The 56,006-nt window shown below is 59.9% G+C and carries 54 protein-coding genes, 2 tRNA genes, 1 pseudogene and 1 riboswitch; of the genes and pseudogenes, 34 read left to right on the forward strand and 23 right to left on the reverse strand.

The window, feature by feature from the left end; genetic code table 11:
- The 8 genes and pseudogenes from G5367_RS05345 to lolB form a co-directional block, all read right to left on the reverse strand.
- Window positions 1-77: transfer RNA gene (locus tag G5367_RS05345), tRNA-Met, on the reverse strand.
- A gap of 234 nt (window positions 78-311) precedes the next feature.
- Entirely contained in the window at window positions 312-1,403 is a 1,092-nt protein-coding gene (gene ychF / locus G5367_RS05350) for a redox-regulated ATPase YchF (RefSeq protein ID WP_005343844.1), read from the reverse strand.
- A 61-nt stretch (window positions 1,404-1,464) separates the two neighbouring features.
- The gene (gene pth, locus G5367_RS05355; protein WP_227341136.1) at window positions 1,465-2,055 is read right to left on the reverse strand and encodes an aminoacyl-tRNA hydrolase; all 591 of its coding nucleotides are present in this window, start codon (window positions 2,053-2,055) and stop codon (window positions 1,465-1,467) included.
- Between the two features lie 218 nt (window positions 2,056-2,273).
- Entirely contained in the window at window positions 2,274-4,262 is a 1,989-nt protein-coding gene (locus G5367_RS05360) for a bifunctional metallophosphatase/5'-nucleotidase (RefSeq protein ID WP_421245205.1), read from the reverse strand.
- A gap of 116 nt (window positions 4,263-4,378) precedes the next feature.
- Window positions 4,379-5,326 carry a ribose-phosphate pyrophosphokinase gene (locus tag G5367_RS05365; RefSeq protein WP_421245204.1) on the reverse strand — a complete coding sequence of 316 codons (948 nt, stop codon included), beginning with the start codon at window positions 5,324-5,326 and terminating at the stop codon, window positions 4,379-4,381.
- Window positions 5,327-5,512: 186 nt separating this feature from the next.
- Window positions 5,513-5,587: transfer RNA gene (locus G5367_RS05370), tRNA-Gln, on the reverse strand.
- Window positions 5,567-6,437: pseudogene (gene ispE, locus G5367_RS05375) on the reverse strand (4-(cytidine 5'-diphospho)-2-C-methyl-D-erythritol kinase). Before ispE ends, G5367_RS05370 begins: the two are co-directional and overlap by 21 nt.
- Complete coding sequence (lolB, locus tag G5367_RS05380; RefSeq protein WP_288729542.1) at window positions 6,437-7,015, reverse strand: lipoprotein insertase outer membrane protein LolB; 579 nt, start codon at window positions 7,013-7,015, stop codon at window positions 6,437-6,439. Before lolB ends, ispE begins: the two are co-directional and overlap by 1 nt.
- A 126-nt stretch (window positions 7,016-7,141) precedes the next feature.
- Between lolB and hemA the strand changes: the two genes are divergently transcribed.
- From hemA to kdsA, 6 genes are all read left to right on the forward strand, one after another.
- Window positions 7,142-8,398, forward strand: coding sequence for a glutamyl-tRNA reductase (gene hemA, locus G5367_RS05385; protein WP_005343850.1), 1,257 nt, complete (start codon window positions 7,142-7,144; stop codon window positions 8,396-8,398).
- 55 nt (window positions 8,399-8,453) lie between these two features.
- A complete protein-coding gene (gene prfA, locus G5367_RS05390) occupies window positions 8,454-9,542 on the forward strand; it encodes a peptide chain release factor 1 (RefSeq protein ID WP_106842783.1) in 1,089 nt (362 codons plus the stop codon).
- A 61-nt stretch (window positions 9,543-9,603) separates the two neighbouring features.
- Window positions 9,604-10,455: a peptide chain release factor N(5)-glutamine methyltransferase gene (gene prmC / locus G5367_RS05395; protein ID WP_337072546.1), complete on the forward strand. Its 852-nt coding sequence runs from the start codon at window positions 9,604-9,606 to the stop codon at window positions 10,453-10,455.
- Between the two features lie 57 nt (window positions 10,456-10,512).
- Complete coding sequence (locus G5367_RS05400; protein WP_288729540.1) at window positions 10,513-10,902, forward strand: SirB2 family protein; 390 nt, start codon at window positions 10,513-10,515, stop codon at window positions 10,900-10,902.
- 12 nt (window positions 10,903-10,914) lie between these two features.
- A complete protein-coding gene (locus tag G5367_RS05405) occupies window positions 10,915-11,715 on the forward strand; it encodes a SirB1 family protein (protein ID WP_216979294.1) in 801 nt (266 codons plus the stop codon).
- Between the two features lie 268 nt (window positions 11,716-11,983).
- Window positions 11,984-12,838 (forward strand): 3-deoxy-8-phosphooctulonate synthase, encoded by an 855-nt coding sequence (gene kdsA / locus G5367_RS05410; RefSeq protein WP_005334937.1) that lies wholly within the window; start codon window positions 11,984-11,986, stop codon window positions 12,836-12,838.
- A 147-nt stretch (window positions 12,839-12,985) separates the two neighbouring features.
- Here kdsA and grcA read toward each other — a convergent pair whose 3' ends face one another.
- Window positions 12,986-13,366 (reverse strand): autonomous glycyl radical cofactor GrcA, encoded by a 381-nt coding sequence (gene grcA, locus G5367_RS05415; RefSeq protein WP_005343856.1) that lies wholly within the window; start codon window positions 13,364-13,366, stop codon window positions 12,986-12,988.
- A gap of 459 nt (window positions 13,367-13,825) precedes the next feature.
- Between grcA and G5367_RS05420 the strand changes: the two genes are divergently transcribed.
- The 3 genes from G5367_RS05420 to G5367_RS05430 all read left to right on the forward strand — a co-directional run bounded on the left by G5367_RS05420 (window position 13,826) and on the right by G5367_RS05430 (window position 15,844).
- Window positions 13,826-14,473 (forward strand): substrate-binding periplasmic protein, encoded by a 648-nt coding sequence (locus tag G5367_RS05420; protein WP_421293923.1) that lies wholly within the window; start codon window positions 13,826-13,828, stop codon window positions 14,471-14,473.
- A 69-nt stretch (window positions 14,474-14,542) separates the two neighbouring features.
- Window positions 14,543-15,220 carry a uracil-DNA glycosylase gene (gene ung / locus G5367_RS05425; protein WP_421244168.1) on the forward strand — a complete coding sequence of 226 codons (678 nt, stop codon included), beginning with the start codon at window positions 14,543-14,545 and terminating at the stop codon, window positions 15,218-15,220.
- Window positions 15,221-15,292: 72 nt separating this feature from the next.
- On the forward strand, window positions 15,293-15,844 hold the full coding sequence (locus tag G5367_RS05430; protein WP_216951846.1) for a hemerythrin domain-containing protein: 552 nt from the start codon (window positions 15,293-15,295) through the stop codon (window positions 15,842-15,844).
- A gap of 73 nt (window positions 15,845-15,917) precedes the next feature.
- On the opposite strand, the gene G5367_RS05435 is transcribed toward G5367_RS05430, so the two are convergent.
- A complete protein-coding gene (locus G5367_RS05435) occupies window positions 15,918-16,892 on the reverse strand; it encodes an ABC transporter substrate-binding protein (protein WP_421244167.1) in 975 nt (324 codons plus the stop codon).
- A 443-nt stretch (window positions 16,893-17,335) separates the two neighbouring features.
- On the opposite strand from G5367_RS05435, the gene nrdD reads away from it, so the two are divergent.
- From nrdD to G5367_RS05455, 4 genes are all read left to right on the forward strand, one after another.
- The gene (gene nrdD / locus G5367_RS05440; RefSeq protein WP_005343867.1) at window positions 17,336-19,453 is read left to right on the forward strand and encodes an anaerobic ribonucleoside-triphosphate reductase; all 2,118 of its coding nucleotides are present in this window, start codon (window positions 17,336-17,338) and stop codon (window positions 19,451-19,453) included.
- 100 nt (window positions 19,454-19,553) lie between these two features.
- Complete coding sequence (gene nrdG / locus G5367_RS05445; protein ID WP_421244166.1) at window positions 19,554-20,063, forward strand: anaerobic ribonucleoside-triphosphate reductase-activating protein; 510 nt, start codon at window positions 19,554-19,556, stop codon at window positions 20,061-20,063.
- Between the two features lie 64 nt (window positions 20,064-20,127).
- A complete protein-coding gene (locus G5367_RS05450) occupies window positions 20,128-20,298 on the forward strand; it encodes a YqaE/Pmp3 family membrane protein (RefSeq protein ID WP_005343870.1) in 171 nt (56 codons plus the stop codon).
- A gap of 175 nt (window positions 20,299-20,473) precedes the next feature.
- Window positions 20,474-20,866 (forward strand): energy transducer TonB, encoded by a 393-nt coding sequence (locus tag G5367_RS05455; protein ID WP_005343871.1) that lies wholly within the window; start codon window positions 20,474-20,476, stop codon window positions 20,864-20,866.
- A gap of 56 nt (window positions 20,867-20,922) precedes the next feature.
- Here the strand turns inward: G5367_RS05455 and G5367_RS05460 are convergent, their stop codons facing one another.
- From G5367_RS05460 to slyA, 5 genes are all read right to left on the reverse strand, one after another.
- Window positions 20,923-21,279 carry an MliC family protein gene (locus G5367_RS05460; protein ID WP_005343872.1) on the reverse strand — a complete coding sequence of 119 codons (357 nt, stop codon included), beginning with the start codon at window positions 21,277-21,279 and terminating at the stop codon, window positions 20,923-20,925.
- A gap of 145 nt (window positions 21,280-21,424) precedes the next feature.
- The gene (locus G5367_RS05465; protein ID WP_421244165.1) at window positions 21,425-22,183 is read right to left on the reverse strand and encodes a substrate-binding periplasmic protein; all 759 of its coding nucleotides are present in this window, start codon (window positions 22,181-22,183) and stop codon (window positions 21,425-21,427) included.
- Window positions 22,184-22,342: 159 nt separating this feature from the next.
- Entirely contained in the window at window positions 22,343-23,440 is a 1,098-nt protein-coding gene (locus G5367_RS05470; protein ID WP_421244164.1) for a DUF2955 domain-containing protein, read from the reverse strand.
- Entirely contained in the window at window positions 23,430-24,485 is a 1,056-nt protein-coding gene (locus tag G5367_RS05475; RefSeq protein ID WP_076493486.1) for an HlyD family secretion protein, read from the reverse strand. The genes G5367_RS05470 and G5367_RS05475 overlap by 11 nt, the downstream gene beginning before the upstream one ends.
- Window position 24,486: 1 nt before the next feature.
- On the reverse strand, window positions 24,487-24,999 hold the full coding sequence (gene slyA, locus G5367_RS05480; RefSeq protein ID WP_268012276.1) for a transcriptional regulator SlyA: 513 nt from the start codon (window positions 24,997-24,999) through the stop codon (window positions 24,487-24,489).
- Window positions 25,000-25,986: 987 nt separating this feature from the next.
- Here slyA and G5367_RS05485 point away from each other — a divergent pair.
- The 4 genes from G5367_RS05485 to G5367_RS05500 are packed head-to-tail and all read left to right on the forward strand — an operon-like array spanning window position 25,987 to window position 31,162.
- On the forward strand, window positions 25,987-27,303 hold the full coding sequence (locus G5367_RS05485) for a 2-hydroxycarboxylate transporter family protein (protein ID WP_005343883.1): 1,317 nt from the start codon (window positions 25,987-25,989) through the stop codon (window positions 27,301-27,303).
- A 23-nt stretch (window positions 27,304-27,326) separates the two neighbouring features.
- Window positions 27,327-28,877, forward strand: a complete 1,551-nt coding sequence (gene maeA, locus G5367_RS05490) for an oxaloacetate-decarboxylating malate dehydrogenase (RefSeq protein ID WP_421244163.1) — start codon at window positions 27,327-27,329, stop codon at window positions 28,875-28,877.
- A gap of 17 nt (window positions 28,878-28,894) precedes the next feature.
- Window positions 28,895-30,463 carry an ATP-binding protein gene (locus G5367_RS05495; RefSeq protein ID WP_421244162.1) on the forward strand — a complete coding sequence of 523 codons (1,569 nt, stop codon included), beginning with the start codon at window positions 28,895-28,897 and terminating at the stop codon, window positions 30,461-30,463.
- A gap of 3 nt (window positions 30,464-30,466) precedes the next feature.
- The gene (locus G5367_RS05500) at window positions 30,467-31,162 is read left to right on the forward strand and encodes a response regulator (RefSeq protein WP_421211491.1); all 696 of its coding nucleotides are present in this window, start codon (window positions 30,467-30,469) and stop codon (window positions 31,160-31,162) included.
- A gap of 81 nt (window positions 31,163-31,243) precedes the next feature.
- On the opposite strand, the gene G5367_RS05505 is transcribed toward G5367_RS05500, so the two are convergent.
- Window positions 31,244-32,143 (reverse strand): DMT family transporter, encoded by a 900-nt coding sequence (locus tag G5367_RS05505; RefSeq protein WP_337075449.1) that lies wholly within the window; start codon window positions 32,141-32,143, stop codon window positions 31,244-31,246.
- 233 nt (window positions 32,144-32,376) lie between these two features.
- Between G5367_RS05505 and G5367_RS05510 the strand changes: the two genes are divergently transcribed.
- Window positions 32,377-33,162, forward strand: a complete 786-nt coding sequence (locus tag G5367_RS05510) for an AraC family transcriptional regulator (RefSeq protein WP_421293931.1) — start codon at window positions 32,377-32,379, stop codon at window positions 33,160-33,162.
- Between the two features lie 80 nt (window positions 33,163-33,242).
- On the opposite strand, the gene G5367_RS05515 is transcribed toward G5367_RS05510, so the two are convergent.
- On the reverse strand, window positions 33,243-34,760 hold the full coding sequence (locus tag G5367_RS05515; protein ID WP_421244160.1) for an aldehyde dehydrogenase family protein: 1,518 nt from the start codon (window positions 34,758-34,760) through the stop codon (window positions 33,243-33,245).
- Window positions 34,761-34,996: 236 nt separating this feature from the next.
- Here G5367_RS05515 and G5367_RS05520 point away from each other — a divergent pair, with 236 nt between their 5' ends.
- The 11 genes from G5367_RS05520 to G5367_RS05570 all read left to right on the forward strand — a co-directional run bounded on the left by G5367_RS05520 (window position 34,997) and on the right by G5367_RS05570 (window position 44,990).
- The gene (locus tag G5367_RS05520) at window positions 34,997-36,676 is read left to right on the forward strand and encodes a sigma-54-dependent Fis family transcriptional regulator (RefSeq protein WP_421244159.1); all 1,680 of its coding nucleotides are present in this window, start codon (window positions 34,997-34,999) and stop codon (window positions 36,674-36,676) included.
- Between the two features lie 130 nt (window positions 36,677-36,806).
- Window positions 36,807-37,217: a VOC family protein gene (locus G5367_RS05525; protein ID WP_421244158.1), complete on the forward strand. Its 411-nt coding sequence runs from the start codon at window positions 36,807-36,809 to the stop codon at window positions 37,215-37,217.
- 101 nt (window positions 37,218-37,318) lie between these two features.
- The gene (phoB, locus tag G5367_RS05530) at window positions 37,319-38,008 is read left to right on the forward strand and encodes a phosphate regulon transcriptional regulator PhoB (protein WP_005338414.1); all 690 of its coding nucleotides are present in this window, start codon (window positions 37,319-37,321) and stop codon (window positions 38,006-38,008) included.
- Between the two features lie 8 nt (window positions 38,009-38,016).
- Window positions 38,017-39,312, forward strand: a complete 1,296-nt coding sequence (gene phoR / locus G5367_RS05535) for a phosphate regulon sensor histidine kinase PhoR (RefSeq protein WP_421244157.1) — start codon at window positions 38,017-38,019, stop codon at window positions 39,310-39,312.
- A 178-nt stretch (window positions 39,313-39,490) separates the two neighbouring features.
- Window positions 39,491-40,465, forward strand: coding sequence for a PstS family phosphate ABC transporter substrate-binding protein (locus tag G5367_RS05540; RefSeq protein WP_005338411.1), 975 nt, complete (start codon window positions 39,491-39,493; stop codon window positions 40,463-40,465).
- Window positions 40,466-40,646: 181 nt separating this feature from the next.
- Complete coding sequence (locus G5367_RS05545; protein WP_040066701.1) at window positions 40,647-41,453, forward strand: M48 family metallopeptidase; 807 nt, start codon at window positions 40,647-40,649, stop codon at window positions 41,451-41,453.
- Window positions 41,441-41,947 carry a GNAT family N-acetyltransferase gene (locus tag G5367_RS05550; protein ID WP_005338408.1) on the forward strand — a complete coding sequence of 169 codons (507 nt, stop codon included), beginning with the start codon at window positions 41,441-41,443 and terminating at the stop codon, window positions 41,945-41,947. Before G5367_RS05545 ends, G5367_RS05550 begins: the two co-directional genes overlap by 13 nt.
- Window positions 41,948-42,055: 108 nt before the next feature.
- Complete coding sequence (locus G5367_RS05555; RefSeq protein ID WP_005343908.1) at window positions 42,056-42,958, forward strand: ROK family protein; 903 nt, start codon at window positions 42,056-42,058, stop codon at window positions 42,956-42,958.
- 41 nt (window positions 42,959-42,999) lie between these two features.
- On the forward strand, window positions 43,000-43,725 hold the full coding sequence (locus G5367_RS05560; RefSeq protein WP_167570345.1) for a copper homeostasis protein CutC: 726 nt from the start codon (window positions 43,000-43,002) through the stop codon (window positions 43,723-43,725).
- Window positions 43,726-43,875: 150 nt separating this feature from the next.
- The gene (locus tag G5367_RS05565; protein ID WP_005338405.1) at window positions 43,876-44,487 is read left to right on the forward strand and encodes an FKBP-type peptidyl-prolyl cis-trans isomerase; all 612 of its coding nucleotides are present in this window, start codon (window positions 43,876-43,878) and stop codon (window positions 44,485-44,487) included.
- A gap of 188 nt (window positions 44,488-44,675) precedes the next feature.
- A complete protein-coding gene (locus G5367_RS05570) occupies window positions 44,676-44,990 on the forward strand; it encodes a DUF2845 domain-containing protein (protein WP_159158398.1) in 315 nt (104 codons plus the stop codon).
- A 52-nt stretch (window positions 44,991-45,042) separates the two neighbouring features.
- Here G5367_RS05570 and G5367_RS05575 read toward each other — a convergent pair whose 3' ends face one another.
- Window positions 45,043-45,261 carry a DUF1107 family protein gene (locus tag G5367_RS05575; RefSeq protein ID WP_421172537.1) on the reverse strand — a complete coding sequence of 73 codons (219 nt, stop codon included), beginning with the start codon at window positions 45,259-45,261 and terminating at the stop codon, window positions 45,043-45,045.
- Between the two features lie 202 nt (window positions 45,262-45,463).
- Here G5367_RS05575 and yfcD point away from each other — a divergent pair, with 202 nt between their 5' ends.
- Window positions 45,464-45,946, forward strand: coding sequence for an NUDIX hydrolase YfcD (gene yfcD / locus G5367_RS05580; protein WP_021229132.1), 483 nt, complete (start codon window positions 45,464-45,466; stop codon window positions 45,944-45,946).
- A gap of 83 nt (window positions 45,947-46,029) precedes the next feature.
- Here yfcD and G5367_RS05585 read toward each other — a convergent pair whose 3' ends face one another.
- A complete protein-coding gene (locus G5367_RS05585) occupies window positions 46,030-46,956 on the reverse strand; it encodes a phenylacetate--CoA ligase family protein (protein WP_100646527.1) in 927 nt (308 codons plus the stop codon).
- 126 nt (window positions 46,957-47,082) lie between these two features.
- On the opposite strand from G5367_RS05585, the gene G5367_RS05590 reads away from it, so the two are divergent.
- A complete protein-coding gene (locus G5367_RS05590; protein WP_100646526.1) occupies window positions 47,083-47,556 on the forward strand; it encodes a peroxiredoxin in 474 nt (157 codons plus the stop codon).
- Between the two features lie 125 nt (window positions 47,557-47,681).
- Window positions 47,682-48,650, forward strand: a complete 969-nt coding sequence (locus tag G5367_RS05595; protein WP_167557842.1) for a calcium/sodium antiporter — start codon at window positions 47,682-47,684, stop codon at window positions 48,648-48,650.
- An 88-nt stretch (window positions 48,651-48,738) separates the two neighbouring features.
- Here G5367_RS05595 and G5367_RS05600 read toward each other — a convergent pair whose 3' ends face one another.
- Complete coding sequence (locus G5367_RS05600) at window positions 48,739-49,905, reverse strand: type III PLP-dependent enzyme (RefSeq protein WP_043818871.1); 1,167 nt, start codon at window positions 49,903-49,905, stop codon at window positions 48,739-48,741.
- Between the two features lie 507 nt (window positions 49,906-50,412).
- Window positions 50,413-50,528, forward strand: a riboswitch (glycine riboswitch).
- A gap of 107 nt (window positions 50,529-50,635) precedes the next feature.
- On the opposite strand from G5367_RS05600, the gene G5367_RS05605 reads away from it, so the two are divergent.
- Entirely contained in the window at window positions 50,636-52,012 is a 1,377-nt protein-coding gene (locus tag G5367_RS05605; protein WP_005338391.1) for an alanine/glycine:cation symporter family protein, read from the forward strand.
- Between the two features lie 114 nt (window positions 52,013-52,126).
- Here G5367_RS05605 and G5367_RS05610 read toward each other — a convergent pair whose 3' ends face one another.
- On the reverse strand, window positions 52,127-52,843 hold the full coding sequence (locus G5367_RS05610; protein WP_421244156.1) for a lipoyl protein ligase domain-containing protein: 717 nt from the start codon (window positions 52,841-52,843) through the stop codon (window positions 52,127-52,129).
- Window positions 52,844-52,943: 100 nt separating this feature from the next.
- Complete coding sequence (locus G5367_RS05615; protein WP_040066712.1) at window positions 52,944-54,341, reverse strand: nucleobase:cation symporter-2 family protein; 1,398 nt, start codon at window positions 54,339-54,341, stop codon at window positions 52,944-52,946.
- Window positions 54,342-54,587: 246 nt separating this feature from the next.
- Between G5367_RS05615 and G5367_RS05620 the strand changes: the two genes are divergently transcribed.
- Window positions 54,588-55,709, forward strand: coding sequence for a GGDEF domain-containing protein (locus G5367_RS05620; RefSeq protein WP_040066714.1), 1,122 nt, complete (start codon window positions 54,588-54,590; stop codon window positions 55,707-55,709).
- A 33-nt stretch (window positions 55,710-55,742) separates the two neighbouring features.
- Here G5367_RS05620 and G5367_RS05625 read toward each other — a convergent pair whose 3' ends face one another.
- Window positions 55,743-55,991, reverse strand: coding sequence for a YciN family protein (locus G5367_RS05625; RefSeq protein ID WP_421244155.1), 249 nt, complete (start codon window positions 55,989-55,991; stop codon window positions 55,743-55,745).
- Window positions 55,992-56,006 lie beyond the last annotated feature (15 nt).

The raw sequence follows: 56,006 nt of genomic DNA on the forward strand, positions 1-56,006 counted from the left end.
TGGTGGCTATGACGGGATTCGAACCTGTGACCCCCGCATTATGAGTGCGATGCTCTAACCAACTGAGCTACATAGCCAACCTTGCTTCCGGTGAGTTGTTGCCTCGTCACCGTGCGGGCCGAATTATGCGTATCTGGCTCTGGGGCGTCAACCCTTTTTTTGCCAGAAAAACGCAATTTGAGTGCGTTTGACCAGATATTGGCCTCTGTTGCGCAAAAGCCCGACAATCTGGTTTTTTTTAAAGCATGACTGGCAGATAGCTGACTCTGCTCGATAAAAAACAGGCCAGCAAATGCTGGCCTGTCATGGGATTAGACGTTGAACAGGAAGTTCATGATATCGCCATCTTTGACGATGTAATCTTTCCCTTCAGCGCGCATCTTGCCCGCTTCCTTGGCGCCTTGCTCACCCTTGTAGGTAATAAAGTCTTCAAAAGCGATGGTTTGGGCGCGAATAAAGCCTTTTTCAAAGTCAGTGTGGATCTTGCCAGCCGCTTGCGGGGCAGTGGCACCGACCGGAATAGTCCAGGCGCGCACCTCTTTCACACCGGCGGTGAAGTAGGTCTGCAGGTTGAGCAGCTGGTAGCCGGAGCGGATCACGCGGTTCAGGCCCGGCTCTTCGATACCAAGGTCAGCCATGAACTCGGCGCGATCTTCGTCGTCCAGTTCGGCGATGTCGGCTTCGATGGCACAGCAGACCACGACCACGACCGCGTTCTCGGCGGCGGCGATTTCACGCACCTTGTCCAGATAGGGGTTGTTCTCGAAGCCATCTTCCGCCACGTTGGCGATATACATGGTTGGTTTCAGGGTCAGGAAGTTGAGGTGGCTCACGGCGGCCAGCTCTTCTTTATCCAGCTTCATGCCGCGGATCATCTGGCCGTTTTCCAGTGCGACCTTGATCTTCTCAAGCACTTCTACTTCAAGCTTGGCATCCTTGTCGCCGCCTTTGGCGCGCTTGGACTGGCGGTGAATGGCGCGCTCGCAGGCGTCCAGATCCGACAGGGCCAGCTCGGTGTTGATCACTTCGATATCGTCAGCAGGGGAGACCTTGCCGGCAACGTGAATGATGTTCTCGTCGTCGAAGCAGCGCACTACGTGGCCGATCGCTTCGGTTTCACGGATGTTGGCCAGGAACTGGTTGCCGAGGCCCTCGCCCTTGGAGGCACCGGCAACCAGACCGGCGATGTCCACAAATTCCATGGTGGTCGGTACAACGCGCTGCGGATTGATGATGGCAGCCAGCTGATCGAGGCGGGGATCCGGCATCGGCACCACACCTGTGTTCGGCTCGATGGTGCAGAACGGGAAGTTGGCGGCTTCGATACCGGCCTTGGTCAGTGCGTTGAACAGGGTGGATTTGCCTACATTGGGCAGGCCCACGATACCGCATTTAAAACCCATGGATTGTTACCTTACTTGATGGATGCTGTGAGGCTCGCCCGTAGGCGGCCCGTGTCATGCTTTATTCGGCTTTGAAGCTGTGCAAGCGATTCATGGCCTTGGTCATATCTTGTTTGAACAGGATATCGGTGGCGCGCAGGGATTCGTCCAGCGCGGCGTCGATCAGGTTCTGTTCACTGCTGGGGGCCCTGGTCAGGACGAAGCCAGCCACCTGCTCTTTGCTGCCGGGATGGCCGATCCCGAGACGCAGCCGGAAGAAGTTATTGTTGTTGCCCATCTTGGCGATGATGTCCTTGAGGCCGTTATGGCCACCATGACCACCACCCTGCTTGAACTTGGCGATGCCCGGCGGCAGATCCAGTTCGTCATGGGCCACCAGCATCGCTTCCGGCTCAATCTGATAAAAACGCGCCAGTGCGGCCACCGCCTTGCCAGAGAGATTCATGTAGGTGTTCGGGATGAGCAGCCGCACATCCTGCCCCTCGACCAGGATGCGGGCAGTATGGCCGAAGAACTTGGGTTCTTCACGCAGGCTGACGTTGTGCCAGCGGGCCAGTTGCTCCACATACCAGGCGCCCGCATTGTGGCGGGTCTTAGCATATTCCGGGCCGGGGTTGCCCAGTCCGACGATCAGTTTGATTTCGCTTGTCACGCTTGATGTCTTCACTCGCAGCTGCCGTGGGCACACTACCCAGGGCAATAGGACGCAATATTCTAGCCGCCGAGTGGCGATCACTCAACCAATGCGCATGTTATGGCGGGATTTGCAGCATTATTGCGGCCAATGGGTGGCTAACGGTGGGCAAACGGGCCTCTTGCAAGAGGCCCGTTTCAGTTTACCGATGGATTGTGCCCGGTTGACTACCGTCGTTATTTGGCACGCAGCAAGGTGACGGTCTCTTCATCCAGTGCGGTCAGGGTGGGACGGGCATCGCGCACATACTCCACGAAAGACGCTGCATCGGTGCCACAATCCACGCCGCTGGCCTTGCAATCGAGGGCCTGGTCCGGGGCATAGACGGCGCTCAGCAGTTCGCCGTTTTGTGCCACTTTCAACACCGGGAAGGCGGTCAACTTGCCATTGACGCTGGCGATATCGACCCGCTCGCTCTTCTGACGCTGGGCATTGGCCAGTGCCTGCCAGCCATCGTTGCCGTTGGCGCTGTAGGCGTTCATCACCACCCGATAGCGCTGGCTATCCACCAGATCCTGCCACTCGCCGCTTGCGGTTTTGCGCTGCAATTGGGTCAGAGTGCCCGCCTTGCCTGCGTCGGTCTCCTGGAAGGTGTAACGCAGGTTACCGCCATAGGGGAACTTGCCGGCATGGGCGCTGGCGGGCAGGGTGGCGGTGATGGTCTCGGTCAAGAGGGCGCGCACCTCGGCACCGGTCAGGGTCAGCACCGAGAGCTGGTTCTTGAACGGCAGCAGGGTGAGGGAGCTGTCCCCCTCGCGCCATTCGCCAGCGGGCAGGTCGGCGCGCACGCCGCCCACCGCAACCAGAGAAAAATCGACCGGGCCGCCGGTCAGGGCTTGCACTGCTGGGGTATTGGCCCAGTAGAACTCCCCTTCGGCAACCAGCGGCGCTACATCTGAGCCGTGGCTGTCGCTGCCGTTGTCACCGGGACGACGGGCATTTTGCAGCTGCTCGGGGATGGTGCCGATCACCGGGCCGTAGGCTTTCTCTAGCGCCGGTTTGTAGTGGCTGTCGATGATGCCGCGCAGGCGCGGATCTTCATCCACGGTCACCAGATTGGGCTGGTTGTCGACAAACTGGCTCGCCTCTTTGCTGCGGGCGTCGTCGAGTGCTTGCTTGCGCGCCGCATCGGCGAAGAAGTCGCGGCTGGCCAGCAGGCTGTTGTGGCCTTGGCAGTCGGTCACCTGACCCTGGCTGTCAAAGGTCACCTGTGCCAGACCGATGGCCTGGGCGTAGGAGCCCGCCTGCACCACGCAGGTCTTGCCGATGCCATCCGGATTGGTCACCAGCTTGGCGTAATCGCCGGTCTTGCCCCAGCCAATATTGCGAAAATCGCCGAGCAGGCTGTGGGAGTGGCCGCCGACGATGGCATCGAGGCCGTTTACCTTGGCGGCCAGCGCCAGATCCCGCTCGTTGCCGATGTGGGTCAGCGCCACGATCTGGTGGATCCCCTTGGCTTGCAGCATGTCGACCGTGGCCTGAGCCGAGGCGACCTCCTTGCCAAAGCGCAGTTTGCCGACGTTGGGGGCGATATTGCCCATGTCTTCCAGTACCAGACCGATGACGGCGACCAGCTGTTTGCCTTGTGGCAGGTTGTCGAGATCGGTGACCGGGCTCTTCTGGTTGCCGTCAAAGGCGTAGACCACGAAGGGCTTGAGGTTGTCAGCCTTGCTGAGGGCCGGATCGGCCTTGGTGTCGAGGTTGGCGGCCAGCACCGGGAAGTTGACCCCCTCGATGAAGCGGGCCAGCTTCTGGTTATCCAGATCGAACTCGTGGTTGCCCAGCGCCATGGCATCGAGGCCGAACTGGCTCAGCAACTCGGCGTTGGCCATCCCCTCGTTGAGTTTGAAGTAGCCGCTGCCCTGCCAGGCATCACCGCCGTGCAGCAGCAGCAAGGGCTGGTTCTTGGCCAGCGCATCTGCTTGATAGGCTTTCGCCATGGTCAGCAGGCGCGGGTAACCGCCAAAGCGGGTATAGAGGGTATCCGTCTCCCCCTGCTGGGCAAAGATCTGCCCTTTGATCTCGGCATTGACCGGATCAAACTGGGAGTGGGTGTCGTTCATGTGAGCCAGAGTCAGCACGAAGGGCGGGTTCTCTTTGGCGGGCTGACAGGCGAACAGGGCGGAGGTGAGGGTCGCGAGCAGGAGGGGACGCAAGCAATTCATGGGTAAATCCTTAAGCCTGCCGGGGGCAGGGTCGTACCAGATAGCAGAAAGTTGGAAAGAGAAGGTCCAGAAAGACGAAAACCGCCTGATGGCGGTTTTCGTTATTGCTGAATCTATCAATGCTCAAACATGGCAGAGATGGACTCTTCGTTGCTGATGCGACGAATGGCCTCGGCCAGTACAGTTGACAGCGTCAGCTGCTTGACCTTGCCGACCGCTCTCATCTCCGCAGTGAGCGGGATGGAGTCGGTGATGATCAGTTCATCGATCACGGAGTTCTTGATGTTCTCGACGGCGGAACCAGAGAATACCGGGTGAGTGGCGTAAGCGAATACACGCTTGGCACCGCGCTCTTTCAGGGCCTCTGCGGCTTTGCACAGGGTGCCGCCGGTGTCGATCATGTCATCAACGATGATGCAGTCGCGGCCTGCAACGTCACCGATCAGGTGCATGACCTGGGAGACGTTCGGGCGGGGACGGCGCTTGTCGATGATGGCGATGTCGGTGTCATCCAGCAGCTTGGCGATGGCGCGGGCACGCACGACGCCACCGATGTCCGGGGAGACGACGACAGGAGACTCGAGGTTCTTGGACTTCATGTCTTCCAGCAGCACCGGGCTACCGAACACGTTGTCTACCGGAACGTCGAAGAAACCTTGAATTTGCTCGGCATGCAGGTCAACGGTCAGCACGCGATCCACACCGACGCTGGAGAGGAAGTCAGCGACAACCTTGGCGGTGATGGGGACACGGGCGGAGCGGACGCGGCGGTCCTGACGGGCATAACCAAAGTAGGGGATAACGGCAGTGATACGGCCAGCTGAAGCACGACGCAGAGCATCCACCATAACGATCAATTCCATCAAATTGTCGTTGGTCGGGGCACAGGTGGATTGAATGATGAAGATATCGCCACCACGTACATTCTCATTGATCTGTACGCTGATCTCGCCGTCGCTAAAGCGACCTACGGCAGCATTGCCGAGTTTGATAAACAGGCGATCTGCGATCTTCTGGGCTAGTTCCGGCGTTGCGTTACCAGCAAACAGCTTCATGTCAGGCACGGTTTGAAACCTCGGGGTTGCATCCAGTATGTGGGGGAGTCTGAAATCAGACCCTTATCGTTTTGGGGCAAACGATTTAGCCAGATAACGAGCAAGGGATTGGCTGCATCGGGATGACTGAAGGGGGGTGAGCCCTTGAGTGTGGGCGAGCACGACCTCACCCGCATCACTGCCATCATATCAAATTGGCTGGGGTACTAGGATTCGAACCTAGGAATGGCGAGATCAAAACCCGCTGCCTTACCGCTTGGCGATACCCCAATCATTTGAGCTGTTGCAAAGTGGCGAGGAGTGGTGATATGTTCTCGCCTTTGGCGATAAACCCATCCAACCCCTTCGGCACTCTGGCCAACACTTCCCGAGCAGTCACTTCGTCTTCAAACTGAGCAAAGACGCAGGCTCCTGTGCCCGTCATTCTTGACGGCGCGTATTCTAGCAACCAGCCGAGCGCATTGGCAACCTCGGGGTGGCGCTTTTTCACCAGTGATTCGCAATCGTTTTTCCACTCGCCTTGCAACAGGCTGTGCAAGGTCATCTTCGGGGTGGCTCTGGGCAGGTCCGGATCCTGAAATACCGCTGCTGTCGCTACATGGCAATCGGGTTTGAGCACCAGATACCAGGCACTCGGTAGTTCAACCGGTTGCAACCGCTCGCCCACCCCTTCGGCAAAAGCCGCCTTGCCACGAACAAACACCGGCACATCGGCCCCCAGTTGGACGCCAAGCGCTGCCAGTTCATCTTCACTCAAACCCGCTTGCCAGAGGTGGTTAAGCGCTACAAGTGTGGTCGCTGCATCGGACGAACCGCCGCCAATGCCGCCCCCCATGGGTAGCACTTTCTCCAGCCTGATATTCGCCCCTTGCGGGCTCGGCAGGGTTGCCTGCAGCAGCCGAGCCGCCCGGATAATCAGATTCTGCTCATCCGGCACCCCGGGAATGGCCGGGCTCAGGGTGAGTGTGTTGCTATCAGGTATCACTTCAAACTCGAGCCAATCGCTGTGGTTGAGGAAGATAAACAGGGTCTGCAGCTCGTGATAGCCATCGGGGCGACGGCCATTGACGTGTAAAAACAGGTTGAGTTTGGCCGGTGCCGGCCAGCGTGTGGAAGCCATTAACGTGCAAGAGTCCATTGGTTGATCTGAAGCTTGAGGCGGCTGCTCTGGCCGGTCATGGTGAGCTGGTGAGGCAGGCGGTAGCCATCCTGATCCCGGTAGTCGCCATAGACAATTTGCCACTGGCCGTCGCGCACGCTGGCCAGACTGCTGTCGGGGTTGAGTTCAAACTCTGCCTCACCCGGCAATCCCTTGATCCACTCCGGCAGTCCGGCGACCGGAATATTCCAGCCGGTGAGCTGATAGATCAGTGCTTCGGCATCCTGGCTATGGTGGCGATTACCGTCGCTGTCGAGCAGGGTGATCTCCCCCTTGTTGCGTGAGAGCTCGAGAATGCTGGTGCCAATCAGGCTGGTGAGGTTGAGCCGATAATCCTCCCCATCCTGCTGCCAGTTGAGACGGGCACTCCCTTTTTGCTGGGGGGTAATGATGGCCATCTTGCCGGAGAGCTCCCAATGAGTGAGCTGTTCGAGGCGGGCCCGCTCCTGGTTCCAGTTCACCTGGTCACGCTGGGGTTGGGTGGTGGCACAACCGCCAAGGATTAACAGACAGGCGAGGGTAAAAATACGCAGCAGCACGGCAAGGCTCCAGAGAGAGAAATTTGCCACAGTATAAGGGGCGGCCGTATTGCTTTTAAAGACTTACCCTTTCTCGTACAATTGGCAGCCTTTGCACCCAGCGTAAGAAATGATCGTCGCCCACTCATGAGTTTGCTTGCCCTCGGAATCAACCACAACACCGCCAGTGTCGCCTTGCGGGAGCGGGTCGCTTTTGGCCCGGACTGCATCGATCGCGCCTTGCGTGAGCTGGTGAACCAGCCCGGCATCAACGAGGCAGTGATCGTCTCCACCTGCAACCGTACCGAGCTTTACTGCAATCTGGATGGCGAGCAGCAGGGCGAGGTGTTGCGCTGGCTGCAGCAATTCCACGGGCTGGATGCTGCCGAGCTGGTTAGTGCCATCTATCAACACCATGACGAAGAGGCGGTACGCCACCTGATGCGGGTGGCATGCGGGCTCGATTCGCTGGTGCTGGGGGAGCCGCAGATCCTGGGGCAGATCAAGCAATCCTACGCACATGCCCAGCAGGCGGAATCGGTGAAGGGGGCGCTGGAGCGGCTGTTCCAGAAATCTTTTTCGGTGGCCAAACGGGTGCGTACCGATACCGAGATTGGCGCGAGTGCCGTGTCGGTGGCGTTTGCCGCTGTCAGCCTTGGTCGCCGCATTTTTGCCGATCTCTCCCAGACCAGGGTGTTACTGGTCGGGGCTGGAGAGACCATCGAACTGGTGGCTCGCCATTTGCGCGAGCAGAATGTCACCCGGATGATGGTGGCCAACCGCACCCTGCAGCGCGCCCAGACCCTGGCGGCCGAATTTGGTGCCCAGGTGATGACGCTCGAAGAGATCCCCGACTATCTGCACGAGGCAGATATCGTCATCAGCTCGACGGCCAGCCCTTTGCCCATCATCGGCAAGGGGATGGTGGAGCGGGCGCTCAAGGCTCGTCGTTTCAAGCCGATGTTTCTGGTGGATATCGCCGTACCGCGTGACATAGAGGCTGAAGTGGACGAGCTCTCCGACGCCTATCTCTACACGGTGGACGATTTGCAGGGGATCATCGAGCAGAATCTGGAGACCCGCAAACGAGCTGCGGCACAGGCCGAGCTGATCGTGCAGGAGGAACGAGACGAGTTTATGGGCTGGTATCGCGGCCAGCGGTCGGTTGACCTTATTCGCGATTATCGCCATCACTCCCAACAGGTGGCGGATGAAGAGCTACAGCGCGCCTTGCAGGCGCTGGCTCAGGGTGAGAGTGCCGAGCAGGCGCTCAAGGCGATGGCCCACCGCCTCACCAACAAGTTGATCCATGCACCGACCCAGGCCCTGCGCCAGGCGGCCTCCCGGGGCGACGAGAGTACGCTGTCCCGGTTGCGACAGGCACTGGGATTGTCACAAGAGTAATTGTTCGGGGCTGCCATGCTGGTGGCCCTCTCCTCCATTCGAGATAGCAAGAGTTATGAATCCGTCACTGATCAGAAAGCTGGAAGGCCTCATCGAGCGCCACGAAGAAGTTCAGGCCATGCTCGGCGAGCCGGACGTGGTCTCGGATCAGGAGCGCTATCGCGCCCTGACCCGCGAATATGCCCAGCTGGAAGATATCGTTCACGCCTTCCAGCGTTTTCGTCAGGCGCAGGATGATCTGGAAACGACCCAGATGATGCTGGAAGAGGATGACGCCGACCTGCGGGAGATGGCGCAGGAGGAGCTGCCGCTCGCCAAGGCCAATCTGGAGGCGTTGGAGCAGGAGCTGCAGGTGATGCTGCTGCCCAAGGATCCCAAGGATGACAACAACTGCTATCTGGAAATCCGGGCCGGTGCCGGCGGTGACGAAGCGGCCATCTTTGCCGGTGACCTGTTCCGCATGTATTCACGGTTTGCCGAGCGTCAGGGCTGGCGCGTCTCCATCGTCAGCTGTAATGACGGGGAGTATGGTGGTTATAAGGAGGTGATCGCCAAGATCGATGGCGAGCGCGTCTACGGCCGTCTCAAGTTTGAATCCGGTGGCCACCGGGTGCAGCGGGTGCCGGAGACCGAATCCCAGGGGCGAGTGCACACCTCCGCCTGTACCGTCGCCGTGTTGCCGGAAGTACCGGAAGCCGAGCAGATCGAGATCAATCCGGCCGACTTGAAGATCGATACCTTCCGCGCCTCCGGTGCCGGTGGTCAGCATGTCAACAAGACCGACTCGGCCATCCGCATCACCCACCTGCCGACCGGGTTGGTGGTGGAATGTCAGGACGAGCGCTCCCAGCACAAGAACCGCGCCAAGGCGATGTCAGTTCTCTCCGCCCGCTTGCAAGCGGCCGAGGATGAGCGCCACCGCGCCGCCGAGCAGAGCACTCGCCGCAATCTGGTGGGCTCCGGCGATCGCTCCGAGCGCATCCGGACCTACAACTATCCGCAGGGCCGTCTCTCCGAGCACCGCATCAATCTCACCCTGTACCGTCTCTCCGAAATTTTGGAAGGGGACTTGGACTGCGTCATCACGCCGCTGGTGCAGGAGTATCAGGCCGACCAGCTTGCCTCCTTGGCCGAGAGCAATTGATGCAAGTGCAGTACCGGCAAGCTCGCATTCAGAAGAGCGCGATTAAGGTAGGGCAGCGTTGATGCAGATCCAGCAGGCCCGCGCCCATATCATGACTGTGTTGGCGGGCGGGGAATCCCCCCGCGCCGATGCCGATGCACTGCTCTGCCATCTGCTCGATTGTCGTCGCAGCTATCTGATGACCTGGCCCGAGCGTGAGCTGGATGCCGACCAGCAGGCCATCCTGCAGGGGTGGCTGGCCCGTCGTCTCAACGGCGAGCCTATCGCTCATCTCGTTGGCGAGCGGGAGTTCTGGTCGTTGCCGTTGAAAGTGAGCCCAGCGACCCTGATCCCGCGCCCCGATACCGAGGTGCTGGTGGAACAGGCGCTGGCGAAGATCCCGCAAGGGCCCTGCGCCGTGCTGGATCTGGGTACCGGCACAGGTGCCATCGCGCTGGCGCTCAAGTCCGAGCGGCCCGAAGTTGATGTGTGGGCGGTGGATCGGATGGCAGATGCCGCGGCGCTGGCCCGCGAGAACAGCACCGCGCTGGGGTTACCCATCGAGGTGCGCGATGGCAGCTGGTTCGAACCCTTTGGTGAGCCGGATCGCGACAAGACGCCACGTTTTGCGGTGATTGTCTCCAATCCCCCCTATATCGACGGCGCCGATCCCCATCTCGAGCAGGGTGACGTGCGCTTTGAGCCTCGCTCGGCGCTGGTTGCGGACGAATCGGGGCTGGCGGATATCCGCCATATTGCGACCCATGCCCCGGCCCATCTGCACTGCGAAGGGTGGCTGCTGCTGGAACATGGCTGGGATCAGGGGATGGTGGTGCGCCAGCTGTTGCAGGATCTGGGCTATCGCAGCGTAACCACGGTGCGTGATTACGGGGAGAACGAGCGGGTCACTCTGGGCATGTGCCCGACCTGCTGACTCCCTTTACTACCAGTTTGACGGGCAGGGGTGAGGCTTCTGCATCGAGGATTGACATTGAACAGCTATCTTTTGCTCAAACATCTGCATCTCACCCTGATTGGCGGGGCAGTGCTGATGTTTATGCTGCGTTTTTACTGGGTTCAGGCCGGCTCCGCTCGGGCATTCAGCGCACCCGTGCTGAAAACCAGCGGTCTGCTCAACGGACTGGTGGTGCTCTCCGGCATACTGCTCTGCGTGGTGCTGGGTCTCAACCCGCTCAATAACGGCATTCCCTGGCTCAGCGAGAAGTTGACGGGGATCCTGGTATTGGTCTTTCTGGCGGCGATGGCGCTGCGGTTGGCCAAAAGCAATCTGGTGCGCTGGTGTTCCTTTCTGGGGGCGCTCGGCTGGATCTACTTTATTGCCAAGTTGGCAGTGCTCAAACAGGCGAGTTTGTTCGGTTAAGGCATGAAAAGCATGTTACGTATAGACGAATGGACCGATTTTGAAGCCCATGAGCTGACCGAGCTGGCCCTGGCGGTCAGCGATGAAATCTATGGCTCGGCCGAGCAGGGGATCCGCGAGCTGCAGCTGCTGGATGAGTGGCTGGATGAGCAGATCGAAGAGGGGACCTGCGACGAGGTGCGCCAGCAACTGCTGCGCGGTTTCTATCAGAGCCTCGGGTTTTACGGCGACTGGCAGGATTATTTCTCGGCTGACAACTGCGACATCAATCAGGTGCTGCTGCAGCGTAAGGGAATACCCGTCAGCCTCGGTATCCTGATCATCCAGTTGGGACGCAAGATTGGTCTCGATGTGGAGGGGATCTGTTTCCCGGGTCACTTCCTGGTGAGCTTTGCTGGTGGCGAAGGGGAGGTCTATGTCGACCCCTTTACCGGCGACGAGTTGAGCCTAGCCCGTATTGAACTGCTGCTGCGCGGTGCGCTCGGCGATCTGGCCACCCTGACCCCGGACTACCTGCAGCCCTCTGGCCAGTGGGAGATCATCGAACGGCTGCTCAACGTCAGCAAGGGGGCCTTGCTGCGGGAAGATCGCATGCCCGAGGCTCTGCGCTGCAGCGAGTTACTTCTACGGATGAAGCCCGGCGATCCCCTGGAGACGCGGGATCGCGGCTTTATCTACGAGCAGCTCGATTGCCCGCGCCAGGCTGCCGACGATTTCGAATACTTTATTGAGCAATGCCCGGACGATCCGGTAGCCGATGTGCTGAAAGTGCAACTGGCTGCGCTGGATCTTAGCCCCAAGCCTCTTCATTAAGGACGCTTGAAACTGACACAGAAGAATACCAAGGCTGCTGTGTCCGGTCGCAATGGACTAACTTGGCTTCAGGCCCTTTCATTAAGGGGCTCTTGGAGTTGAAACAGAAGAATATCAAGGCCGCTGCGCCCGGCTGCAACGGACTAACTTGGCTTCAGGCCCTTTCATTAAGGATGTCTTGGATTCGAAACAGAAGAATATCAAGGCCGCTGCGTCCGGTCGCAACGGATTAACTTGGCTTCAGGCCCCTTCACTAAGGAAGTCTTAGATGGAACAGAAGAATATCAAGATCAACCAGATCGATGTTGCCAATGACAAACCGTTCGTGCTGTTTGGCGGCATGAACGTGCTGGAATCCCGCGATATGGCGATGGCGGTATGCGAGAAGTATGTGGAAGTGACCAGCAAGCTGGGCATCCCGTTTGTCTTCAAGGCGAGCTGGGATAAGGCCAACCGCTCCTCCATCCACTCCTACCGTGGCCCGGGTCTGGAAGAGGGGATGAAGATTTTTCAGGAGCTGAAAGCGACCTTCGGCATGCCGGTTATTTCCGATCTGCACGAACCCCATCAGGCCAAACCGGTTGCCGAGGTGGTGGACGTTATCCAGCTGCCCGCTTTCCTGGCACGCCAGACCGATCTGGTGGAGGCGATGGCCCGCACCGGCAACGTCATCAACATCAAGAAGCCGCAGTTCCTGAGCCCAAGCCAGATGAAGAACATCACCGACAAGTTCGAGGAGTGCGGCAATGATCAGCTGATCCTCTGCGAGCGTGGCGCCAACTTTGGCTACGACAACCTGGTGGTGGACATGTTGGGTCTGGGCGTGATGAAGAAGAGTACCGGCGGCTATCCGGTGATCTTCGACGTGACCCATTCCCTGCAGTGCCGCGACCCGCTGGGTGCCGCCTCCGGTGGCCGTCGCGAGCAGGTGACCGAGCTGGCCCGCGCCGGTATGGCAGTCGGTCTAGCCGGTCTCTTTATCGAATCACACCCGGATCCGAAAATTGCCCGTTGTGATGGTCCGAGTGCTCTGCCGCTGGAGAAGCTGGAAGGCTTCCTCAAACAGATGAAGGCCATTGATGACCTGATCAAGGGTTTTGAGCCCCTCGATACCTCTGCCTGATGGGGCAAGCACTTATTACAAGGCCTCGCAATGCGAGGCCTTGTTTTTTGTGCTTACCCAGTGAAAAGCTCGTATAAAAAAACGGCCTACCGGCCGTTTTTTTTGTGCTGATACTCGCTATATCAGCGGTTCACTGCAGGACGCTGATTACAGGCTCTGGGTGAAAGTACGGGTAACCACGTCACGCTGCTGTTCCGGGGTCAGGGCGTTGAAACGCACTGCGTAGCCAGATACGCGGATGGTCAGCTGCGGGTACTTCTCCGGATTCTCGATAGCATCTTCCAGAGTTTCGCGACGCAGCACGTTGACGTTCAGGTGCTGACCACCTTCAACAGCCGGTTCGGCCTGAACAGGCAGCTCGCGGTATTCGAACTGGCCCAGGTCAGAGAGTGCTACCTCCTGATCGGCAGCAAAGGCATCGCCTTTGACACAGATGCAGCGAGCCTGTTGCTTCTCTTCGTCCAGCAGCCAGAAAGAGTTCAGCAGGGCGGTGTTGGCAGCCTGGGTGATTTGAATGCCTTTGATCATGGTATGACTCCTCAATGGGAACGCGAATCCAACTGTAAGGAAATTACCCTGATGTATTTAAGCTACCGTTAATTGCGGTGACTTAAAGGGCCCTTGCCTTACACCTTTGCTTTGATGGGGTCATATATACCATGTTGGTAATAATACCAAAATTGATTCAGATCAATAAAAATCGATAAACCGCCATTTAAATGGGATTAAATTATTGAGTTGAATCAAAAATAGGTCATTTTTCTGATTTTGTAAGATATCCAGATTATGCATCTTTTATCTTTTTAATCTAGTAATTTAACTACATCTTTTTCAGCTTTTCTGCGGTGGATTGAGGAGTTGGCTACACTCAGCAGAAAGCAAGGAGAGTGTCGGGTGAATATCAGGTGGCGAATGTGGGGATGGTTGGCCCTGTTCTGTTGCTGGGCAATCACAGCTGTGGTCCGGGCCGAAACAGTACGCATAGCGGTGGGCGAATGGCCGCCCTATATCAGTGAGTCGCTGCCCAATCAGGGGTTTCTCTGTCAGGTGGTACGTGAGGCCTTTGCCGAGCAGGGGGTCGATGTCAGCTTTCATTTCTACCCCTGGTCTGAGGCATACAGCCTGACTCTTGAAGGGCGTTATATGATTACCATGCCCTGGTTTCGCTCTCGCGAGCGCGAGCAGCACTTCTATCTCTCTGCATCGCTGGGCAAATTTACGACCCGTCTGCTTGCACTTAATGGTTCGCCATTGGTCAGTTTGGGTGAGCTGAAAAACGAGCCTGTCGGGGTTACCCGTGGCTATTTTTATGGTGAAGGGTTTGCTGCAAGGCAATCCGAGCTGGCGCTTGAGTGGTCCGACTCCGATGAGGAGAGCATGGAGAAACTACTTACCGGACGTATTCGTTATCTGGTTATGGATGAGCAGGTGGCCCAGGTTCTGTTTCAGCAGGCACTCTCTCGTCATCCCCAATCGCTGTCACTGACCGGCGCCGCCGACCCCATCTGGTCGCAACCGGGATACTTGCTGATTCGCAAGGCCGATCCCGATGCGCGCCGCTTGATGTTGCTGTTTAACGCAGGCTTGCACAAACTGGAGCGCTCCGGCCGGCTCGCCAAGCTCTGGAAAGTGTGAGCTACGGTTGCGTCTTGCGGGCTGCCCCCCTATCCTGAGCCCTTCGCCGTATCAAGTGAGGAGGCCGGGGTGCTGACCTGGAGTGATGTGATTGGCTCTGAGAAAGAGCAGGACTATTTCAAGAGTACGCTGGCGACCGTCAGGACCGAGCGGGAAGTAGGCAAGGTGATTTATCCTCCTGCTGCCGATGTATTCAACGCCTTCAAATTGACCGAACTGGATCAGGTCAAGGTGGTGATCCTGGGACAGGATCCCTATCACGGCCCCAATCAGGCACATGGCCTCTGCTTCTCTGTCCTGCCCGGGGTGCGTACGCCCCCATCACTGGTCAACATCTATAAAGAGATGCAGCGCGACCTGCCAGGTTTCGTCACACCCAGTCACGGTTTTCTGGAGTCCTGGGCCAGGCAGGGGGTTTTGTTGCTCAACACAGTGCTGACGGTGCAGGCCGGTCAAGCACACTCTCACGCCCATCTTGGGTGGGAAACCTTCACCGATCGGGTCATTGAGCAGATCAACGCCAGCTGTAACGGGGTGGTATTCCTTCTGTGGGGCTCCCATGCCCAGAAAAAGGGACGTTTTATCGACCGCCAACGCCACCATGTGTTGACGGCGCCCCACCCCAGCCCCCTTTCTGCTCATCGTGGTTTTATCGGCTGCGGCCACTTTTCCGAGACCAACCGCCTGCTGGAATTGCAGGGTAAAAGCCCGATCGAATGGCAATCTGTCTGCCAACCACTTGATTGAGTGCAAAGTTCGGGCGACAAATGACCGTATACTCAGGAAAGTAACACTTTATTTCAGCGCCAAGGAGTGCCCATGTTATCGAGTCTGCACAAGGATCACCTCAATATCGCCCGACTGCTGGATCTGCTGAAGCAGAAGCTGGCCGCCATTCGTGCCGAGCAACCTATCAGCTATTTTCTGGTGCGCGATGTCATCGATTATCTGCGGGAGGTTTCTGACAAGTATCACCACCCTAAGGAAGATCTTGTCTATGACTACTACCTGAAATACCGGGTGGTGGAGGGGGATGTCGCGAACCGCTTGCATGAGGAGCATCTCAAGTTGCTGGAGGCGGGGACCGAGCTCAAGGAGATGGTGGAGATGATCCTGATGGATGCGGTGATCCCGCTCGATCAGTTCACCGCCAAGCTGGAGCGCTTCGTGGAGCTGCAAGAGGCACACATGAACTACGAAGAAGGAGTGATCTTCCCCCATCTGCGTGACTCCCTGACCGAGGATGACTGGCGTCATCTGGAGCAAAACTGGCAGAACCGAGCTATCGGTGATCCTCTGTTTGGTGCCGAGATCAGCCAGCACTTCCAGGCGCTTGCCAAGCGCCTCTCCCTGCCTTTTGCTGCCAGCTGACGCACGCGGCTTTCGGTCATCAGTCATCTGACTGTGCAGGTGTTACCCGGCCAATGTGCCGGGTTACTTATTGTTACTCACGCCACATGATTTTGTTGTGCCATTTGTCGGGCACAGTGAGCTGCCAGCGGGCCAGCTCGCTCTTGCTGAAGACATATTCGCCGCGCAGGGCCGCTCGCGGGGAGATAGTACGGGGCAGGGTGCCCGCCAGTATGGTGTTGATAAGGGACGCTGCCTGCAACCCCTGATCGTGGCCGTCCAGTACCAGACCGCCGATGGCCATCCCCTTGCCGACGGCAAACTCCCAGAAACAGAAGAGAGGAACCGGTGTGTTGGCGCTGGTCCACTCCAGCACCGTCTGTTCGCTCACATGCTTGCCATTATCGTCGACCAGCGTGTGGTAGAGGCCGAGGAAGATTGCCTGATAGCCATTCTTCTTGGCGTTGAGCACCGCCTCCTGCCAGAGGCTGTAATCCCCCATCAGCTGGCTGTTGACCCGGGTCTGGCCGACTCGCAATTCGGTCTGGGTCTTGAATTCATCCTCGATAGCTGTGAGGGCCACATTGCTGGAATCAAACAGTACCAGCGCCTTGTCGAGCCCCCCCATCATCTGGCTTATTTCGCTGATGTTGCGCTTGAGCAGGGGGCGTTCCAGCACCCCGGTGATCTTGGGGTGGCCGACAAAGCCCTTGAGGCGGGGGTTTTCGTTCATGCCAAGAAAGACCACCGGGGTACCCAGCGAGGCGATCTCGTTGGCCAGATAGTTGATGGCATTGTCATCCCCCAGCACCACCAGATCCGGTTTGCTCTTGAGATAAAAAGCGATGGCCCGCTGAGCGATATCGTCGAACTCCTCACGCGGATGGCGCTTGGTATCCATATAGAAGTGAGAGATCTTGTTATCCCCCTGCAACCCCTTTTGCAAACCTTCGTTGTAGCTCTGGTCCCAAAGGTATTCGGGATGGTAGCTGCTGATCACCAGAATGTTGGCGGCCCAGAGCGGCAGGGAGAAGGTGGAGAGCAGTAGTAACAGCAGGGAGGTGCGCATGGGTTGTCCCTTGTCGAGGGGGAGAGAGTTCTTGTTCAGTATGGGCGGTTTTGGTTGACGCTGTCATCTCGAAACCGATGCGGCGGGAGGCGATTTTTTCGGGTGGGTGGATCGGACGCCAGCCCGTATCACGCTTGGAGATGGATTTTATTGGGTCTTGTTTGGGTTGGTCGTGAACTGTCCCGCTCGCTGAAAAACCTGTTCTGGATCAAGAAATGAGGCTGCGCTTTGGTGCCTAATAGACACCACATATAGGGACGCATTCGTTTTTAATCCCTATATGTTGTGTTATTAAGCTGTGTATAAGCTGTTCCCCTCCTATCTTCAGCCCAGGCTTGTCAAGCCTCGGCTGAATTTATTTGCGTCCAGGACGAGATGCCGGGAGGGGGGCCCAACAAGGGTGAGCCAGAGGCAAATGCCTGGCCTTTTAACGGGGAAAATCCATGAAACCGGTTGTGATCAAACGTGACGGATGTCGCGCACCATTCAATGCCCAGCTGATTAGCGATGCGGTCAGCCGTGCGGCGGAGGCGGTCAATCAGGCCAATCCGGCACTGGCACAGCGTATCTCAAGCGCAGTGAGTCAGGAGCTGGATGGGCGTGGTGAAGTTGATATTCACGAGATCCAGCGTCTGGTTGAAAACCACTTGATGGCCTCCGATGACAAGGCCATCGCCCGTGCCTACATCGAATACCGTCACGATCGGGATCAGGCTCGCGAGGCCCGCGGCCGTCTGGCACAGGAGATCCGTGGTCTGGTCGAGCAGACCAACGCTGCCCTGCTCAACGAGAATGCCAATAAAGACTCCAAGGTGATCCCGACCCAGCGCGACCTGCTGGCAGGTATCGTCGCCAAGCACTATGCCACCAGCCATATGCTGCCCCGTGATGTGGTTCAGGCCCATGAGAGCGGTGATCTGCACTTCCACGATCTCGACTATTCGCCCTTCTTCCCGATGTTCAACTGCATGTTGATCGATCTGAAAGGGATGCTGACCCACGGCTTCAAGATGGGCAATGCGGAGATCGATACCCCGAAATCCATCAGCACCGCCACGGCCGTGACCGCCCAGATCATCGCTCAGGTGGCGAGCCACATCTATGGCGGCACCACCATCAACCGCATCGACGAAGTGCTGGCCCCCTATGTGACCATCAGCTGGCAGAAACACCGTGAAGTGGCCGAAGAGTGGGGCATTGCCGATGTGGAAGCCTATGCCATGGCCCGCACCGAGAAAGAGTGTTACGACGCCTTCCAGTCGCTGGAGTACGAAGTCAACACCCTGCACACTGCCAACGGTCAGACGCCGTTCGTCACCTTCGGCTTTGGCCTGGGGGACAGCTGGGAGTCGCGGATGATCCAGCGCGCCATCCTCAGCAATCGTATCGCCGGCCTTGGCAAGAACAAGAAGACCGCGGTGTTCCCGAAACTGGTGTTCGCCATCAAGGATGGCCTCAACCACAAGCAGGGCGATCCCAACTACGACATCAAGCAGCTGGCGCTGGAGTGTGCCTCCAAGCGGATGTACCCGGATATTCTCAACTACGACCAGGTGGTGAAGGTGACTGGCTCCTTCAAGACTCCCATGGGTTGCCGCTCCTTCCTCGGTGCCTACGAGGAGAATGGCGAGCTCGTCCACGAAGGTCGCAACAACCTGGGGGTGGTGAGCCTCAACCTGCCGCGCATTGCCCTGAAATCCCGTGATGAAGCGGAGTTCTGGGATCGTCTGGATGCTTCCCTGCGGGTCGCCAAGAAGGCGCTGATGTACCGCATCACCCGTCTGGATGGCGTCAAGGCGCGGGTTGCTCCGATCCTCTATATGGAAGGTGCCTGCGGCGTGCGGCTGAAGGCGGACGACAACGTCAGCGAGATCTTCAAGAACGGTCGCGCCTCCATTTCCCTTGGCTACATCGGCGTTCACGAGACCATCAACGCCCTGTTTGGTGACAAGGTGCACCTGTTTGACAGCGCCGAGCTGCAACAGAAGGCCATCGCCATCATTGCCCGTCTCAGGGCGGCCATCGATGAGTGGAAAGAGGAGACTGGCTACGGCTTCAGCCTCTACTCCACCCCGAGCGAGAACCTCTGCACTCGTTTCTGCCGTATCGACGCCAAGGAGTTTGGCGTGGTATCCGGCGTGACCGACAAGGGTTACTACACCAACAGCTTCCACCTCGATGTGGAGAAGCAGGTCAACCCGTACGACAAGCTGGACTTCGAGGCGCCCTATCCGCCCATCGCCAGCGGTGGCTTCATCTGCTACGGCGAGTACCCCAACATCCAGCACAATCTGGAAGCGCTGGAGAACGTCTGGGACTACAGCTATGACAAGGTGCCCTACTACGGTACCAACACCCCCATTGACGAGTGCTATGACTGCGGCTTCACCGGCGAGTTCGAGTGCACCTCCAAGGGCTTTACCTGCCCACGCTGCGGTAACCACGACCCCGCCAAGGTGTCGGTGACCCGCCGTGTCTGCGGCTACCTCGGCAGCCCGGATGCGCGCCCCTTCAATGCGGGCAAGCAGGAAGAGGTGAAGCGCCGCGTCAAACATATGTAAGCGCACGGGCAATGAAGAGCTGGCCCCTGACTCAAGGGGCCATTTTCATTGGAGGGCGGCAGCTATGCCGCTGTCCCGTGAACGAGGCAGGAAACAAGCGATGCACTACCACCAATACTACCCGGTCGATGTGATCAACGGCCCCGGCACCCGTGCCACCCTGTTTGTCTCCGGTTGCGAGCATCAGTGCCCGGGTTGCTACAACCAGAGCACCTGGCGGCTCGATGGCGGCAAGCCGTTCGATGAGGCGATGAGCGATCGCATCATTGCGGATCTCAACGACAGCCGCATCAAACGGCGTGGTCTGTCGCTCTCCGGCGGCGATCCGCTCCACCCGGCCAACGTGTCCCACGTGCTGGCGCTGGTGAAACGGGTACGCACCGAGTGTCCGGGCAAGGACATCTGGTGCTGGACCGGCTATCTGCTCGGCGAGCTGTCAGATGCCCAGCGCGAGCTGGTTGCCTTGCTGGATGTGCTGGTGGATGGCAAGTTTGAAAAGGAGTTGGCAGACCCGGGCCTGCTCTGGCGTGGTAGCAGCAATCAGCAGATCCACGACCTCAACGCCTGGCGTGATGCGGGTGAGCTAATTCCCTGTCTGGTTTGCAGTTGAAGTCCGGGATGTTTATGGTTAGCCCATTCCTGTCCCGACGACATTATTGAAGAGGAGATCCGGGATGAACAATCTGCTCAAGATCTTGCTGGCCATTTTTCTGCCCCCTGTGTGCGCTTTTATCCAGGTGGGTTTTAGCCTGCACTTTTTAATCAACATTGTGCTGACCCTGCTGGGCGGTCTGCCGGGCATGGTCCATGCACTCTGGTTGGTGGTGAGCGACAAGCGCGGCTGATACCTGGCGCTGGCTAATGAGCTCATTGACGATAAAAGGGCCTACCTCTCGGGGTTGGCCCTTTTGTTCATGTTCATACGAATACTTTTTCGTTAGGATGGGCACTGCCCAAGGGGAAGCGAGTCGATCTCCCGCAGTCCGGTAACAAGTACCGGCAAAGAACAAGGAGCGTTACATGAAGTGGAAAGTCGCAGTATGGTCCGGTCTGGCAGTGATGCTGTTGATGGGGTGCTCATCCCGTCAGGAGGTGGCACGCGAGCGTGCCCCGGTCGTTATTCCCCTCGAACAGCTTTCAAGCTACTGGATCCAGCAGAGCCAATGGTCATGGTTTGACAATGATGAGCCCACCCTGCCGACCAAACCGGTCAAGGGATATGTGGAAGTTCGCTATCAAATCGATGCCAGCGGCACGCCGGTCAAGCCGGAAGTGGTGGCGGCCGATCCTCCTGGCGAGCTGGAGCAGAGCGCGCTGGCGACCCTCTCGCGGATCCGCTACAGCCCGGCAGAGGGCAACCCGGATGCCATCCCGGTCGAGGTAACCAACCGCTTCGAGATCGAGATCAACTGATCCCCCACCGCTCTGATGCCAGAGAAAGAGAGACCCCGGCCAGGCCGGGGTCACGTTTATTGCTGTTTGCAGTTGTCGTAGGCAGTCTGCCACTCGCCATCCTGATCCCGCAGCTCGACAAAGCCCTCATTCCCCTTGTTCCACCAGACGGCTTCGTGTTCGTCCGTATAGCGGGCGCCGGAGGCTGAAATGGCCTGGGGCAGGGTGTAATCCTTGCCGTCCGGCAGTGACAGTTTGATAAAGTTGAGGCTATCGTCGGAGAGGGAGAAGTAGCGCACCTGCACCCTCTTGCCCTGCTCGCATTGGTAACTGACCGGTTCGCCACCGGTGACGGAGAGAGTATTGCCCTGATTGCAGCCAGCGAGCAGGCCGAGAGTCAGTGCACCAGCGGCCATCATATATGCCTTATTCATGATTACAGCTCCATTGGTGTCATACGGGGGTGAGCCTAACAGGTTACCCCCATTGTGCAATCATGAAGGCCATTCGGTGCGTCGCTGGCTGTCAGGCATACCGGACGAGTATGAGGGGATGTCACTAACAACAAGGTTGCGCCAATCAGTGCAGGCCAAGCCTGGTTTCAAACTGGCGGATCTGCGTCTCATAGGTGCCATTGTTCTTGATCTTCTGCAATCCCTGCTCGAACTGTTTGGCCAGCGCTTCCCCTTGCGGTGTGTTGCGGGAGAAAGCGAGCCAGAAGCCATCAGTAGAGAGCTTGCCAACCTTGACCACCTTGCCGGTCAGCTGTTTCTGCTGGATCTTGAGGTAGCCCGGCATGCCGTTCATCAGGATGTAGTCGACCCGGCCGCGTACCAGCATCTCGAGGATCTGGGCATCGGATTTGGCCTGAAAGCGGGTGATCCTGGGGTTCTCCATAAAATCGGTGGGATAGGTGTAACCGAGGGTGATGCCTACCCGTTTACCCTCCAGCGAGGTGAGCTTGAGATCCCGTTGCGGTTCGCTGGCGAGGGCGAAGATAGCGAGATCCTCCTCGAACATGGGGGTATCGTGCCAATGGTACTGGTAGCGGTTCTCTTCGGTGATGGTAGCGTTGAAGCACCCCGCAAGTTTGCCGCTTTTCGCATCGTGCATACAGCGGGCAAAGGGGAGGGTACGAAAGACAATCTCGATCCCTTCGGCAGCGAACACCGCCTTGACCAGCTCTGGCGCCAGCCCGTGAGGCTGGCCATCCTCCTTGTCGCGCTCGCAATAAGGGGCCCAGTCATCTTCGGCACCAATGACAAGCGGGGTAGCCCCGAGCGGGTTGGTGGCCAGCAGCACCAGACACACCAGCCATTTTTTAAACAACGAAACCATAGGTGCACCTCATCGACAGCAGCCTTACAAGCATAGCCATACTTCTGTGCTGACTTGTGGTGACGGGAGGATGACAAGGGTGCAAAAAAAACGCCCCGGCAGGCGACGGGGCGAAAGAGAGCTCATCCATGGGCTGACAACAGTGTTTACAACAGGAGATCAATAACCGAAGCGGGTCGCCTCGAAGCGGTTGAGCAACCGGTGGACGAGGTAGCAGGCCAGCAGGGTGACCACGATGGCAAACAGGATGCTGCTCACCCGGTAGAGGGCGCTGAACACCAGATCGTTGCCCGGGGTGAGGTACTGGCCAAACAGGATGCCGAGGGTAGTGAGGGCGCCAAAGCCGACCCCGGAGCCGCCTGCCTCCTTGACGTGGGCATGGCTGAACAGCATGGCGCCGAGCCACAGCAGTGGAGCGACCAGCAGCAGTTGCCCTGACCAGTCATAGAGCAGCAGCTGGCCGAGCAGGCCGAAGGTGACCCCCAGCAAGGTACCCATCGCCCGTTTGCGTGCATAACTCAGCGCACCGTTCCAGTGCATGGGGAACAGCACCAGCAGGGTCGTGGCCTGGGCAGACATGGAGTCGCGCAGGTCAAACACCTGAAAGACCAGAAATGACAGGGTGGCCACAGTGGCCCCCAGCAGGGCTTCATGGCGCATCCGGTGCGGTGCCTTGGGGGCCGAGGCGGGCTTGGGTCTGGCCTCCACATCCGGGATCAGCATGGTCATCAGGTAGGCGATCAGCACCGACAGCAGGCTCGCCCAGATATTGTTGAGGATCAGGTCGTTGAGGTCGGTCTGCGGATAGCTGGCAAAGTGCAGCATGATGCTGAGGCTCAGCACCCCGTTGGCCCCGAACAGAAACAGGCTGCCCCGCGACATGGCTGCGAAACGGTAGAGAAACAGCAGAAAGGCGATGGGAGTCATCAGCGCCGGATGGCTGCCAAACAGCCCCCCCAGCAGCCCGACCTCCACCCCACAGACCACCACCGCCGCGATCAGCTGGCGCGCGGCATGGCCATTCATTACAGGCACCATCCCCAGCAGCAGCACCGGCGTGACCGTATAGAAGACCCCGTAATTCCAGCCAAACAGTTTGCAGAGCAGAAAGCCCGTGGTGCAGCCAAAGGCGATGCGCAGGCACTGGCGCAGCTCGTTGCCGGTGAGGGGCCGATACCAGAGGTGAGTGGCAGCACCACCGACGAGGTGGGCTGGGGCAGTATTGGCCGACGGGTGAGTGGCGTGGTTAGTAGACATAATGGAGCAGGCTGAGCAGGTGGATCTGGCCCCGTGCCAGCATGGCGGTCAGGGCATTGTCCGGCAGCAGTTGCACCGTGGCCCGCGCCCCGGCTGGCAGATGGTCGGGGAGCTGGTCCAGCTCGAGGTGCAGCCGCATCCGCTGGGCATCCCGCACCCAGCGATCCGACTCCACCGGCGCCGCCAGTCGACCATTGGCATCAAACTGACCGGCACTCACCCCGGCATCCAGACTGCTCACCCGGGCAGGATAGAGTTGACCCGGCTCGCCATCGAAGGCGACCAGTGCGCGGGTTTGCTCGCCGACATGGCGCAGGCTTTTCTCCCGAAAATCGGCAATGACGTCCACCTGTTCCGACACCAGCGCCAGCAGCGGGCTGCCCGCGCTGGCGATACTGCCCGGCTTGAGCTGCAGGTTGGTGATGGTGCCATCCTGATCCGCGTGGACCTGGCTGTAAGAGAGGGCCAGTTGCGCTTGCGCCAGCTTGTTGCGGGCCTGGCGCAGCAACAGATTGTCCTCACCGGTCACGCCACGACTGGCCTTGAGCTGGGCCAGTTTGGCCTGACTGGCGCGCAGGTTGGCCTGAGCGCTGCGCAGGGCGCTGTCAGCCTCATCTTTTTGTTGCAGCGAAACCATATGACGTTGGTACAGCGCATCGATCCGCTCAGCCTCGCGCCACTTCTGGCTGGCCAGGGTCTCCTTGGCGTTGATCTCGGCAACGGCGGCTGTCAGCGCAGCATCCAGTTCACTGTTCTGCTGCTCTGCCTGTGCCAGCGCAAGGCGGGCTTGCTCCACTGCCAGTTCAAAAGGGGCCGGATCCAGCCTGAACAGCAGATCTCCTTTCTTGACCTGCTGGTTGTTGTGAACGGCGACCTCGATCACCTTGCCGCTCACCTGGGGGGCCAGCTTGGTGACCACCCGGGTCGCCATTGCCTGAGGGGTGAGGGGCATCAGCAGGTCGGCTATCAGAAAATAGGCAAACAGGGTGGCAAAGCCCGCCATGGACCATTTGATCCAGCGGGTAAATTGTTGATCAGGGGTCATCTTATTCTCTCTCTGTGTCGGTCTCGGGAGGGCTTGTATCGCCTCCGGCTTGTCGGTCGTGGTGTTGTTCAATCTTGCTGAGGGCGTTGGCCGAGATCCGCTGCACCGTGGCTTCAAACAGCTGCAGGGTCTGCTCGTCGATGCCCCCCAGCAGCTCGCGGCGGATATTCATGATGCGGTCGGCGATCTGATCGAGCAGGGTCTGGCCAGCCGAGGTCACGCAGACGATGCGGGCCCGCTTGTCCTGACTGCAGCAGTGACGCTCAATCAGTCCCTGCTCTTCCAGCTGGCCCAGGGTGCGCATCAGGGATGGGAGCTCTATTTCGAGGGCTTCGGCCAGGGTCTTCTGGCTGACATGGTTCCCCATGCGGGAGAGTTTCCACAGCGCGGTCCAGCGGGGATGGGTGAGGCCAAGGGGAGCCAGCTCCAGATCGGCGGCAGTACGCCATAGCCGGTGCATCCGCGCTATCTGCTCGGCGAGCGACAGCTCGCGCAACCTTTCCAGATCCGTCATCTTCTCATCCTCAATGTACTTAGCCTGCTAAGTATCATACTTGTTTAGCAGGCTAAGTAAATAGTGTGATGCTGATCATGTTTCTGGTCGGATCTTTCGTTGGTGAGGGCGAGCAGCATTCGAGCCCCTGATATTATTCTCGGGGCTGATCCACTCGAGGCTCTCTTGCCGATTCGGATATTGCACCGTGAATGGAGGATATCCGGCAGTTATTTTCATGAAATTTTCAGCTTCAGCGAGCAGCTCTTTTTTTATCCGCTAATATTGATGGGGTTATAAAACAAGGGGGAAACGGGTTGTGGATGGATATGACAGTGGATGTGTGTATCTGGCAATTGAAGCGCTGTTGAGTGATGGGGAATATGGTGCAGAGTCACACCATGGCGTGAATCGGGAAGGCGCTATCAGAAGTACCGATATCAGTCATGATTTTGACCCCGCCAATATTCCATTGCTGTTGGCAGAATAGACCTGACCGTGTGTGATCCTTGTGAGTTCAAGCCAGTGCTCTGGTATTCGCTGGCTTGACTCATCACTATTTCAATCTCCCCTTTTTGCATCTTTCTTCTCACCATTTTTCATCGTGGGTGCTTCCTGCACGCCGACTCAAACCCTGATGTGGCATGCCGTAGCACTCGCGTCATGGCGATGACACTGCCCGCTGATTATCACTCACAGGATCTGTGGCGATAAATGGTCGCAGAGCTTGTCATCTGGCTCTGTTATTTCCCCTAAGGGGAAGAGATCATCGCATCGTTATTACTGCTGATCACCAAAATATCCGCCATTGGGCTCGCTCGTTTTATCACCCTATTTCCTGACTTGGTCGGGTATCGTATGTCTGGTGTTCTATTGTGCAGCGCACGTTGGAGGCACCATGATGTTTAAGTTTTTAATGTTTTTATATGGCTTTGCAGTCTGGCTAACCGACAGGAGTGAGGGGGATCAATAAAGTAGTGGCCACAATCACACGCAGAGTACATAACAATGAAAAACCTCTCACCCCTACAAACCACACAAGAAAAGGCCGCCTTTATGGGCGGCCAACAAATTGCCGGTATGCCGCTCTTTATATTTCTCGGGTTGGCAACCTGTGTTCTCTTTTCCGGCTGGAACGGCTCGTTGCCGCTGGGCATGGTCGGTGCGCTGGCACTGATGTTTGTGCTGGGCACCCTGCTGACCGAGCTGGGTGAGCGGATCATGCCGATCCGTGAATATCTGGGGGGCGGCACCATCCTCGCCATCTTCGGCGGCGCCGCCCTGTTCGAATATCAGCTGCTGCCGGTGCAGGCAGGGCAGGTCATCACCAACTTCATGAAGGAGGGGGGCTTTCTCAACTTCTTTATCGCCAGTCTGGTGACTGGCTCCGTGTTTGGCATGAGCGGCGCTTTGCTGAAAAATGCCGCCATGCGCTATCTGCCGGTCATTCTTGGCGGCGTGGCGTTGGCACTGCTGAGCGTTGGTCTGGTCGGCTCCCTGATGGGGTATGGCTTCAAGAATGCGGTGCTGCTGATCGGCCTGCCCATCATGGGGGGTGGCATGGGCGCCGGTGCGGTGCCCTTGGTGGAGATCCTCTCCGGCCCGATGCAGATGTCCAGTGCGGACCTCTTGTCGCGCATGGTACCGGCGGTGGTGATCGCTAATACCCTGGCCATTCTGGTGGGCTCCCTGCTGGCACGGCTCGGTCGCCGCTACCCCTCTCTGACTGGCAACGGCAAGCTGATGGTCAAGGAAAGTAGCCAGAGCATTGCTGATGAGCAGGCCGAAGCGCCGACCCTGCAGAGTCTGGGCATGGGCCTTTTCATCAGCTCCAGCATGTTTGTGCTGGGCTCCCTGCTTGGCAACTTTATCCCCATGCACCCCTTCGCCCTGATGATTTTGGCGGTCGCCTTTATCAAGGTGAGCGGCCTGCTGCCGCGTCGTTATGAGCAGGCGGCAGCCGACTGGTATCAGTTTGTGGTGAGCAACCTCACCCCCTCCCTGCTGGTGGGGATCGGCGTCGCCTACACCAGTATTCCCGAGCTGATCAGCGCCTTCTCCATCAGCTACTTCGTGCTGGTCATGGTCACCGTGATCGGTGGCGCCCTTGGCGCGGCGCTGGTTGGCAAGCTGATCGGCTTCTATCCCATCGAGGCGGCCATCACCGGTGGGCTCTGCATGGCCAACATGGGCGGCACCGGCGATGTAGCCGTGCTCTCGGCGGCCCAGCGGATGAAGCTGATGCCCTTTGCCCAGATCTCCTCTCGCCTTGGCGGCGCCGTGATGCTGATCTTGGCCACCGCCCTTATCTCCCTGCTCGCCTGATACCGGATTGAGGAACAAACAAGATGAACGACATCATGATGGGCACCAGCCTGCCCTATGCAGAACGCAAGCGTCAGGGCGTGCGGGGGCGCATGCCCCACAAGGAGGAGTCCCTCTCCCAGCAGCGGCGGCGGATCTACCGGTTGGTCAGCGCCATGCAGAGTCCGTTTGACCAGCATCTGCTGCTGCGCCAGCTGCAGGAGGACAACCCGGTGCTGTTCTACGATCTGGTGCGCCACCACCTGCCGGAGCTGCTGCCGATCATCTACACCCCGGTGGTGGGGGAGGCATGCCAGCGCCACAGCGATCTCTATCTGCGCAGCCACGGGCTTTATCTCTCCTGGCACGACCGGGACGATCTCGACGATATTCTCGAGTCGGTGGAGCAGGAGGTGGATGTGATCGTCATCTCCGACGGCGAGCGGGTGCTGGGGCTTGGCGATCTCGGTATCGGCGGTATGGGGATCTGTATCGGCAAGCTGGCTCTCTACTCCGCCGCGGGTGGCATCAACCCGGCACGGACCCTGCCGCTCTGCGTCGATGTGGGCACCAACAATCCCGAGCTGCTGGAGGATGACTCCTACCTCGGCTGGCAATCCCCGCGCATTGACGGCGAGAGTTATTACCACTTCATGGACAAGGTGGTTGCCGCCATTCGCAAGCGCTGGCCGCAGGTGGTGCTGCAGTTTGAAGATTTTGCCGGCAAGCACGCCGCCAACCTGCTGAGCCGCTATCGGGACGAGCTCTGTATGTTCAACGACGATATTCAGGGAACGGCGGCTGTGGCCTCCGCCTGCGTGCTGGCCGGGTTGCAGCAGGCAGGTACTGTTCTGTGCGATGCGCCGGTGCTGATCGTCGGGGCAGGCTCTGCCGGTTGCGGCATTGCCGCCATGCTGGCCCAGCTGGCGGGGAGCCACGACGGCGTCTGGCTGTTTGATCAGGATGGGGTGGTTTGCTGCGATCGCCCCAACCTGACTCGCGCCCAACAGCCGTTTGCCCGCGCCGTGGAGGAGGGTAACGGCTCGCTGCTGGAGACCATCCGCCAGGTGCGACCGGCGGTCTTTATTGGCGTGAGTGGTCAGGGTGGCCTCTTTACTGGCGAGGTGTTGCAGGCGATGGGGGAGGTGTGCGATCAGCCGGTGATCCTGCCACTCTCCAACCCGACCCGCAGCGCCGAGGCTACGCCCGAGCTGGTGTGGGCCGCCACAGGTGGCCGCGCCCTGCTGGCCACCGGCAGCCCTTTTGCGCCGGTGACGTTGGCGGGGGAGCGGCGGGTTGTATCCCAGTGCAACAACGTCTATGTCTTTCCGGGGATTGGTCTCGGAGCCTGCGCCGTCAAGGCGCGCCGCATCAGCGATGGCATGTTGCTGGCCGCGGTGCGGGCAGTCGGCTCCTATCCGCTGGTGGCGGGTCGTTTGCTGCCCCCGATTGAACAGGTGGGAGAGGTGGCCCGCGCCGTCGCCAGAGCGGTGGCGCTCTGCGCACGCGAGGAAGGATTGGCCGATTTTGTTGGCGATCCGGCACCTTTGATTGACCAGACCTGGTGGCATCCGCACTATTGGGCTGCGTCCTGACGTTTTAAGGTATGTGCATGAAGCTTCGCCACCAGTTGGTCACCCTCTCTCTTGGGCTCTCCCTGCTGCTGATCCTCATTCTGGGCAGCCTGCTGGCCCTCTTTATCCGTCATCTGCTGGAAAGCAATCTGCAGGATAAGGGGAGCGATCTGGCACGGGTCATGGCGGCCGATACCCGGGTGGTCGAGGCCCTGCGTCAGGGGAGTGATCCGACTCTGCGCGACTATGTGGAGGCGGTCTGCAACCGCACCGATGCCACCTATATGGTGGTGACCGATGAGCATGGTCGCCGCCTCAGCCACCCCAACCCCGAGCTGGTGGGGCAGAAGTTCCGTGGCGAGGATATCTGGCCCGCGCTGCAGGAGCGGCGCAGCTACTGCTCCAAGGAGCGGGGCACCATGGGGCCGGCGATCCGCTGCTTCTCCCCGGTGGTGGGCGGTGACGGGCGCGTCATGGGAGCCGTGGTGGTGGGCTACCTGATGCAGCAGGTAGAGGGCATCTACATGGAGCGGGTGGCCCTGCTCATCTGCGCCATAGTAGCGGTGCTGGGATGCGGCCTGCTGCTGGCGCTCTGGGTGCAGTATCTGCTGCGCAAGACCCTGCTCGATCTGGAGCCGGAGGCGATCGTGCGCCGCTTCACCCTGCAGGATCTGGTGCTGGAGCACATCACCGAAGGGGTGATTGCCCTCGATAGCAGCGGCAACATCAACATGATCAACAGTACTGCCAGCTATCAACTGCGGCTGCCGGCCACCGGGCGCCACGCCCTGCAGGGGCAGTCGCTGGTGGCGCTGGTGCCGCCCCTTGCCCCCTGTCTGGAGCAGGAGGGGGGCGAGGTGAGCTTTACCATTCAGGGGGAGTCCTTCGTCGGTCGCTGGCAGGCGGTGCAGGGCAAGGCGCCGGGGCGGCTGCTGATCTTCAGCCGTCCGGAGGTGGCCGCCAGTCTGGGGGTGCAGGTGACCCACCTGCGCCAGTATGCCGAGATGCTGCGGATGCAGAGCCACGAGTTCGCCAACAAGCTGAGCAGCCTCTCCGGCCTGTTGCAGCTGGGCCATGTGGATCAGGCGGTGGAGCTGATCCAGCAGGAGAACGAAGCGTGCCAGACCATGCTGCAGGAGCTGCTGCGGCTGATCGACAACAAGCCGGTTGCGGGGCTTATTCTCGGCAAGTTCAGCCGGGCTCGCGAGCTGGGGGTGACCCTGGAGCTAGATCCCGATTCGGCGCTGGCGGAGTATCCGGCCTCGGTCTCGGCCGATCTCATCACCCTCATTGGCAACCTGCTGGATAACGGCCTGCAGGCGGCCTGGCGCAACCGCCAGCAGCGGCCGCCGCGGGTGCTGCTCTCTCTGTGCGATGTGGGGCGGCGGTTGGTGATCGAGGTGGAGGATAGCGGCGAGGGGGTCGACGAGGAGTTGGCCGATCATCTGTTCGATTACGGGGTGAGTCGTCAGAGCGGCGATCACGGGGTGGGTCTGTTCCTGGTCAAGGAGACCGTGGGTCGGCACGAGGGTGTGATAGAATGGCGGCGAACCGCCGAGCAGACCACCCTGTTTGGTATCTACTTGAATAAAAACCAATTAATGTGAGCCATGGACCCAATAATCACGCTTGTTATTGAAGATGACGATCGGATCGGTGCCATCTTGTCAGAACTGGTGGCGGCGACACCCGGTTTCTCCCTGCTGGGGCGGGCCGGCACCCTGGCCCAGGCCGATACCATGATGGCCGGTGTGGTGCCCCAACTGCTGCTGGTGGATGTCTCCCTGCCCGATGGCTCCGGCCTTGAGTGGGTGAGCCGCCTGCGCAGCCACAACCGCGAAGCCTATGTCATCATGGTGACCGCCTCGCGGGATGTGGAGACCATCCAGCAGGCCCTCAATCTGGGGGTTCATGACTACGTCATCAAACCATTGCGGCTGTTTCGCATCCAGCAGAGTCTGGACGAGATCCTGCAACTGCACAGCCGCCTCTGCGAGCGGGGTCGGCTGGAGCAGGAAGATCTCGACAAGCTGCTGGGCAAGGGAGGGCGCTCCCAGATCAAGGAGATGCGCGTCACTCCCAAGGGGATCGACAGCATCACCCTGCGTCAGGTGCTGGATCTGCTGGCGGGTGAGCCGGAGAGTGTCTTCTCCACCGACACGGTGGCGCTGCGACTCTCCCTCAGCCGCACCACGGCGCGCCGCTATCTGGAATATCTGGAGTCGGAAGACCGGGTAGATGTGGATCTCAATTACGGCCAGCGCGGGCGGCCTGAGCGTCGCTACCGCTGGCGCCGGGCGGGGTGAAGTTGGTTCACAGTCGTTCAAACAGGATAGAAATGAACAAGGGAGCCAGCGGCTCCCTCGTTGTTTTTGGCATGTTGCCCATCAGGCCGTGTTGCGCTCCGGCAGTGGGACACGCTTTTTCAGCTGGGAGATCATCACCCCGCCCAGAATAAGCCCGCCACCCAGCAGGTGATAGCCGTGGATCGGTTCACCCAGGCCGACGACGGCGATCAGCGCCGTACAGAGCGGCATCAGGTTCATAAAGACCGAGGTGCGCTCGGCGCCCATGCAGGCGAGGCCGCGCATCCAGCAGTAAGCCGCCAGCAGGGAGGAGGCAAGCCCGGCGAAGAGCACCAGCCCCCATCCTTCGGCTGGCACCGCCATCGAGTCTGCGCTGAGAGCGAGCGGCACCAGCAGCAGTACCGCCAGCAGGATCTGCATGTAGAGGTTGAGCCAGGGGCCAAACGGCAGGTGCCAGCGGCGGATCAATAGGCCGTAAAGGGCGTAGCTGGCGGAGCCCAGCAACATCATGCCATCCCCCGGGTTGATGCCGTTGTGGAGCAGGGCCAGTGGTTCGCCCTTGCCAAGCAGCCAGAGCACCCCGAACAGGGAGAGGCTCATGCCGAGCAGTGCCTGTTTGCCGGGACGCTGGCCGAAGAAGAGCGCCCCTTGCAGCAGGGTGAGCAGCGGAATCAGGGAGCCGATCACCCCCATATTGGTGGCCGAGGTGCTGTGAGCAGCGTAGTAGGCCAGACACTGGTAGAGCACCATACCGAGGGCCGCCAGCACCAGCAGCTTGCCGAGCCAGGGTCGAACCTCACTGCGTCGCCGCCAGAGGGTGGGCAGACAGAAGGGGGTCAGCGCCAGGGCGGCAATCACCCAGCGATAGAAGGAGATAGCCGCGGGGTCGAGCACGCTGGCGGCCGCCTTGGACACCACGGTATTGGTAGCCCAGATCAGCACCGCCATCAGCGGAAAGAGAAGAGGGGAAAAGATTCGCATCAGAGGCTCCTTATTAACAGGGGGCCAAGTCTACCCTTGTCTTTATATTATCAAGTAGCGTAAAACAGACAGATGACCCAGCAGAAAAGACAACTCTTTCTGATGCACCTTATTCCGGCCCACACGGGCTGCGTCTGCCCGCAACTGATGGCTGCTTTTGACCTGTGCCGGAGACCGAGCCAACAGGGCGTTGCATCACGCCTGCTCCTCTCTCTCACTGACAAGGGGCGCTGATGGCCACTCACCACTTTCAGCCGGTAGATGTCGTTCTGCCCGCTCCCAATCCGCTCTATTTCAGTTACCAGCAGATGCTGGCCGACAGCGCGACCGTGCTGCACTCCCACCCCTGGGGCCAGCTCAACATGATCAGCCTGGGGATCATGGAGATAGAGCTGGGGGATCAGCGACTGGTGGCCCCTGCCGACTACCTGATCTGGGTACCTGCGGATCTCGACCACACCTCCTACAACGAGCAGACCCTCGACTACACCTCCATCTACGTCAGCCACGAGCTGGCGGCCAAGCTGCCGCTAGAGCCCCGATTGCTGCTGCTCACCCCGCTGATCCGCGCCCTGCTGAGCGACTTTTGCGAACGGCGGGTAAGCCATATGGCGGATGAGTGGGATCAGCGTCAGGCCGAGTTGCTGGTGGAGCGACTGGCGCGCACCCGCTGTCAGGAGAGCTACCTGCCGATGAGTCAGGACAAGCTGCTGGCTCCCATGCTGGCGGCGTTACACAGCGATCCTGCCGATCCCCGTACTCTGGCCCAGTGGGCCGGACAACTGCACACCACAGAGCGCACCCTGGCGCGGCGCTGCCTGCGGGAGCTGGGGATGAGCTTCGGTCAGTGGCGGGCGCGGCTGCGGCTGCTCAAGGCACTGGCCTGGCTTAAGGGCGACATGCCCATTCAGGAGATCAGCTGGCGGCTCGGTTACGGCTCCACCTCGGCCTTTATCGCCATGTTCAACCGGGAGCTGGGCTGCCCCCCCCAGCGTTATCGCCTACAGTCAGGCCGATAACAGATTGCCGGACATGTCATCTGGTGAAGCAAAACAAGAAGGGCGCCCGCAGGCGCCCTTTCTGATGACGTCTGCTTGCGCTAGAAGAAGCCGAGCGGGTTGATGTCGTGGCTCACCAGCAGGTTCTTGGTGTTCTGGTAGTGGTCCAGCATCATCTTGTGAGTCTCGCGGCCGATCCCCGACTTTTTGTAACCGCCAAAGGCGGCGTGTGCCGGGTAGGCGTGGTAGCAGTTGACCCAGACCCGGCCAGCCTGAATGCCACGCCCCATGCGCCAGGCCAGATTACTGTCGCGGGTCCACAGGCCTGCTCCCAACCCGTACTGGGTGTCGTTGGCAATGGCCAGAGCATCCGCCTCGTCCTTGAAGGTGGTGACCCCGAGCGCTGGCCCGAAGATCTCCTCCTGGAATACCCGCATCTTGTTCTGACCGGAGAAGATGGTGGGCTGGATGTAGAATCCCCCCTCCAGTCCGCTCACCTTGGCCGGGCCGCCGCCGATCAGCATCTTGGCCCCTTCGCCGCGGCCGATCTCCATGTAGCCCAGGATCTTGTCGAACTGCTCGCGAGACGCCTGCGCCCCCACCTGAGTGGCGGTATCGAGGGGGTTGCCCTGAACGATGGTGCGGGCACGGGCCAGCACCCTGTCCATGAAGTCGTCATAGATGCTGGCCTGCACCAGCGCGCGGGAGGGACAGGTACACACTTCCCCCTGGTTGAAGAAGGTCATTAGCATCCCTTCCACCGCCTTGTCGATGTAGCTGCTCTCGTGCTGCATCACGTCGGCGAAGTAGATATTGGGGGACTTGCCGCCCAGCTCCACGGTGGAGGGGATCAGCTTGTCGGCTGCGCAGCGAAGGATATGGGCGCCCACTTCGGTCGAACCGGTAAAGGCCAGTTTCTGGATCCGGCTGCTGGTGGCGAGCGCCTGACCTGCCTCGGCGCCGAAGCCGTTGACCACGTTGACTACGCCGGCAGGCAGGATGTCCTTGATGAGATCCATCATCAGCATGATGGTGACCGGGGTCTGCTCGGCGGGCTTGAGCACGCTGCAGCAACCGGCCGCCAGCACCGGGGCCAGCTTCCAGGCGGCCATCAGCAGCGGGAAGTTCCACGGGATGATCTGTCCGACCACGCCGATGGGCTCCTTGAAGTGGTAGCTGACGGTGTTCTGATCCAGCTCGGCGGCCGAGCCCTCCTGAGCGCGAATGCAGCCAGCGAAGTAGCGGAAGTGATCCACCACCAGCGGCAGGTCGGCGGCCAGGGTCTCGCGCACCGCCTTGCCGTTCTCCCAGGTTTCGGCGATGGCGAGCACCTCGATGTTCTGTTCGATGCGATCGGCGATGCGCAGCAGCAGGTTGCTGCGCTCGGTGACGCTGGTCTTGCTCCAGCTGGCGAACGCCTTGTGGGCGGCGTCCAGCGCCAGCTCGATGTCGGCGGCGTCGGAGCGAGCGACCTCGCAGAATACTTTGCCATCCACCGGCGAGATGTTTTCAAAGTAGCGGCCGGCGCGCGGTGCCACCCACTCACCACCGATGAAGTTGTCGTAACGGGACTTGAAGCTGACCAGGGCACCTGCCTGACCGGGAGCGGTATAAATCATCTCATCATCCTTTATGTGTGTGATCCTGACCGGACTGGCTGACAGACCGGTTGCCAGCTGATATCGCAAGGGGCGTGCCAAAGGGTCTGACCAGCAGATAGAAGGTTACAAAAACGTTATCAAATGGGGTGTGGCAGCGTATCTTGGTTAACCAATGACCACGGCTATTGCGATAAAACTGTACCGTTTCTGGACAGTGGCCGAGACAGTCGTGCTGTTTGTGAACAGGAGGCGTGATGAGTGAGTCACTTCAACCCGGTCCCGGTCCGATCCAGCGTTCCTGGCAGCGTTGCCTGCATCAGGGGCTGAGCCGCCAGCAGAGCGCCGATCTGGACTTGCTGCCCCAGGGGGAGCTGTCGGCCCGTCAGGATCAGCACAGGGCTCTGATTGCATGCTTCCAGCGCTTCGTGCTGCCGCTGTTTGCTCAGTTGCTGGCGGGTCGCCCCTGTCGCCTGTTGTTGTGTGACGGTGAGGGGGCCATTCTGGCCGCCAGTGGTGATGAGGGGTTCGCCCGCCATGCCGAGCGTATCTTTTTGCGCAGTGGTGCCCGCTGGGGTGAGGCGAGCAAGGGCACCAACGCCATCGGTACCGCGCTGGCCGAGCAGAGTGAAGTACAGGTGCTCGGCAATCAGCACTTCTTCGCCCAGCACAGCTTCCTCAGTTGCAGCGCTTGCCCGTTGCTCGGGCCGGATGGGCAATTGCTCGGGGTGCTCGATATCTCCACCGATGCGGCTCACCACGATGGCGACATGCTGGGCACGGTGCGGCTGCTGGCCATGACCCTCGAAAACGCACTGTTGGCGCGTCAGCCGGGCTGGCTGGTGGATCTCGATCCCCAGAGCCTCTGGTCCGCTCGCCTGTTGCTGGGAGAGGAGGGGGAACTGCTCGGCGCCAACCGGGCAGGCCGACTCTGGCTTGGCCAGCACCCTTTCGATGGCAGGCAACTGCTGCGCGAGGGGCGTGGCTTGCGGCTGGTACCAGAAGCGGACGTGACACCTTCCTGCACCGCGCTGCCGGGTCACTCAAGCCCGGTGCCACATCCGCAGCAGGTGCCGCTCAAGATGCTGGAGCGCGGCATTTCGCTGCTTATCGAGGGGGAGACCGGCAGCGGCAAGGAACATCTGGTGCGCGAACTGCACGGGCAGTCGAGCCGGCGGGCGCAACCGCTGGTGTGCGTCAACTGCGGCGCCCTGCCGGCGGAGCTGGTGGAGGCCGAGCTGTTTGGCTACGTGGGCGGGGCCTTCAGCGGTGCCCGCAGCCAGGGTAGTCAGGGGTATCTGCGCGCCGCCCACGGCGGCATCCTGATGCTGGACGAGATCGGTGAGCTGCCGCTGCTGGCACAGACCCGCTTGCTGCGGGTGTTGCAGGAGCGCGCCGTCACCCCAGTCGGCAGCCACAGACCTGAGGCGGTGGATTTCTGGCTGGTCAGTGCCAGCCACCGGGATCTGGCGGCCATGGTGCAGAGTGGCGCATTTCGCGAAGACCTCTATTACCGGATCTGCGGCTGGCGCCAGCAGCTGATGCCGCTGCGCCGTTGGCCTGCCGCTGAGCGTCTGGGGCTGATCCGGCGGCTGCTGGCGGAGATGGACCCGACCCTGCGTCTGACCCGCGATGCGGAGCAACAGCTGCTGGCCCATCCGCTGCCCGGCAACGTGCGCCAGCTCAAGCAGGCACTGGAAGTGGCCTGTGTGCTGGCAGAGGGGTTGGGTTGGATAGAACCCGCCCACCTGCATCTGCCCAGTGTGGCCACAGAGCCCGGCGCCTTGCCGATGGGGGAGGCGACCAGCTTGCGTGAACAAACCCGGCGGCAGGTACAGCAAACGCTGGCGGCATGCGGCGGCAATGTGAGCGAGGCCGCGCGCCAGCTGGGGATCAGCCGTACCACCCTCTACCGGACGCTGCGCGAAGCCCCTTGAGTGCTCGCTCCCCCTCATCGGTCGTTTTCAAGACGCACATGACGGCTGGAGCCCTGCCCGTCCAGCCGCTATGATGCGCCCTTGCCGGGGGCATTTCGCCCGTTGACTCATCCGTTGAGGATTTTCTGCTATGTCACAACACATAGGGGCGCTGACCCTGCTGGTGGCTGATTACGATCAGGCCATTTGCTTTTTTACCGAGGGACTTGGCTTTGCGCTCCTGGAAGATACCCGGCTTGATGAACCGGGCAAACCTGGCAAGCGCTGGGTGCGGGTTGCCCCCAAAGGGGCCCCGGGTTCTGCACTGCTGCTGGCACAAGCGGCCAATGCGCAGCAGCAGGCCGCCATCGGCCAGCAGGGTGGTGGCCGGGTATTTCTGTTCCTCGAGACCACTGATTTCTGGGGGGATTACCAGCGCATGCAGGCGTACGGTGTTCATTTTTGTGAACAGCCCCGCGACGAGCCGTATGGCACTGTGGTGGTATTTGAGGATATCAGTGGCAACCGCTGGGACTTGTTGCAACGCACTGCTGCCAACTGAATCTGAAAACGTTTATCATCCCGCCTGTCATAAAGTCATAAAAGTGTCACAGAAAATTCTAATAATTGGCGCACCCATCTTCACAGAGGAGAGAGAAGGGAATGGCTAAGCGAATTCTGGTGGTCGAGGACGAAGCACCGATCCGCGAAATGCTCTGCTTCGTGCTGGAGCAGAAGGGATATGAGACGATTGAAGCGGAAGATTACGCCGATGGACTGGCAAAGGTGCGCGAACCCTACCCCGAACTCATCGTGCTCGACTGGATGATGCCGGGCGGCAGTGGCATCCAGTTTATCAAGCAGCTCAAGCAGGATGAGGTGACCCGCCAGATCCCGGTGGTGATGCTCACCGCCCGCGGTGAAGAGGAGGACAAGGTGCGTGGTCTGGAGGCCGGTGCCGACGACTATATCACCAAGCCGTTCTCGCCCAAGGAGCTTACCGCTCGCCTCCATGCAGTGATGCGCCGCGTGTCGCCCACCTCGGTGGACGAGGTGATCGAGGTGCAGGGGCTGAAACTCGATCCTGTCTCCCACCGGGTCAGTGCCGAAGAGAAGGCGCTCGACATGGGGCCGACCGAGTTCAAGCTGCTTCACTTCTTCATGACTCACCCCGAGCGGGTCTACAGCCGTGAACAGCTGCTCAATAATGTCTGGGGTACCAATGTGTACGTCGAGGACAGAACCGTGGATGTGCATATTCGTCGCCTGCGCAAGGCGATTGAAGAGACAGGGCACGACAGATTGATCCAGACGGTGCGTGGAGCCGGATACCGCTTCTCAACCCGTCTCTAGAGGCTGTTATGTTGCAACCCTACGCCTGGCGGCGACAGTTGTGGCGAGTGGCATTTTTTTATGCGCCTTTCGCATTGGTTGGCTGGCTGATTGATCACCTTTCGCTCACTCTGCTGGTCGCTGCGTTGCTCCATCTTGGCTGGCATTACCGTTTCCAGAAGCGGCTGTCGGACTGGCTGTGGCACGATCGCAGTCTGGTTCCTCCCAACGGAAAAGGCAGTTGGGAGCACATCTTCAATGGCATTTACAAGTTGCAGCAGCGCCATCGCGCCCGGCGTCGCGAGTTGGCGGGCCTGATCCGCCGTTTTCGGGAAGGGGCCGAGGCATTGCCTGACGCGGCCGTAGTATTGCGCGATGATGGCAGCATCCTCTGGTGCAACCGGCTGGCGGAGCAACTGCTCGGTTTTCGCTGGCCGGAAGATGCCGGCCAGCATATCGGCAACCTGATCCGCAACCCGGCTTTTACCGCTTATCTGGCGAAACAGGCTTTTGACGAGCCATTGGAGATGCACTCTCCGGTCAATGAGGAGAAGTTTCTCGAGTTTCGCATCATGCCCTACGCCTCCGATCAGGCGATGCTGGTGGTGCGCGATGTCACCCGCTTGCGCAGTCTGGAAAAGACCCGCAAACACTTTGTCTCCAACGTCTCCCATGAGCTGCGCACCCCGCTTACTGTGCTCAAGGGCTATCTGGAAATGACCGAGGAGCCGCCGCCGCCCGCCATGTGGGCCAAGGCGCATCGGGTGATGATGGAGCAGACCATCCGGATGGACAACCTGGTCAATCAGCTGCTCACCCTGTCGCGCATCGAGGCGGCTCCGAGCGTGGATCTTTCCCATCTGGTAGACATGCCCGCCATGTTGGGGCTGCTGGAGCAGGAGGCGCGGGCGCTCTCGGGGGAGCGGGCTCACCAGATCGAATTCATGGTGCAGCTCAACCTCCTGGTGCGTGGCGATCAGGAGCAGCTGCGCAGCGCCGTCTCCAATCTGGTCTACAACGCCATCCACTACACCCCTGCGGGGAGAAAAATCAGCGTGGAGTGGCGCAAGCAGGGGGCGATGGCGCTATTTGCGGTGCAGGATGAGGGGGAGGGGATCCCGCCCGAGCATCTGGCGCGGCTCACCGAGCGGTTCTATCGGGTCGACAAGGCCCGCTCGCGCCATACCGGCGGCTCAGGCTTGGGCCTTTCCATCGTCAAGCATGCCCTCAGTCATCACGACTGCCAGCTCGATATCGAGAGCCGGGTCGGCCTTGGCAGCCGCTTCAGCTTTCTCATCCCGAGCCGTATGGTGGTGATTAAATAGTCTTTTATGGCAATGAGTTAGCTGCAAAAAGAGGGCCTTTGAACGGGCCCTCTTTTCATTTGTTCAAATCTGTCGCCATGTCATTAAAGTGTCACATTAAATCCATAAATTTGTCACTGCCAGGTCAGATACTGGCGCCGTTTTAAGAACGGACCTTCTGTAACTTTGGAGAGATTGGATGAAACTCAACAAACTGGCTGGTGTAATCGGATTCACCGCAGCAACCCTGTTTTCTGTCAGCGCCCTGGCTGCCGGTGTGGATAAAGACCTGCCGGATTACACACCGACCAGCGGCATTTCGGGCAACCTGTCCTCTGTCGGCTCTGATACTCTGGCCAACATGATGACCCTGTGGGCCGAAGAATTTAAGCGCTTGTACCCCAACGTCAACGTGCAGATCCAGGCCGCCGGTTCTTCTACCGCCCCGACTGCCCTGACCGAAGGTGTTGCCCAGTTCGGTCCGATGAGCCGTGCCATGAAGGCCGGTGAAGAGGAAGCTTTCGAGAAGCGTTACGGCTACAAGCCGACTGCCATCCGCGTTGCAGTCGATGCCCTGGCGGTGTTCGTCAACAAGGACAACCCCATCAAGGGGCTGACCATGCCGCAGATCGACGCCATCTTCTCCAGCACCCTCAAGTGCGGCGAAGCCAAGGCTGCCACCAAGTGGTCTGATCTGGGTCTGGATGGCAACTGGTCCTCTAAGGATCTGCAACTGTTCGGTCGCAACTCCGTATCCGGTACCTACGGTTACTTCAAGGAGCACGCCCTGTGTAACGGCGACTTCAAGAGCGGCGTGAACGAGCAGCCGGGTTCTGCATCCGTGGTGCAGTCTGTCTCTGCCTCCCTGAATGGCATCGGCTACTCCGGTATCGGTTATGTCACCTCCGGCGTGCGTGCAGTACCGCTCTCCAAAGATGGCAAGACCTTCATCGAAGCGACCTCCGATAACGCCATCACCGGCAAGTATCCGCTGTCACGCTTCCTGTACGTTTACGTGAACAAGCATCCGAACAAGCCGCTCTCCCCGATGGAGCAAGAGTTCGTCAAGATGATGCTCTCCAAAGCAGGCCAGAACATCGTTGCCAAAGATGGCTACGTGCCGGTGCCGGCCAAAGTGGTACAGGCTGACCTGAAAAAGCTGGGTATCATGTAACTGCCCGCAGTCAGCATGCCCTGATAAAACGAGCCCCAAGCGGGCTCGTTTTGTTTTTGGCGGCTGTCAGTTTTGTTAATAGCGCAGGATGGATATTTTTCCGCCAGCCGGGGGCTGGCTCCCTTGCGCAGCAGGGCGGCATTTCCGAGAATAGGGCAACGTTATGGCAAAGGATCCCTTCATGATTGCGTCCCTCTCCAAGTTTGGCCTGGTAGCCCTCTGTAGTTCCCTGCTGGTCGCCTGCGCCCAGTCGCCGACCGGCCGCAGCCAGATGCTGCTCTACTCTCCCCAGCAGATGAACCAGCTGGGCGCCGACTCCTTCGAGCAGATGAAGAAGCAGGAGAAGGTGAGCAAGGATGCCAAACTCAACGCCTATGTCTCCTGTGTTGCCAAGGCGGTGACCGCTCAGGTGCCGGCCAGCTATGGCATCACCAACTGGGAAGTGGTGGTGTTTGACTCCAAACAGGTCAACGCCTTCGCCCTGCCCGGCGGCAAGATTGGTGTCTACAGCGGCCTGCTCAAGGTGGCCAAGAATCAGGATCAGCTGGCGACCGTCATCGGCCACGAGTTGACTCACGTGCTGGCCCAACACTCCAACGAACGACTCTCGCGCAGCCAGCTGGCGGGGATCGGTCTGGCGGCTGCGGACATTGCCATGGGCACCAGCGAGTATCGCGGCGCCACTATGGCCGCCCTTGGCCTCGGGGTCGAGGTGGGGGTGATGTTGCCCTATGGCCGAACTCAGGAGAGCGAAGCGGATCGGCTGGGGCTTGAGCTGATGGCGCGTGCCGGGTTCAATCCGGCCGAGGCGATCCCCCTGTGGCAAAACATGAGTGCCGCCGCCGGTGGCAACACGCCGCCGCAACTGCTCTCCACCCACCCGAGCAACGAGAACCGGATCGCCGAGTTGCAGGCGCAACAGGCGCAAGTGCTGCCGCTCTATGAGCAGGCCCGCGCCAACGGTCTGGTACCCCAATGCAAGGCATAAGCCTGCGCATGGCGCGCAGCGATGATGCCGCCGCCATGACGGTGATGCAGCGAGCCAGCTGGCTCGCTGCCTACGGCCAGGTGCTCGGTGCCGACCTGCTGGAGCAGCTGGACGTCACCGCCCATCTGCAGATTTGGCAGAGCCGTCTGGCCGAGCCTGGCCCAAGGCCCATGCTGCTTTGTCTCGACGAGGTGGTGATTGGCCTGCTCTACTGGCAACCACAACAGGAAGCGGGGCAGAGCCATGCCCTGATCCGCGCTTTTTACCTCCATCCCGACCATTGGCGACAAGGCTATGGCAAACGGTTGTGGCAGGCGGTGGCGATGCAGATGCGCCGCGCCGGTTGTCATAGCGTCAAATTGTGGCTGCTCGATGGCAACCACATCGGCGAGGGGTTCTACCTGCGCCGCGGCTTCGTCTTTGATGGTGAGGAGCGCACCCTGATAAGCCTCGGGCAGCCCTGCCTGCAGCGACAAATGAGCCGTTTGCTCTGATCTCTCTCCCGTTTTTTCGCCCTCGGTCACTTTATTTTTTTTGCGAATTAATACAATGTCCCCCTTGGAACAGAGTTGGATAAACACGGGCTGACAGGGAGTGCGGGCATGTATTACGGCTTTGATATCGGTGGCACCAAGATCGCCTTCGCGGTCTATGACGGAGCATTGAACCTCTGCCACGAGGAGCGAATGAGCACCCCGGGCAACGATTACGAGGGGCTGCAGCAGCTGATCCGCTCCCGGGTCGAGCAGGCGGATGCCCGCTTCGGCGCACGGGGCTCGGTCGGTATCGGTTTTCCCGGTGTCATCAACAGCCAGGATCACAGCATAGTGGCGGCTAATCTGCCCTCCATCAATGGTCGCCATCTGGGCGCCGATCTGGCCGAGCTGCTGGAGCGGCCGGTCAAGGTGGATAACGACGCCAACTGCTTCCTCTGGTCCGAAGTGCATCAAGGGGCAGCCGACGGCGCCGGCAGTGCGCTTGGTGTCACCATCGGCACCGGCATCGGCGGCGCCGTCTATCTGGCGGGCAAGCTTATTCAGGGGCGCAACTGGCTGGCTGGCGAGATTGGTCACTACCCCTTGCCCGCGACCATGCTGATGAAGTACCCCGAGTTGCCCCGTCCCCGTTGCGGCTGCGGCCGTCTGGTCTGTTTTGAAACCTATGCCTCCGGCACCGGTCTGGAGCGTCTCTATCATCATTTCCATGGTCAGCGCGCCACGGGTCACCAGATTGTGGGGCGCTTCGAGGCCCATGAACCCCATGCGGTCGAGACGGTCGACTGCTGGCTGGAGATCATGGCCGCTGGGCTTGCCACCGCCATTTCGGTGATTGATCCCGAGGTGGTGGTGTTGGGGGGCGGCCTGAGCGGCCTGCCCGCCCTCTATGAACAGCTGCCGCTACGTCTGCCCGGTCACTTGCTGCCCGGGGTCGCCCTGCCCGAGATCCGCCAGGCCCGCTTCGGCGGTGCCGGTGGTGTGCGCGGCGCAGCCTTGCTCAATCTATGAGATCAGATGTGGGGTCTGATCTCCCCGAAAAAGGAGTCCTCATGACCCGTCTTGAAATCTGTATCGACAACCTGGAATCCCTCTTCACCGCCCAGCAATCCGGGGCGGATCGCATCGAGCTCTGCTCTGCGCTGGGTCTGGGCGGCCTGACCCCCTCCTATGGCTTTATGCAGCTGGCAGCCCGCCACGCCACCGTGCCGGTTTACGCCATGATCCGCCCGCGCGCCGGGGATTTTTGCTTCAACGACGGCGAGTTCGAGATGATGCTGCAAGATATCGCGGCGGCCCGCTCTGCCGGTCTGCAAGGGGTAGTGGTCGGTTTGCTGGATGAGGAGGGGCGGGTGCCTGCCGCCAAACTCAAACAGTTGGTGGATGCTGCAGGACCGTTGGGGGTCACTTTCCATCGCGCCATCGACCTCTCCTCCGACTGGCGCCTCGATCTGGAGACCATAGTTGCGGCCGGGTGCGAGCGCATTCTGAGCTCGGGCCATGCGCCGACCGCGTTGGCTGGGTTGGAAACCCTGCAGGAGATGCAGCAGGCGCTGGCGGGGCGTGCCAGCCTGATGCCGGGCGCCGGGGTCAATGCCGACAACGTGCGCACCATCATCGAATTTACCGGAGTGAGCGAAGTGCATATGTCCGGTATGGGCTGGCGCGGCGGCATGGTGCCGCACGGAGTGAATATGGGCACTTCGGATGATGGTCGGGTCAATATCACCGATGGCGCCAAGGTGGCTGCGGTCAGAGCCTTGCTGGATCGCGGTTAAGCAGATCGCCGCCGTTGGGCGGCGTTCATCCGCATCTTGTGTGAAGTTCCTCCCACTGACGGGGAAATCAGGGGCGCCCCCGGCAGCACCCCGGCCAAAAGTCTGATATTATCCCGCCTCTTTACTACATGGATCTGGAGCAACATCTCAATGTCCCAATACGACTCTATCGAACAGAAGGCCAGCTATGGCATCGGCCGCAACATGGGTGATCAGCTGGCGCAGCAAGCCTTCGCCGGTCTGGATATCCCGGCCTTGCAACAAGGTCTGGCAGATGCCCTGAATGGTCTGGAGTTCGCGGTCAGCCGTGACGATATCAATGATGCCTTCCAGGTGATCACTGCGCGTATGCAAGAAGAGCAGGAAGCCGCCGCCAAGGCCGCCGCTGCAGACGGCGAAGCCTTCCTGGCTGACAACGCCAAGCGCGCTGAAGTGAAGGTGACCGACTCCGGTCTGCAGTACGAAGTGCTGGTAGAAGGCAACGGTGCCGTTCCGGTAGCCGGTCAGTCCGTGCGTGTGCACTACCACGGTACCTTCACCCACGGTGGCGTATTCGACAGCTCCGTCGCTCGCGGCCAGCCGGCTGAATTCCCGGTGACCGGCGTGATCGCTGGCTGGGTTGAAGCGCTGCAGCTGATGCCGGTTGGTTCCAAGTGGAAGCTCTACATCCCCCACGATCTGGCTTACGGTGCCCGTGGTGCAGGTTCCATCCCGCCCTACTCTGCACTGGTATTTGAAGTTGAGCTGCTGGACATCCTGTGATCCTGCTGGCTTGATGTAAACGGCGACCCTCGGGTCGCCGTTTGTTTTTGGATTATGTGATAGACAGCATTTGTCGCGACCAGCGGGCTGGAAAGGAGAAAAGGGCGGCTCTTTTGCGCTTTTTACTGGTTTTTTCAGAAACGGGAACAGGCATACTGCGACTCATTAGAGAGGATAAGGAGAACCCGATGAGCAAGAAGATGAAGAAAGTTGCGGGGCTGGCCCTGTTGCTGATGAGCATTCCGGCCAGTGCTGATGCCATGCGCTGCAAGAACGCCCTGATAACCGAGGGAGATACCACCGCCGAGATGCTGCTCAAGTGCGGTGAGCCGATGTTGCGTGAAGAGCTCAACCGCAACGAGGAGAACCAGTTTGGCAACATGGTACAGGTCAAATATGGTGAACGCTGGACCTACAACTTCGGCAAAAACGAGTTCATGCGCTTTGTGACGGTGCGCAACGGCATCATTACCGATATCGAGAACGGCCCGCGCGGCCAGTAGCCGGCGGGCAAAGCATGGATGCACAACAGACAGTAGGGCAAGACCCTTTGACTCACATGTCCGGCAAGGGGTCGTTGTGACCAAGTTGTCTGACCGCCAGATTGATCTGGCGAGCCAGTCTTAGCCGCTGGCGGCAGGTCAGGCCATGGAGGCTGATCCTGCCCGCGTTGAATTCAAATGTCCCCAGCGACTCGATGGCAAAATAGCCTCGATGAAAGCTCTTGATGTAGCGAGCGATCTGCCGTGGGGATAACTGCTTGAATACCTTCATCACACGGTCCCTGATTGCCTGGACAGGGCACACTATGGTGTCGGTCGATGACACTGATATGACGGTTTATAAAGATTTGCATGAATCCTTATTTTGCCAGTGAGTTCGGCAAATTGACGGCGTCATCGAAAAAGTTGTGCCATGACAAACCACCGCACCGATATACTGCGGGCTTGAATGGAACAAATAAAAGGGCCTGTGCGTGGAATGGGTTGATGTGGTGGACGGGAATAACCGGGTGATTGGCGTGGCCGAGCGAGCCAAGGTGCGGCGGGAGAATCTCTGCCATCGCGCCAGCTATATTCTGGTGCTCGACGACGCGGATCGGATCCTGGTGCAGCGACGCACCCTCAGCAAGGATTTCTGCCCCGGCATGCTGGATGCCTGCGCCGGTGGCGTGGTCACCACCGGTGAGGAGATGGAGCGCTCCGCCCGCCGCGAGTTGGCCGAAGAGCTGGGGATTATGGATGTTCCACTGCAGGGCTTTGGCAGCTTCTATGCCGAAGGGGAGGGCTACCGGGTCTGGGGCGGTCTCTTCAGCTGCCGTTATCAGGGGCCGCTGCAGTTGCAGGCCGAAGAGGTGAGCGCGGTGCACTGGATGAGCCTGGCCGAGATCGCGGAGCGTGCCAGCGAATTTACCCCCGACTCCCTGCTCGCCATCGCCACCTGGCAGGCGAGACGCTGACAAGCGCCGCACATTTTCTTCGCGAGAGAGAAGACGGGCAGCCTGATGGCTGCCCGTCTGCATTTGTGAATCTACTTGGCCTGCTACACCAGTTTTAGGCGCCGGTTGGAGCGACCGCACGGGCTTGGCGTCGTGAGCCAGTGCCCCTGCCAGTCGGTGACGAGGCGCAGCAATGGATACTCCAGGTCAAGCCTGGTCAGCACCAGCTGGCCGGTCTCGTCGCCGCTCACCGGCTCGCCGCTGGCGGGATCGATGATCTCGATGATGCAACTCTCGCTCACAATAAATCCCTCTCCTGGTCGGCTCTCGTAAGCCACCACCCCCACATCCTGCCACACCAGACAGTTGAGGGCTGCAATGCCGTGAATGGCGCGCAGCGGCGCGGTTTCGGGATGGGTGGCTTCACACAGCAGGGCGCGGCGCAGTGAGTCGGTCGGGATGTCGGCCGCTTCGGCCGCTTCCAGCAGATCGAGCAGGGTCATCAGCGGACCGACGTAGCCGGTGGGTTGATAGCGCAGCAGCGCCTCCAGTTGGCGCTGGGTATCGTGGGGCCCGCAAGGTACCACGGGGGCACCCAGCTGTCGGGCACCGTTATCGAAGATAAAGGCGGTGGGGCCGGCATGATAGTCGTGGCCATTGAGTATTACCTCACCCGGCTTGAAGCCGGCGGCAAACAGTGCTCGAGCGGCCCCCCACCAGTCTGCTCCCGCATACTCGGGGATGGCCAGCTGGCCCGGACAGGAGAAGACCCGCAACGCCTGACTGGCGGGGCGGCCCGTGAGACCGGCGAACGGAGGGTGAGCCTGCTGGGCGGCAAACAGCTCTTTGCTGTCGAGCAGTGGCAGGGTGGCCAGCTCTGCCAGATCCTCGAGGCGGCACTGGCGATAGACGCTGGAGTAACCGGCGCAATATTGACTGACATGGGTAAGCTGATGATTGAGCTGTTCCAGCTGCTGTTGTTCGCGCAAGGCGGGGGGGCGAATTTCCAGTCCATCGTAATAGTGCTGCATGAGGCCTCCTTGGTCGGCAGATCCTGCTCAAGGTTAGTTCAAATGATCCCGGCAAAGGGAGGCCTGTGTCACAGCTCGACGGTGGGGTAGACTGGGGCCTTCTCCCTCTACTTAAGGATGAGCACAATGATTGCGATGGGTCAGACTCTGCCTTCGGGCGAATTTACCTTTATCACCGCCGAGGGCAAGCAACTGCGGGATAGCCAGACGCTGTTCGCCGGTAAAAAAGTAGTGCTGTTTGCCGTGCCCGGTGCTTTTACTCCCACCTGCTCCAATGCCCATCTGCCCGGCTATGTGGTGCTGGCCGATCAGTTTATGGCCAAAGGGGTGGATGCCATCTGCTGTCTGTCGGTCAACGATGCTTTCGTGATGCGGGCCTGGCAGACTGCCCAGAACGCCGAGGCGATCACCATGCTGGCGGATGGTGACGGCAGCTGGACCCGTGCGCTGGGTCTTGCCAAGGATACCGGCGCCTTTGGCGGCATCCGTGCCCAGCGCTTTGCGTTGATCGCCAACGATGGCGTGGTCGAGCAGCTGTTTGTGGAGGCGCCTGGCAAGTTTGAGGTCTCCGATGCCGCGAGTCTGCTGGCTGTGCTGTGAAATGTTAATCACAGTTTGATTTTCCCTTGAAATGGGAGGCTGGCTCGTTACACTGGCGCCACTTTTGAATTGGGTCAGGAGCTTGTCCTGACTCTGTTGCTTACTGGCGATGGGATGGAGATGTTATGACCCTGGCTGTTGTTGCCCTGATTGCCGGACTGGCGCTGCTGGTCTGGAGTGCAGACAAGTTTGTCGACGGTGCCGCTGCCACCGCCCGTTATGCGGGAATGCCGCCGCTGCTGATCGGCATGGTGATCATCGGTTTTGGTACCTCGGCACCGGAGATGGTGGTCTCGGCGCTGGCGGCGTCACAAGGCAATCCCGGGTTGGCGCTTGGTAATGCCTATGGCTCCAACATCACCAATATCGCGCTGATCCTGGGTCTGACTGCACTGATCAGCCCTATCGCGGTGGCCTCTCAGGTAGTGCGCAAGGAGATCCCGATCCTGCTTGGTATTACCCTGCTCTCCGGCGCCCTGCTGATTGATGGTCATCTGGGCCGGATGGATGCGGTCATTCTGGGGGCCGTCTTCGTTGCCCTGATGGGTTGGTCCATCTGGGCTGGCATGAATGGCAAGGGAGATGCGCTGGATACCGAGACCGCCGAGGATATCGAGAGCGAGGGGATGTCCCTCAAGAGCGCCATCTTCTGGCTGGTGGTCGGGCTGGTGCTGCTGATCGGCGCTTCCCGCCTGCTGGTCTGGGGGGCGGTGACCATCGCTCAGGCACTCGGTATCAGTGATCTGGTGATTGGTCTCACCATAGTCGCGGTAGGCACCTCCCTGCCGGAGCTGGCCTCGTCGCTGATCGCCATTCGCAAGAACGAGCATGATCTGGCTCTTGGCAACGTGCTCGGCTCCAACCTGTTCAACACCCTGGCGGTGGTGGGGATTGCGGCGGGCATCCACCCGCTCGATGTGGCGCCGGAGGTGCTCACCCGTGACTGGAGCATCATGATGGGGCTGACCCTGCTGCTGCTGGTGATGTGTCTGGGCCGCAAGGGGCAGGGCCGTATCAACCGGTTGGAGGGGGGCGTGCTGCTCACCTGCTTCGTCGCCTACACCGGCTGGCTGCTGACCAGTCAGTTTATCTGATAGGGGTTGGTGAAATGAGAGAGGGGGAAGCGCAAGCTTCCCCCTCTTGTTTTTGCTCAGTGAACCTGTTGGCGAGCGAGCGGTGTGCTCAGGCTACTGCCACCAGCTTCTGGCCCTTCTGGCTGCTGTCCAGAATGAGGATGCTGGCCTTGGGGAAGAAGTTGAAGGTGGAGGCGGAGGCCCAGGTGTAGGCGCCCATCACCTTGCCAACCACCAGTTCGCCGATAGCCAGGTCCGGCAGCATGATGCCATCGCGGATCACATCCACGCTGTCGCAGGTCGGGCCGGAGAGCACCGAGTTGTGTTGCTCGCCACTGGCATAAGGCGTGCTCACCGGATAGGTGACGTGGTCATAGAGCTGGCCGTTGTAGCTGCCGTAGAGACCGTCATCCAGGTAGTACCAGATCTTGTCGCCGCGGTGGGCCTTGCCCATCACGCTGGATACCGAAGTCATGGCCGGCGCGCTGATAAAGCGGCCCGGTTCGGCAATCTTCTGCACGGTAGCGGGCAGCTTGGCCAGTGCTTCGCGGATCGGCGCGCAGAAACCGTCGATATCGAACTCGCCCCCTTCATAATCCACCGGGAAACCGCCACCGATATCCAGCACCCAGGGCTTGAGCCCGAGCGCCCAAGCCTGCTCCATGATCTCGCGGCAGGCGTCGATGGCCTGCACATGGCGACGAGCGTGGGGTACCTGGGAGCCGACGTGGAACGACAGCCCCATCACCTTGATCCCCTTGGCGTGGGCCAGTTGCAGCAGCGGCAGCGCCTGCTCCGGAGTGCAGCCGAACTTTTTGGAGAGATCGACCTTGGTCTCGGGGTTGGGGAAGCTGACCCGCAGCAGCAGTTTCACTTCGTCCTTGTAGGGAATGAACTTTTCCAGCTCCAGCGGGTTGTCATAGACAAACACAGTGCAGCCGAACTCCAGCGCGTAACGGATATCGCTGTCGCGCTTGATGGGATGGGTATGAATGCAACGTCCCGGGCGAACCCCCTGACTGCGCACCAGATCGACTTCGCCATTGGTGGCCAAGTCGAAACAGGCCCCCTCTTCCTTCAAGACAGAGACCACCGCCTCATGGGGCAGGGGTTTGAGTGCATAGTGCAATCGTACATCGGGCAGGGCTGCGGCCAGGGCCCGATACTGTTTGCGGACGGCTGCCTTGTCGAGCAGCAGCAGGGGGGAGCCGAATTGTTCAACCAGCTGACGGTAATCTTGTGCGACCACATCTTTTGCAACCAGGGTCTCGTTCATTCTCTTTTGGTCATCCTTAGGGGGCGTGATATGCCCAAGCCATATGCGATTGAACCGGCGACGGCCGGGTCAGGCGAGCGGTCCGGTGGGACCAACCGAACACAGTGCATAAATTGATGGCAAAGTGCTTGGTTATGCAGCGGATTATCGGCTTATTGATTCTGTGTGCAAGCATTTTGATTGGATATGTCGGCAAGATTTTCTTGGCGAAACGAGAGGGATCACTGTTCTCTATCCGCCATTTTTCCCGTTTGGGCCACATTTGATCCGTGAGAGCCTAACTTGTTGATAGTTAACTAACATTTAACATTCTTGCCGCGGTTTTGGCGGTCACTAAAAAAATATAAATGGGGACGGCCAAGTGCGAGACAGCTCACATTTTTTGGATTAACATGCCGACTTCCTAATCCAAACTAGTTCGGATGAAGGTAGCAGGAGAGCGATGGGCAACCATCCACCGAAGAAGTGAATCTTTCAGGTACCGGGCAACCGGTGTGGACTGCTACTGGACGATACTCTGGAGAGACCCGTTAAATCGGGCGCCGAAGGAGCAAGGCACCATGACTACCCGCAAGGGCAGGCTGGCGCCGGAAACTCTCAGGCAAAAGGACAGAGGGGATGGGATGGTTGTACCTGGGCTTGGCCCGCATCCGATCGCCTCTGGCCGATCGCGACACCTATGGGAAGATCATCCTTCTCCTCCTTAATTTCTGTTTCTTAAGGAGGATGCATGTCATCAATTCAATCGGCGTTAACCGCCATCGATAGCTTTATCTGGGGGCCGCCCCTGCTGATCCTGCTGGTCGGGACCGGTATCTATCTCACCCTGCGTCTGGGTCTGCTTCAGGTCGTGCGCTTGCCACTCGCGCTGCGGCTGGTCTTTGGCCGCGATCAGGGGCAGGGCAAGCAGGGGGATGTCTCCAGCTTCGGCGCCCTCTGTACCGCCCTCTCTGCCACCATCGGTACCGGTAACATCGTCGGGGTGGCTACCGCCATCAAGCTCGGTGGTCCCGGTGCCCTGTTCTGGATGTGGATGGCGGCGCTGTTCGGCATGGCCACCAAGTACGCCGAGTGTCTGCTGGCGGTCAAATATCGCGAGCAGGATGCCAACGGCCAGATGGCTGGCGGCCCCATGTACTATCTGGAGAAGGGGCTCGGTTCCAAGCCGCTCGCCAAGTTGTTTGCCCTGTTCGGCATCGGCGTAGCTTTCTTCGGGATCGGTACCTTCCCGCAGGTCAATGCCATCTCCGACGCCATGAGCCTCTCCTTCTCGGTGCCCCGTGAAGCGACCGCCGTGGTGCTGACCCTGATCGTGGCGCTGGTGACCCTGGGAGGGATCAAGTCCATCTCCAGCGTGTCGAGCAAGGTGGTGCCCTTCATGGCCATCTTCTACATCGTCGCCTGTCTGGGCGTGCTGGTGAATAACGCCAGCGCCTTGCCCGATGCCGTCATGCTGGTGATCGAGAGTGCCTTCACCGGCCATGCGGCGACCGGCGGCTTCGTCGGTGCCAGCATCATGCTGGCCATTCAGTCCGGGGTGGCGCGCGGGGTCTTCTCCAATGAGTCGGGGCTGGGGTCGGCCCCCATCGCGGCGGCGGCGGCCAAAACCGATTCGTGCGTGGAGCAGGGGCTGGTCTCCATGACAGGTACCTTCATCGACACCATCATCATCTGCACCATGACCGGCCTGACCCTGGTGGTGACCGGCGTGTGGAGCGGCGATGCAAGCGGCGCGGCCATGACCAGTCTGGCCTTTGCCCAGGGGCTCGATGCTCATGTCGGCCAGTATCTGGTGAGCATTGGCCTGCTGTTCTTCGCCTTTACCACCATCCTTGGCTGGAACTACTACGGCGAGCGCTGCACCGAGTATCTGTTCGGGGTTAAGGCAATCAAGCCCTATCGTCTGGTCTATCTGGCGCTGGTGGCGAGCGGTGCTTTCCTCCATCTGGACATGATTTGGCTGCTGGCCGATATCGTTAACGGCCTGATGGCGGTGCCCAACCTCATCGGCCTGATTGGCCTGCGCCATGTGGTGATCGCCGAGACCCGCGCCTATTTTAGCCGCGATCTGGATAGCGAAGCTGAACCGGAGCCGCAGACGGCTTGAGCGCCTCAGCTCGTTTCACGCTTCCCTTGAAAAGAACAAGTCACGACTTCGGTCGTGGCTTTTTTGTGCGCTGTGTCTAAGGATAGGTACTTTCCCTCTCCCTTCGGGATAAGGTCAGGATGAGGGGGATAGCCCCTCGCTCAGCAGGCTATCCAGACGTGCTCGCACTTTCTCTACCAGCGCCTGATCGCTACCGTGCCAGCCGATGCAGCTTGCCAGCGTGGTGGAGGTTCCCGTCATAAAACGCAGTTCCCCGCCCGCCAGCTCGTAGAAGCGGCTTGCCATCCTGGTTCCCTCATCCACATCACCCGCCACCAGCAGCATGGCTTGCGCCAGCACGGCGCCCTGGTGATCCTGCCCTGGCGCCAGCCAGCGCTGGGCGGTACCGGTGATCTTGCGTCCCCCGATCACCAGATTGTACTGACCATCGCAAAAGGATCCGGGCACGAAGTCATAGCTTCCCTCAAGGCCGTACTCCGCCAACAGGGTCAGCAGCGGCGCCCCCAGCAGCCGGTAGTAGTGGGCGAGATCTGTGGTGGTGCGGGGCAGCAGCAGGGATAGGTTGAGGATCCCCGCACCGTGGGGCACGGCGGTACCGCCACTGTCGCGCACATGTACCGGCCAGCCTTCAGCTGCAAGTTGCTGGCAGGCGGCTTCGTAACGGGGGAGGCGGGTATCCTTGCGAGTGACAATCAGGCATTGGGGCGCCTGCCAGAGGTGAGCGCGGGGCTGGCCGTCATGGGCACAGTCGCGCAGCCAGTGCTGCTCTTGCGCCAGTATCTGTGCGGGTGAAGCGGTATCGGGAAGGGGGGAGAGCAGGCGACAGGGCATGGCGGCATCCTCAAAAAAGGCTGCCCAGCACACTACCCGTGGCGACTGGCAAGGTAAAGCCCCGCAAGTGCGGGGCTGTTTGCTATCGGTAGGCGATCTCTTAGGAGTGGCGCGCTTCGCGCTTGGGCAGCAGCAGGTTGAGCACGATGGCGGTAATGCCACCGGTGGCGACGCCGTAGGAGAGTACGCTCTTGGCCAGCTCCGGCAGGTGTTGTAGCACTTCCGGCACCTGCGCGACTCCCAGCCCCATGGCCAGCGACACAGCCAGGATCATCAGGGCGCGGCGATCCAGCTCCTCGCGGGCAATGATGCGCACGCCAGCGGCGGCGATGGTGCCGAACATGACGATGGTAGCTCCGCCCAGCACGGGTTCCGGGATCTGCTGCACCAGACTGGCGACCGCCGGGAACAGGCCAAGCAGCGCCAGCATGGCGGCGATAAAGAGCCCGACGTGACGGCTGGCGACGCCGGTCAGCTGAATAACGCCGTTATTCTGGGCGAAGGTGGACATGGGGAAGGTGGAGAAAACCGCCGCCAGCATGGAGTTGGCACCATCGGCCAGCACGCCGCCTTTGATCCGCTCCATATAGACAGGCCCTTCCAGCGGCTCGCCGGAGATGTCCGAGGTGGCGGTCATGTCGCCGATCGCTTCGAGCGCCGTCACCACGAAGATGATGGCGAGCGGCACGAACAGCTGCCAGTCAAAGCCTAGGCCGTAGTGGAGCGGAATGGGCACCATCACCAGCGGACCGTCGAAGGTGGGGGCGCTCACTTTGCCCAGCAGCAGCGCCACGGCATAGCCCGCCAGCATGGCGATCATGATGGCGGAGAGGCGCAACCAGGGATTGCGACTGCGTTGCAGCAACACGATAAGGCCGAGCACCAGCAGGGAGAGGAAGAGGTTGGTGTGACTGGCGAAGCTGCCATCAGAGAGGGCTGCATAACCGCCGCCCATGCTGATCAGGCCCACTTTGATCAGGGTCAGACCGATCAGCAGCACCACTATGCCGGTCACCAGCGGGGTGATGATCCGTTTCACCAGATGGAGGAAGCGGCTCATCACCACGATAGTGAGTGCGGCAACCATCATGGTGCCGAACAATGTACCCAACAGATCCTCGGTGGGCATGGCCGCCTGTTTGAGGGCGAGACCGGAGGCGATGATGGGGCCGAGGAAGTTGAAGCTGGTGCCCTGTACCGAGAGCAGGCCGGAACCGATGGGGCCGAAGCGGCGGGTTTGAATGAAGGAGGCGATGCCGGACATGACCAGCGACATGGAGACGATATAACGGGTGTCGGCGGCAGGGAGGCCGAGGGCATTGGCAATAATCAGGGGCGGGGTAATGATGGCGACAAACATGGCGAGCATATGCTGCAGGGCGGCGAACAGCGTCTGGGGCAGAGGCGGGACATCCTCTATGCCATAGACCAGTTCGCTATGGGCTCGCCTGGGTGGATGTGCCTCTCGATTGGCGCGTGTGACAGCAGCCTGTTCCATAAGTACCTCGAATTGTGTGGGGAGGGGGAGAAAATTGGGCGCTATTGTAGTGATTGAAATGAGGCTGACCAGCGCTAATTATGCAAAAAAAGGTTTATTTTTTGATGGGTTGAAACGTTTGCGCGCTGCGATTATCATCTGTCGGTTTGTGTGACCGACCTCTCCTTTTTATTCTCCCCGCTAATGACATTTTTACCACTTTGTAGGTGTAGAATGAGCCCTCAGTATTCATCGTGGAGACTCTGGATGCTCAAGTTGTCAGAGTTCTGGAGTGCGAGGGTTCACTCCGAAGACTTTACTCGTACTCGCATGGGGTTTATGACAGTGCGTTTGCGCCTGCTGACCTGCTTGCTGATGCTCGGATTGCCCGCCTGGGCCGTGGTGGATTGGTTGACCTTGCCCGCCGTTCATTTCGAGCAGCTGTTTCAGGCCAGGATCTTCTGCACCCTGGCGCTCTCGCCACTTATTCCGCTCTCGTACCTCATCCACTTCAAGCGGGAAAGAATGAAGCTGGCCCTTGGCTACCTGATGGCCGTGATGATGCTCTTCTCCCTCTTCTGCCTGAACAGCTTTGGCGCCGGACAGGAGTTGCAGGCGGGTTATGCGGCCTTTCCCTATCTGCTGATCACCCTGTTTGCCATCTTCCCCATCCCCCTATCCCTCGGCTTGCAACTGGCAGGCGTGGTACTGGTGACCATGCTGCTGGGCCACTGGCTGCTGGTGGGACAGAGCATCTGGAGTCAGGCCACCCTGAATCAGGTGTGGGTGCTCGGCATGTTTACCATGGCCAGTTGCTGGGTGCAGTGCGGCCAGCTCAACATGCTGCTGCGGCTCTATCGGGAATCGACCACCGATGAGCTGACCGGTATGATGAACCGCCGCCTGCTGATGAAGCAGCTGGAGCAGGCCAGAATCCGGCTGCAACTCAAGAAGAAGCCCTTTGCGGTGATGCTGCTGGATCTCGATCGCTTCAAGCGGATCAACGATATCTACGGCCATCTAGCGGGGGATGCGGTGCTCAAGGAAGTGGCTACTACCCTGGGGGAGCAGCTGGAGCCTGATATGGTGCTGGGGCGTTATGGCGGCGAAGAGTTTGCCATCCTGATGCACAACTGCGCCGATCCGGCGCTGGCGAGCAAAATGGCCGAGCGGCTGCGCATTGCCGTCGAGGCGCGGCTGGTGAAGAGCCCCACCTCGGACGAATTGCTGGAGGTGACGGTGAGTATCGGGATTGCCATGGCCCGTTGTGATGACACCATCGATATTCTGATCAACCGTGCTGACGAGTGCCTCTATCAGGCCAAGATGGCGGGACGCAACTGCGTGGTGGTCGAGGGGCAAAACCGCGCAAAAACAGATGCCGCCTGAGGGCGGCATCCTGTTGGCAATGTGCTGGTGCGATCAGCCCAGCTTGTACTTGCCGGAGAGCTGCTGGGCCAGCAGCTTGAACATGTTGAAGACCGCCATGGTCTTGCCGGTCGGGGTGCCGTCTTCGGCCAGGAAATACTCCCCCTTGAACACCAGAATATCCCCCTTCTGCTCCACCGAGTCGGCGCGCATACCGTGGATGAAGTCTTCATGCTCTTTGATGATCTTGTTGGCCATCTCAAGCAGGGCCGTCTCGGTGATCAGCTCTTTCTGTGGTTGCATGCTCGTCTCCTTAAA

The organism is Aeromonas sp. 604282, assembly GCF_049170575.1.
In the GTDB taxonomy this organism is placed as follows: domain Bacteria; phylum Pseudomonadota; class Gammaproteobacteria; order Enterobacterales; family Aeromonadaceae; genus Aeromonas; species Aeromonas veronii_A.

Coding starts and splice junctions, on each gene's coding strand:
- G5367_RS05590 (WP_100646526.1), top strand. CDS start 47,083: ATGATTGCGATGGGTCAGACTCTGCCTTCGGGCGAATTTACCTTTATC.
- G5367_RS05575 (WP_421172537.1), bottom strand. CDS start 45,261: ATGAAGGTATTCAAGCAGTTATCCCCACGGCAGATCGCTCGCTACATC.
- G5367_RS05405 (WP_216979294.1), top strand. CDS start 10,915: ATGTTACGTATAGACGAATGGACCGATTTTGAAGCCCATGAGCTGACC.
- maeA (WP_421244163.1), top strand. CDS start 27,327: ATGAACGACATCATGATGGGCACCAGCCTGCCCTATGCAGAACGCAAG.
- G5367_RS05625 (WP_421244155.1), bottom strand. CDS start 55,991: ATGCAACCACAGAAAGAGCTGATCACCGAGACGGCCCTGCTTGAGATG.
- ychF (WP_005343844.1), bottom strand. CDS start 1,403: ATGGGTTTTAAATGCGGTATCGTGGGCCTGCCCAATGTAGGCAAATCC.
- G5367_RS05620 (WP_040066714.1), top strand. CDS start 54,588: ATGCTCAAGTTGTCAGAGTTCTGGAGTGCGAGGGTTCACTCCGAAGAC.
- G5367_RS05600 (WP_043818871.1), bottom strand. CDS start 49,905: ATGAACGAGACCCTGGTTGCAAAAGATGTGGTCGCACAAGATTACCGT.
- G5367_RS05455 (WP_005343871.1), top strand. CDS start 20,474: ATGAAGTGGAAAGTCGCAGTATGGTCCGGTCTGGCAGTGATGCTGTTG.
- G5367_RS05585 (WP_100646527.1), bottom strand. CDS start 46,956: ATGCAGCACTATTACGATGGACTGGAAATTCGCCCCCCCGCCTTGCGC.
- G5367_RS05435 (WP_421244167.1), bottom strand. CDS start 16,892: ATGCGCACCTCCCTGCTGTTACTACTGCTCTCCACCTTCTCCCTGCCG.
- prmC (WP_337072546.1), top strand. CDS start 9,604: ATGCAGATCCAGCAGGCCCGCGCCCATATCATGACTGTGTTGGCGGGC.
- phoR (WP_421244157.1), top strand. CDS start 38,017: ATGTTGCAACCCTACGCCTGGCGGCGACAGTTGTGGCGAGTGGCATTT.
- G5367_RS05555 (WP_005343908.1), top strand. CDS start 42,056: ATGTATTACGGCTTTGATATCGGTGGCACCAAGATCGCCTTCGCGGTC.
- G5367_RS05610 (WP_421244156.1), bottom strand. CDS start 52,843: ATGCCCTGTCGCCTGCTCTCCCCCCTTCCCGATACCGCTTCACCCGCA.
- G5367_RS05550 (WP_005338408.1), top strand. CDS start 41,441: ATGCAAGGCATAAGCCTGCGCATGGCGCGCAGCGATGATGCCGCCGCC.
- G5367_RS05485 (WP_005343883.1), top strand. CDS start 25,987: ATGAAAAACCTCTCACCCCTACAAACCACACAAGAAAAGGCCGCCTTT.
- G5367_RS05520 (WP_421244159.1), top strand. CDS start 34,997: ATGAGTGAGTCACTTCAACCCGGTCCCGGTCCGATCCAGCGTTCCTGG.
- G5367_RS05475 (WP_076493486.1), bottom strand. CDS start 24,485: ATGACCCCTGATCAACAATTTACCCGCTGGATCAAATGGTCCATGGCG.
- G5367_RS05515 (WP_421244160.1), bottom strand. CDS start 34,760: ATGATTTATACCGCTCCCGGTCAGGCAGGTGCCCTGGTCAGCTTCAAG.
- grcA (WP_005343856.1), bottom strand. CDS start 13,366: ATGATCAAAGGCATTCAAATCACCCAGGCTGCCAACACCGCCCTGCTG.
- phoB (WP_005338414.1), top strand. CDS start 37,319: ATGGCTAAGCGAATTCTGGTGGTCGAGGACGAAGCACCGATCCGCGAA.
- G5367_RS05470 (WP_421244164.1), bottom strand. CDS start 23,440: ATGTCTACTAACCACGCCACTCACCCGTCGGCCAATACTGCCCCAGCC.
- G5367_RS05540 (WP_005338411.1), top strand. CDS start 39,491: ATGAAACTCAACAAACTGGCTGGTGTAATCGGATTCACCGCAGCAACC.
- G5367_RS05450 (WP_005343870.1), top strand. CDS start 20,128: ATGAACAATCTGCTCAAGATCTTGCTGGCCATTTTTCTGCCCCCTGTG.
- G5367_RS05560 (WP_167570345.1), top strand. CDS start 43,000: ATGACCCGTCTTGAAATCTGTATCGACAACCTGGAATCCCTCTTCACC.
- slyA (WP_268012276.1), bottom strand. CDS start 24,999: ATGACGGATCTGGAAAGGTTGCGCGAGCTGTCGCTCGCCGAGCAGATA.
- G5367_RS05565 (WP_005338405.1), top strand. CDS start 43,876: ATGTCCCAATACGACTCTATCGAACAGAAGGCCAGCTATGGCATCGGC.
- G5367_RS05430 (WP_216951846.1), top strand. CDS start 15,293: ATGTTATCGAGTCTGCACAAGGATCACCTCAATATCGCCCGACTGCTG.
- kdsA (WP_005334937.1), top strand. CDS start 11,984: ATGGAACAGAAGAATATCAAGATCAACCAGATCGATGTTGCCAATGAC.
- G5367_RS05525 (WP_421244158.1), top strand. CDS start 36,807: ATGTCACAACACATAGGGGCGCTGACCCTGCTGGTGGCTGATTACGAT.
- G5367_RS05510 (WP_421293931.1), top strand. CDS start 32,377: ATGGCCACTCACCACTTTCAGCCGGTAGATGTCGTTCTGCCCGCTCCC.
- G5367_RS05465 (WP_421244165.1), bottom strand. CDS start 22,183: ATGGTTTCGTTGTTTAAAAAATGGCTGGTGTGTCTGGTGCTGCTGGCC.
- G5367_RS05615 (WP_040066712.1), bottom strand. CDS start 54,341: ATGGAACAGGCTGCTGTCACACGCGCCAATCGAGAGGCACATCCACCC.
- prfA (WP_106842783.1), top strand. CDS start 8,454: ATGAATCCGTCACTGATCAGAAAGCTGGAAGGCCTCATCGAGCGCCAC.
- G5367_RS05500 (WP_421211491.1), top strand. CDS start 30,467: ATGGACCCAATAATCACGCTTGTTATTGAAGATGACGATCGGATCGGT.
- G5367_RS05545 (WP_040066701.1), top strand. CDS start 40,647: ATGATTGCGTCCCTCTCCAAGTTTGGCCTGGTAGCCCTCTGTAGTTCC.
- G5367_RS05460 (WP_005343872.1), bottom strand. CDS start 21,279: ATGAATAAGGCATATATGATGGCCGCTGGTGCACTGACTCTCGGCCTG.
- nrdD (WP_005343867.1), top strand. CDS start 17,336: ATGAAACCGGTTGTGATCAAACGTGACGGATGTCGCGCACCATTCAAT.
- G5367_RS05495 (WP_421244162.1), top strand. CDS start 28,895: ATGAAGCTTCGCCACCAGTTGGTCACCCTCTCTCTTGGGCTCTCCCTG.
- G5367_RS05605 (WP_005338391.1), top strand. CDS start 50,636: ATGTCATCAATTCAATCGGCGTTAACCGCCATCGATAGCTTTATCTGG.
- G5367_RS05360 (WP_421245205.1), bottom strand. CDS start 4,262: ATGAATTGCTTGCGTCCCCTCCTGCTCGCGACCCTCACCTCCGCCCTG.
- G5367_RS05570 (WP_159158398.1), top strand. CDS start 44,676: ATGAGCAAGAAGATGAAGAAAGTTGCGGGGCTGGCCCTGTTGCTGATG.
- hemA (WP_005343850.1), top strand. CDS start 7,142: ATGAGTTTGCTTGCCCTCGGAATCAACCACAACACCGCCAGTGTCGCC.
- G5367_RS05505 (WP_337075449.1), bottom strand. CDS start 32,143: ATGCGAATCTTTTCCCCTCTTCTCTTTCCGCTGATGGCGGTGCTGATC.
- nrdG (WP_421244166.1), top strand. CDS start 19,554: ATGCACTACCACCAATACTACCCGGTCGATGTGATCAACGGCCCCGGC.
- G5367_RS05595 (WP_167557842.1), top strand. CDS start 47,682: ATGACCCTGGCTGTTGTTGCCCTGATTGCCGGACTGGCGCTGCTGGTC.